This window comes from Paenarthrobacter sp. CAP02, from assembly GCF_040137855.1.
Lineage (GTDB): Bacteria > Actinomycetota > Actinomycetes > Actinomycetales > Micrococcaceae > Arthrobacter.
In genome coordinates this window covers 114,689-172,359 of record NZ_JBEEII010000004.1, presented here as the reverse complement: position 1 = coordinate 172,359, position 57,671 = coordinate 114,689, and the positions used below count along the sequence as shown (strand labels likewise).

Annotated in this window: 46 protein-coding genes, 1 other RNA gene and 1 riboswitch (2 of these 48 running past the window's edge); of the genes, 18 read left to right on the top strand and 29 right to left on the bottom strand. The window is 61.6% G+C overall.

Translation table 11 applies throughout. The features are described from left to right. The 4 genes from hisN to ABHM97_RS08550 all read left to right on the top strand — a co-directional run. Positions 1–690, top strand: the 3' portion of a protein-coding gene (hisN, locus tag ABHM97_RS08565; protein ID WP_211711505.1) for a histidinol-phosphatase. It extends 123 nt beyond the left edge of the window; 690 of the gene's 813 nt are visible here — the last part of the coding sequence; its start codon lies off the left edge, out of view; its stop codon occupies positions 688–690. A 183-nt stretch (positions 691–873) separates the two neighbouring features. Further along, a riboswitch (SAM riboswitch) is annotated at positions 874–987 on the top strand. Between the two features lie 33 nt (positions 988–1,020). Continuing rightward, entirely contained in the window at positions 1,021–2,427 is a 1,407-nt protein-coding gene (locus tag ABHM97_RS08560) for an aminotransferase class V-fold PLP-dependent enzyme (protein WP_349470321.1), read from the top strand. A 120-nt stretch (positions 2,428–2,547) separates the two neighbouring features. Continuing rightward, complete coding sequence (locus ABHM97_RS08555; protein WP_349470535.1) at positions 2,548–3,336, top strand: class I SAM-dependent methyltransferase; 789 nt, start codon at positions 2,548–2,550, stop codon at positions 3,334–3,336. A 9-nt stretch (positions 3,337–3,345) separates the two neighbouring features. Then, a complete protein-coding gene (locus ABHM97_RS08550) occupies positions 3,346–4,059 on the top strand; it encodes a metal-dependent transcriptional regulator (RefSeq protein ID WP_349470320.1) in 714 nt (237 codons plus the stop codon). A gap of 17 nt (positions 4,060–4,076) precedes the next feature. Here the strand turns inward: ABHM97_RS08550 and ABHM97_RS08545 are convergent, their stop codons facing one another. Then, the gene (locus tag ABHM97_RS08545; RefSeq protein WP_349470319.1) at positions 4,077–5,525 is read right to left on the bottom strand and encodes an MFS transporter; all 1,449 of its coding nucleotides are present in this window, start codon (positions 5,523–5,525) and stop codon (positions 4,077–4,079) included. A 37-nt stretch (positions 5,526–5,562) separates the two neighbouring features. Here ABHM97_RS08545 and ABHM97_RS08540 point away from each other — a divergent pair, with 37 nt between their 5' ends. Beyond that, the gene (locus ABHM97_RS08540; RefSeq protein ID WP_349470318.1) at positions 5,563–5,937 is read left to right on the top strand and encodes a hypothetical protein; all 375 of its coding nucleotides are present in this window, start codon (positions 5,563–5,565) and stop codon (positions 5,935–5,937) included. Between the two features lie 4 nt (positions 5,938–5,941). On the opposite strand, the gene ABHM97_RS08535 is transcribed toward ABHM97_RS08540, so the two are convergent. From ABHM97_RS08535 to ABHM97_RS08470, 14 genes are all read right to left on the bottom strand, one after another. Further along, on the bottom strand, positions 5,942–6,928 hold the full coding sequence (locus tag ABHM97_RS08535; protein WP_349470317.1) for a S1C family serine protease: 987 nt from the start codon (positions 6,926–6,928) through the stop codon (positions 5,942–5,944). A gap of 188 nt (positions 6,929–7,116) precedes the next feature. Further along, positions 7,117–7,485: a transfer-messenger RNA gene (gene ssrA / locus ABHM97_RS08530) on the bottom strand. Positions 7,486–7,585: 100 nt separating this feature from the next. Next, entirely contained in the window at positions 7,586–8,056 is a 471-nt protein-coding gene (smpB, locus tag ABHM97_RS08525) for an SsrA-binding protein SmpB (RefSeq protein ID WP_349470316.1), read from the bottom strand. 65 nt (positions 8,057–8,121) lie between these two features. Continuing rightward, positions 8,122–9,537, bottom strand: coding sequence for a M23 family metallopeptidase (locus tag ABHM97_RS08520; RefSeq protein WP_235520577.1), 1,416 nt, complete (start codon positions 9,535–9,537; stop codon positions 8,122–8,124). A gap of 55 nt (positions 9,538–9,592) precedes the next feature. After that, entirely contained in the window at positions 9,593–10,507 is a 915-nt protein-coding gene (gene ftsX, locus ABHM97_RS08515) for a permease-like cell division protein FtsX (protein WP_211711497.1), read from the bottom strand. Beyond that, complete coding sequence (gene ftsE / locus ABHM97_RS08510; RefSeq protein WP_026540084.1) at positions 10,504–11,268, bottom strand: cell division ATP-binding protein FtsE; 765 nt, start codon at positions 11,266–11,268, stop codon at positions 10,504–10,506. The genes ftsX and ftsE overlap by 4 nt, the downstream gene beginning before the upstream one ends. A gap of 208 nt (positions 11,269–11,476) precedes the next feature. Continuing rightward, the gene (gene prfB / locus ABHM97_RS08505) at positions 11,477–12,595 is read right to left on the bottom strand and encodes a peptide chain release factor 2 (RefSeq protein ID WP_349470314.1); all 1,119 of its coding nucleotides are present in this window, start codon (positions 12,593–12,595) and stop codon (positions 11,477–11,479) included. Positions 12,596–12,660: 65 nt separating this feature from the next. Further along, positions 12,661–13,071 (bottom strand): pilus assembly protein TadG-related protein, encoded by a 411-nt coding sequence (locus ABHM97_RS08500; RefSeq protein WP_235520579.1) that lies wholly within the window; start codon positions 13,069–13,071, stop codon positions 12,661–12,663. 41 nt (positions 13,072–13,112) lie between these two features. After that, a complete protein-coding gene (locus ABHM97_RS08495) occupies positions 13,113–13,505 on the bottom strand; it encodes a hypothetical protein (RefSeq protein ID WP_349470312.1) in 393 nt (130 codons plus the stop codon). Between the two features lie 124 nt (positions 13,506–13,629). Further along, entirely contained in the window at positions 13,630–14,034 is a 405-nt protein-coding gene (locus ABHM97_RS08490; protein ID WP_349470311.1) for a TadE family protein, read from the bottom strand. A 25-nt stretch (positions 14,035–14,059) separates the two neighbouring features. Beyond that, positions 14,060–14,299 (bottom strand): hypothetical protein, encoded by a 240-nt coding sequence (locus ABHM97_RS08485; RefSeq protein ID WP_235520581.1) that lies wholly within the window; start codon positions 14,297–14,299, stop codon positions 14,060–14,062. A gap of 79 nt (positions 14,300–14,378) precedes the next feature. Then, positions 14,379–15,320: a type II secretion system F family protein gene (locus tag ABHM97_RS08480; protein WP_349470310.1), complete on the bottom strand. Its 942-nt coding sequence runs from the start codon at positions 15,318–15,320 to the stop codon at positions 14,379–14,381. Beyond that, positions 15,317–16,168: a type II secretion system F family protein gene (locus ABHM97_RS08475; RefSeq protein ID WP_349470309.1), complete on the bottom strand. Its 852-nt coding sequence runs from the start codon at positions 16,166–16,168 to the stop codon at positions 15,317–15,319. The genes ABHM97_RS08480 and ABHM97_RS08475 overlap by 4 nt, the downstream gene beginning before the upstream one ends. After that, positions 16,168–17,391, bottom strand: a complete 1,224-nt coding sequence (locus ABHM97_RS08470) for a TadA family conjugal transfer-associated ATPase (protein WP_349470534.1) — start codon at positions 17,389–17,391, stop codon at positions 16,168–16,170. Before ABHM97_RS08470 ends, ABHM97_RS08475 begins: the two co-directional genes overlap by 1 nt. A 283-nt stretch (positions 17,392–17,674) precedes the next feature. On the opposite strand from ABHM97_RS08470, the gene ABHM97_RS08465 reads away from it, so the two are divergent. From ABHM97_RS08465 to ABHM97_RS08430, 8 genes are all read left to right on the top strand, one after another. Further along, the gene (locus tag ABHM97_RS08465) at positions 17,675–20,413 is read left to right on the top strand and encodes a GH25 family lysozyme (protein ID WP_502921269.1); all 2,739 of its coding nucleotides are present in this window, start codon (positions 17,675–17,677) and stop codon (positions 20,411–20,413) included. Positions 20,414–20,649: 236 nt separating this feature from the next. Next, positions 20,650–21,996: a hypothetical protein gene (locus tag ABHM97_RS08460; protein ID WP_257369188.1), complete on the top strand. Its 1,347-nt coding sequence runs from the start codon at positions 20,650–20,652 to the stop codon at positions 21,994–21,996. 128 nt (positions 21,997–22,124) lie between these two features. After that, positions 22,125–22,925 carry a hypothetical protein gene (locus tag ABHM97_RS08455; RefSeq protein WP_257369189.1) on the top strand — a complete coding sequence of 267 codons (801 nt, stop codon included), beginning with the start codon at positions 22,125–22,127 and terminating at the stop codon, positions 22,923–22,925. Positions 22,926–23,009: 84 nt separating this feature from the next. Continuing rightward, complete coding sequence (locus tag ABHM97_RS08450) at positions 23,010–23,537, top strand: hypothetical protein (protein ID WP_235520587.1); 528 nt, start codon at positions 23,010–23,012, stop codon at positions 23,535–23,537. Beyond that, a complete protein-coding gene (locus ABHM97_RS08445; RefSeq protein WP_349470533.1) occupies positions 23,537–26,629 on the top strand; it encodes a chitobiase/beta-hexosaminidase C-terminal domain-containing protein in 3,093 nt (1,030 codons plus the stop codon). Before ABHM97_RS08450 ends, ABHM97_RS08445 begins: the two co-directional genes overlap by 1 nt. 237 nt (positions 26,630–26,866) lie before the next feature. Continuing rightward, a complete protein-coding gene (locus ABHM97_RS08440) occupies positions 26,867–27,622 on the top strand; it encodes a glycosyltransferase (RefSeq protein WP_257369190.1) in 756 nt (251 codons plus the stop codon). Then, positions 27,619–28,650 carry a lysylphosphatidylglycerol synthase domain-containing protein gene (locus tag ABHM97_RS08435; protein ID WP_257369191.1) on the top strand — a complete coding sequence of 344 codons (1,032 nt, stop codon included), beginning with the start codon at positions 27,619–27,621 and terminating at the stop codon, positions 28,648–28,650. Before ABHM97_RS08440 ends, ABHM97_RS08435 begins: the two co-directional genes overlap by 4 nt. 110 nt (positions 28,651–28,760) lie before the next feature. Further along, positions 28,761–31,004 (top strand): hypothetical protein, encoded by a 2,244-nt coding sequence (locus ABHM97_RS08430; RefSeq protein ID WP_349470307.1) that lies wholly within the window; start codon positions 28,761–28,763, stop codon positions 31,002–31,004. Positions 31,005–31,198: 194 nt separating this feature from the next. Here the strand turns inward: ABHM97_RS08430 and ABHM97_RS08425 are convergent, their stop codons facing one another. The 7 genes from ABHM97_RS08425 to ABHM97_RS08395 all read right to left on the bottom strand — a co-directional run bounded on the left by ABHM97_RS08425 (position 31,199) and on the right by ABHM97_RS08395 (position 38,852). Beyond that, complete coding sequence (locus ABHM97_RS08425) at positions 31,199–31,927, bottom strand: ABC transporter ATP-binding protein (protein WP_257369193.1); 729 nt, start codon at positions 31,925–31,927, stop codon at positions 31,199–31,201. Then, positions 31,928–32,785 carry an ABC transporter permease gene (locus tag ABHM97_RS08420; protein WP_235520592.1) on the bottom strand — a complete coding sequence of 286 codons (858 nt, stop codon included), beginning with the start codon at positions 32,783–32,785 and terminating at the stop codon, positions 31,928–31,930. Positions 32,786–32,787: 2 nt separating this feature from the next. Beyond that, positions 32,788–34,794, bottom strand: a complete 2,007-nt coding sequence (locus ABHM97_RS08415) for a glycosyltransferase (RefSeq protein ID WP_235520593.1) — start codon at positions 34,792–34,794, stop codon at positions 32,788–32,790. After that, a complete protein-coding gene (gene glf, locus ABHM97_RS08410) occupies positions 34,791–35,975 on the bottom strand; it encodes a UDP-galactopyranose mutase (RefSeq protein WP_235520594.1) in 1,185 nt (394 codons plus the stop codon). Before glf ends, ABHM97_RS08415 begins: the two co-directional genes overlap by 4 nt. A 185-nt stretch (positions 35,976–36,160) precedes the next feature. Beyond that, positions 36,161–37,147, bottom strand: coding sequence for a Gfo/Idh/MocA family oxidoreductase (locus ABHM97_RS08405; RefSeq protein WP_235520595.1), 987 nt, complete (start codon positions 37,145–37,147; stop codon positions 36,161–36,163). Beyond that, on the bottom strand, positions 37,147–38,238 hold the full coding sequence (locus ABHM97_RS08400; protein WP_235520596.1) for a DegT/DnrJ/EryC1/StrS family aminotransferase: 1,092 nt from the start codon (positions 38,236–38,238) through the stop codon (positions 37,147–37,149). The genes ABHM97_RS08405 and ABHM97_RS08400 overlap by 1 nt, the downstream gene beginning before the upstream one ends. Beyond that, entirely contained in the window at positions 38,235–38,852 is a 618-nt protein-coding gene (locus tag ABHM97_RS08395; RefSeq protein WP_211714185.1) for an acyltransferase, read from the bottom strand. The genes ABHM97_RS08400 and ABHM97_RS08395 overlap by 4 nt, the downstream gene beginning before the upstream one ends. Positions 38,853–39,021: 169 nt before the next feature. Here ABHM97_RS08395 and ABHM97_RS08390 point away from each other — a divergent pair, with 169 nt between their 5' ends. Further along, positions 39,022–43,155 carry a type VII secretion EssC family protein gene (locus ABHM97_RS08390; protein ID WP_349470305.1) on the top strand — a complete coding sequence of 1,378 codons (4,134 nt, stop codon included), beginning with the start codon at positions 39,022–39,024 and terminating at the stop codon, positions 43,153–43,155. Positions 43,156–43,180: 25 nt separating this feature from the next. Here the strand turns inward: ABHM97_RS08390 and ABHM97_RS08385 are convergent, their stop codons facing one another. Then, entirely contained in the window at positions 43,181–43,681 is a 501-nt protein-coding gene (locus ABHM97_RS08385) for a hypothetical protein (protein WP_349470304.1), read from the bottom strand. Positions 43,682–43,921: 240 nt separating this feature from the next. On the opposite strand from ABHM97_RS08385, the gene ABHM97_RS08380 reads away from it, so the two are divergent. Then, a complete protein-coding gene (locus ABHM97_RS08380; protein ID WP_003804966.1) occupies positions 43,922–44,170 on the top strand; it encodes a WhiB family transcriptional regulator in 249 nt (82 codons plus the stop codon). A 169-nt stretch (positions 44,171–44,339) separates the two neighbouring features. Here ABHM97_RS08380 and ABHM97_RS08375 read toward each other — a convergent pair whose 3' ends face one another. Genes ABHM97_RS08375 through ABHM97_RS08360 form a run of 4 tightly spaced genes read right to left on the bottom strand, consistent with a single transcriptional unit; the run spans position 44,340 to position 52,707 of the window. Next, positions 44,340–45,809 carry a sensor histidine kinase gene (locus tag ABHM97_RS08375; RefSeq protein ID WP_235520600.1) on the bottom strand — a complete coding sequence of 490 codons (1,470 nt, stop codon included), beginning with the start codon at positions 45,807–45,809 and terminating at the stop codon, positions 44,340–44,342. Between the two features lie 32 nt (positions 45,810–45,841). After that, positions 45,842–50,698 carry an NAD-glutamate dehydrogenase gene (locus ABHM97_RS08370; protein WP_349470303.1) on the bottom strand — a complete coding sequence of 1,619 codons (4,857 nt, stop codon included), beginning with the start codon at positions 50,696–50,698 and terminating at the stop codon, positions 45,842–45,844. Between the two features lie 57 nt (positions 50,699–50,755). Further along, entirely contained in the window at positions 50,756–52,066 is a 1,311-nt protein-coding gene (locus tag ABHM97_RS08365) for a CpaE/TadZ family protein (protein ID WP_349470302.1), read from the bottom strand. Next, a complete protein-coding gene (locus tag ABHM97_RS08360) occupies positions 52,063–52,707 on the bottom strand; it encodes a CpaB family protein (protein ID WP_349470301.1) in 645 nt (214 codons plus the stop codon). The genes ABHM97_RS08365 and ABHM97_RS08360 overlap by 4 nt, the downstream gene beginning before the upstream one ends. 152 nt (positions 52,708–52,859) lie before the next feature. Here ABHM97_RS08360 and ABHM97_RS08355 point away from each other — a divergent pair, with 152 nt between their 5' ends. After that, a complete protein-coding gene (locus ABHM97_RS08355) occupies positions 52,860–53,081 on the top strand; it encodes a helix-turn-helix domain-containing protein (protein ID WP_235520604.1) in 222 nt (73 codons plus the stop codon). Here the strand turns inward: ABHM97_RS08355 and ABHM97_RS08350 are convergent. Continuing rightward, positions 53,078–53,650, bottom strand: a complete 573-nt coding sequence (locus ABHM97_RS08350; RefSeq protein ID WP_235520605.1) for a hypothetical protein — start codon at positions 53,648–53,650, stop codon at positions 53,078–53,080. The two genes, ABHM97_RS08355 and ABHM97_RS08350, sit on opposite strands and share 4 nt — an antisense overlap. 139 nt (positions 53,651–53,789) lie before the next feature. Here ABHM97_RS08350 and ABHM97_RS08345 point away from each other — a divergent pair, with 139 nt between their 5' ends. Together ABHM97_RS08345 and ABHM97_RS08340 are read left to right on the top strand one after the other, a co-directional pair. Beyond that, entirely contained in the window at positions 53,790–54,563 is a 774-nt protein-coding gene (locus ABHM97_RS08345; protein ID WP_349470300.1) for a LysM peptidoglycan-binding domain-containing protein, read from the top strand. 153 nt (positions 54,564–54,716) lie between these two features. Beyond that, entirely contained in the window at positions 54,717–55,139 is a 423-nt protein-coding gene (locus ABHM97_RS08340; protein WP_349470299.1) for an Rv3235 family protein, read from the top strand. A gap of 93 nt (positions 55,140–55,232) precedes the next feature. Here ABHM97_RS08340 and secA read toward each other — a convergent pair whose 3' ends face one another. After that, positions 55,233–57,671, bottom strand: the 3' portion of a protein-coding gene (gene secA / locus ABHM97_RS08335; RefSeq protein WP_349470298.1) for a preprotein translocase subunit SecA. 303 nt of this gene lie beyond the right edge of the window; only the last 2,439 of its 2,742 coding nucleotides appear in the window; the start codon falls outside the window, past its right edge — the gene reads right to left on this strand; its stop codon occupies positions 55,233–55,235.

The window sequence follows — 57,671 nt, the reverse complement described above, 5'->3', positions numbered from 1 at the left end:
GACCTCACACCCGTCACAGATGCGGACAAGGCCGCGGAGGAAGCGATTCGCGGCCAGCTGTCCCGTTCCCGCCCCCGCGACGCCGTTCTTGGCGAGGAATTCGGCAGCAGCGGACACGGCTCGCGTCGTTGGATCATCGATCCCATCGATGGCACCAAGAACTTCGTTCGCGGTGTTCCGGTATGGGCAACGTTGATTGCGCTGGTCGATGAAGGCGAACCGGTTGTTGGCGTAGTGAGCGCCCCGGCTCTGGGCAAGCGGTGGTGGGCAGCCAAGGACATGGGTGCTTACATGGGCCGTTCGCTCGCCTCCGCCACACGCCTGAAGGTTTCCAACGTCTCCCGGTTGGCGGACGCGTCGATGTCGTACTCGAGCCTTTCCGGCTGGAAAGAACGCGGCAACCTCGACGAATTCATGGGACTCACAGAGGACATCTGGCGTACTCGCGCCTACGGGGATTTCTGGTCCTATTGCCTGGTCGCCGAAGGCGCCGTGGATATCGCCTGCGAACCTGAGCTGAATCTCTACGACATGGCCGCCCTGGTACCCATCGTCACCGAAGCCGGCGGACGCTTCACGTCCCTGGAAGGCGAAGACGGACCGTTCGGCGGTAACGCGTTGGCCACCAACTCGATACTGCATTCGGAGGTCCTCAAGCGCCTCAACCCCGGGCTGGACGACCTCCTCTAGCTCCGGTTGCGGCAAGGCCCATATCGAACCACCACGAAATTTTCGACGGCGGATGGCCCCTTTTAGGGCCGTCCGCCGTTTTATCTTCGCCCAATGACGACTTTTTCGTTCCACGTAACAATGCGCTTAACAATGTTCACCGGCTTTGGAGGGGCTGGAGGGTATGCCCTAACCTTTCTTACAGGTCACGAGTGCCAGCGCTAAACCCCGGTTTGCTGGCCGGCAACCCTCCATTCGCGGTGGGGTGCCCCGGGTGACGACCCGGCCGGTCCGGAACGGATACGGCAAGCGCGGATCCCCCATGCGGGGGTCCCTCTTAAGTGAGGTCCCATGAGCACCGTTACGTTCAACGCCAACACCATTCCGTCGTTTGCTGAGGCAAGCGCGGTGCCGGTTGCTGCAGCACGTCCACTGGCCGCTGTCACAGGCGCGGAGCTGCAGGCACCCCTGATCCAGGGCGGCCATGTCCGTTATGCCAACCTCGACTACGGCGCATCGGCACCTGCCCTGACCATCGTCTCGGCGCACCTCAACGAGGTTTTGCCTTACTACGCCAGCGTTCACCGCGGTGCAGGTTTTGCTTCGCAGATCAGCACCTCCGTCTACGAAAATTCGCGGAACATTGTGCGTGAATTCGTGGGCGGCCGGGCTGACGACTCGGTGATTTTCACCCGCAACACCACGGACTCCCTGAACCTGCTGGCCGGATGCCTCCCCGTGGTTGATGGCCAGGTCGCTGGCGAGGTTCTTTACTTGGACATCGAACACCACGCCAACCTGCTGCCTTGGCAGGGTGTGCCCCACCGAAGCGTCGTTGCAGCACCAACCCTGGCCGCCACGTTGGACAAACTCCGCGATGAGCTCGCCCAAGGCGGCGTGAGCCTGCTGGCTGTCACCGGCGCTTCCAACGTCACCGGTGAAATCCTCCCCATCGCCGAACTGGCTGCCCTTGCCCACGGGTTCGGCGCACGGATCGTGGTGGACGCCGCCCAACTTGCACCCCACCGCCGCATCAACATCGCAGAAGCGGACATCGACTACCTGGTCTTCTCCGGCCACAAGCTCTACGCTCCGTTCGGCGCTGGAGTGGTGGTGGGGCGCCCTGACTGGCTCGACGCCGGCGTCCCCCACCTGGCTGGCGGCGGAGCCGTCCGTGAAGCCCGGTTGGATTCGGTCAGCTGGGCTACCGGCCCGGCCCGCCATGAGGGCGGTTCTCCCAACGTCCTGGGAGCGGCAACCCTGGCCCGCGCCACCCAGGTACTGGCCAGCCTGGATGAGCAGGAATGGCATGCCCATGAAGCGGCCATACGTTCCTACCTTGTTGAAGGCCTGGAAGCGATTGAGGGCGTCTCTGTCCACAAGATCTTCAGCGATTCCGCAGACACCATCGGTGTGGTCAACTTCTCCGTGGAAGGCTTCGACGCCGGTTTGGTCGCCGCCTACCTCGCGGCGGAACACGGTGTCGGCCTTCGGGATGGCCGGTTCTGCGCCCACCCGCTGCTCAAGCGCCTGGGACTCCCGTCAGGTTCGCTGCGGGCAAGCTTCGGCGTCGGCTCCCGGTTGGAGGACGCTACCAGGTTGCTGGCAGGCATCGAGGAACTCAAGCGCAACGGACTTGGCTGGGACTACGTCGTGGACGAAGGCCGCTGGGTACCTGCGAACGACCACCGCAGCTACCCCGAATGGGCACCCAATACTCCGGGCACGGCAGGCGCGGCGCCCTGCACTGTGGACTAGGAATCCGCGCACCAAAGGGTTTCACGGCTGCGGTAAATTCGTAGGGTACCTTTTGGCAACCCTGTGAAGGAGCTCCGCGTGTCCACGCCGTCCCCCGGAGCCGCGAGTCGTCCGGCGGTCATTCCCGGACCAGCAGGACCACGCGGTCCCAAGCTCCACGCCACCCGCAGGCACGAACTGGGCCAAAGCTTCCAGGACGGCGGGGAGCACTATGACCGCGTGCGCCCCGGATACCCCATGGACTCCCTGGAATGGATCCTGCCCCAAGGGGCCCGGACAGCGGCCGACATCGGGGCGGGCACCGGCAAGTTCACGTCGCTTCTCCTCCAGCGGAACCTGGAGGTTGCCGCCGTCGATCCTTCACCGGACATGCTGGAACAACTGCGCAAAAGCTATCCGCAGGTCAACGCACTCGTGGGAACAGCCGAGGCAACAGGGCTGACGGACTCAGCATTCGACGTCGTCAGCGTTGCGCAGGCATGGCACTGGTGCGACCCCCTCCCCGCCAGCACGGAGATCGCCAGGATCCTCAGGCCCGGAGGAACGATGGGTCTGGTGTGGAACCAGTTGGACACGTCCATCCCTTGGGTCCACAGGCTGTCCCGGATCATGCACGCAGGAGATGTCCACAAGCCGGGATTCCGGCCAGTTATCGGCCCGGAATTCCAAGGCCTGGAACGCCACCTGACCACATGGGAGGATCCCCTGACTCCAGAGGACATCATGGAGTTGGCGAAGTCCCGCAGTTACTACCTCCGTGCCGGCGAGGCCACCCGTGCGAAAGTCATGGATAACCTCAAGTGGTACCTCCACGAACACCTTGGACATGCTGCGGGCGAAACAGTGCCCGTGCCCTACGTGACGCAAACGTGGCGTGCACTCAAGGTCCAGGGTGCGCCGCCACGGTAGGCTTGGTGTGTGAAGACCAGTACGCCCTCCTCCTCGATCGAGGACTACGTCAAGGTCATCTACTCCTATACGGAGTGGCAGGACAAGCCGATCACGTCCTCCCAGCTCGCCCAAAGGCTGGGCGTGGCCAACTCCTCCGTCTCGGAAATGGTCCGCAAGCTCAAAGACCAAGGCTTGGTTGACCACCAGCCCTACAGCGCCATTCGACTGACCTCTGAAGGCATGCGGCTGGCCTTGTCCATGGTGCGTCGGCACCGGCTCATCGAAACCTACCTCGTGGAGGAACTGGGCTACAGCTGGGACGAGGTCCACGACGAAGCCGAGATGCTTGAGCATGCGGTGTCAGACACCTTCATTGAACGCATGTCAGCAAAGCTTGGGCACCCCGTCCGGGATCCGCACGGCGACCCCATTCCGTCGGCAGACGGAATGGTGGACTTGCCGCACGCGTACCAAATGATCGAACTTGACCAAGGCCATGCCGGGAAGATCACCCGCATCAGCGACGAAAACCCCGATCTCCTCCGTTACCTGGCCGCCCAGGACATCGCGCTGGACGCGCCTGTTGAAGTCATGGGGCGCAAGCCGTTCGGCGGGGCACTCGTTGTGAGGATCGGCAGCGGACCGGATCGCCGTGAGTTTGACCTGGCCGATGAAGTCGCATCGGCCCTGTGGGTCCAAAGCGCAGGAGTCCACCCCGGGTGCGTGCTCCCGGGGCGCTGAAGCAGCCGCACGTCCGGCTAGCTGCGCTGGCTGGCGGGACCGCCGTCGTCGGACGCCGTATCAGTAACGCTTCCAGCAGAAGCAGCCGCTTCACGCGGCGGGTTCCGGATCCCGACGGCGGACGCCAGGCCCCCGATTACGAAAAGGGCCGCTGTGACCAGCAAGGCATTATCGAGGCCCTGCCGCGTGAACACCGGTCCAACGATCACCCCGGCAAAGGCAATGGTAATCAAGCCGGCAATGCGAGCCACTGCGTTATTGACCGCCGAGCCTATACCGGCCTCCTCCGTGGGCACTGCACCCAGTATGGCTGCTGTCAGGGGAGCCACCAGAGTAGCCAAACCTACGCCAAAGACAATCTGGCCGGGAAGCACCTGCGTCCAATAGTTGAGGGGTTCCTGGACCGTCAATGACATCAGGAAGCCCACGCCGCACAACAACGGACCTGCCGTCATGAACCAACGAGGACCATACTTGCCGGCAAGGCCGCCAAAATACGACGCACACAGCATGAGGATGACCGTCCCCGGAAGCAGGGCAATGCCGGCCAATGTCGCACCCATACCGCCCACCTGCTGAAGGTAGATACCCAGGACGAAGAACCCCAGCGAAATCCCGCCGTAAATAGCCAAGGTAGCCACGTTGCCCCACGCAAAATTGCGGATGCCGAAGAGCCTTAGCGGCAGCATCGGTTGGGCAGTCCGCGCCTCGTGGGCCAGGAAAAGGACCAAAGCTACGGCTCCAACCACCAGCGGCGCCCACACCAGCGGGCTCTCCCAGCCCATCCTGCCCTGCTCGATGAAGGCATATACGGGACCACCCAGGCCGACCATCGCCAGGAACGCACCGAGATAGTCGATCTTCTGGCTCTTGTCCCGTGCGGCGTCACTTGCACGCAAGCCCGACAGCATGGGCCAGATCAGGGCTGCAGGGACAACGTTGATGAAGAATATGACGCGCCAGGAAAGCAAATCCACAGAGACACCGCCGATGAGGGGCGCCACGATGGCCGCCGCGCTGGTCCACCCGGACCACTGGCCGATGGCCTTGGACTGGGCAGGGCCGGAGAACGAGGTAACGATCATGGCCAACGAACTCGGGACCAGGAGCGCACCGGCAATTCCCTGCAGGGCACGTGAAACTACAAGGACTTCGCCGGTCCAGGCAAGCCCGCACATCACCGAGGTCACCGCGAACCCGGCCAGGCCCCATTCCAGGATCCTGGCCCTGCCAAAATGGTCGGACAATGAGCCGGCCACCAGGATCAGGGCACCCAACGTCAGCAAGTACGCATCCACCACCCACTGCTGGATGACCAGGCCACCGCCCAGTTCCCGCCCAATGGCCGGAAGTGCGAGATTCACCACAAAACCGTCAAGGATCGCAATGAACGAAGCCACGATTGCCACCACCAGCACGCGTTTTTGGAGCGGGGTGCTCGGTTCCACAGCGGCTGCGTCAGTCATGAGCACAGCCTACGCCGATGGAGTCCCGTATCGTTGAATGGTGATTAGCAGACGTGACGCCGCCCTGGCCCTGGATATTTCGATGGAAATGGCCCAACGCCACGGCATTCCGTCCCGCCTTAGCGAGGCCGAGCTTCGCGACATGCAGGACCATCCCCCGGCCTGGCTGGTGCAGTCCCGCGCCAACCGCACCGGAAAGCGCCCCGTCTGGGTCCACCTCACATGTGCTGTGTGCGGCTACTCTGAGGCTGTCCGGCCCAAGAAATGGTGGCCGGACTTCTCGTTCGTCTATTGCGGCACGCACCGGAACTCCGAGCTGCCCAAGCTGTTCCTCGGCGAAGTCCGCAGCGAATACGAAGGCGTTGGCAGCCGCTTCGTCGGCGTCGTGGACGTTCCGGAGAACCAGGCCTAGCTGGCTAACCCGCCTGCTGGCTCATCTCCGAAGGTACCGCGAGAAGCTGGAAGGTCCTGCCCTCCCGCAGAACGGTCAGCGGGAACGGCTCGCCGATCGCCTCCTCAAAGAGCAGCTTCTGGAGGCTTTCCGCGCTGGACACCGCCCTCCCCTGGGCACGCAGCACCAGATCACCTGGCTGGAGTCCGGACCGCTCAGCAGGCGAGCCCGCGATCACCTCGACGACGCGCAAGCCTTCCTTCTGGCCTGTCCGCACCACGGCACTGGCGTCAAGGGGTATCGGCGTGCTGACCAGGCCCAGATAGGCTCGACGCACCCGGCCATCCCGCAGCAACGAGGCAATGATCCTCTGCGTCGTCCTGTTGATGGGAACAGCCAACCCCAGCCCAAGTCCGGCGACAGCAGTGTTGATACCGACGATGCGGCCCCTCGTATCAGCCAAAGCCCCACCGGAATTTCCTGGATTCAGAGCAGCATCCGTCTGGATGACATCCTCTATCACCCGCCGGTGCTCTCCTGCCCGGACAGGGATGGAGCGACCCAGGCCACTGACCACGCCGGCAGTCACGGACCCGGCCAGGCCGAGGGGGTTCCCCACGGCAATGACCAACTGCCCTACATGCAAAGAGTCCGCATTACCCAGCAGCGCCGGAGGCGGCGTGGATCTCAGCCCACGGACCACCGCAAGATCGGACAGAGGATCGGCACCCACCAACTCCACGTCGGTGTGCTTACCGTCCGCGAAGACGGCCCGGCCGGACTGAATGCCCGCCACGACGTGGGCGTTCGTCAGCAGGTACCCGTCGCCCGTAAACACGACGGCGGATCCGCTTCCCACACGCACCCGGCCACGGCGCCCTGTGCTAGTCATTTCGATGGCAGCAACATGGGGTGTTACGGACTCCGCCACCCTGACGACGAGCTGCGAATACGCGTCCAGGGCCTCGTCTTCGTCCGGTTGTTGTTGTTCAAACTCAGGCTCTGTGCTCATCACTTGCCTCCTGCCAAACGTCGGACCGCGATCCGCACGCCCCGTCCGGCTTCGCGCTTACCCAGTACAACGACCGGGGTCAGTGGGCTAGTCCGTTTTGCGGTACGCCGTGGGTGAACGCGGCTTAAGGGCAGGTAGTTTTCGGCACGAAGAAAGCCCCCGGATCGCGAGGATCCGAGGGCTTTCCGGGGTGGAGATGGGGGGAATTGAACCCCCGTCCGATGTCGTGTTGTCAGGGCTTCTCCGGGCGCAGTTTGCGTCGGATTTTCTCGGCCCCAGCCGTCCTGCAAACAGGCGGCTGATCCGGGCCCAGTCATCTAAGAGTCCCGTTTACCTCAATGACGAAGGCAAACAGCAGTGGCTATCTAAATGACGCCAGGAACCGGGGCGATAGCAACCCCGGGCTGACGGACTGTCTTACTGCTTAGGCAGCGAGAGCGAAGTCAGTGCGCTTAGATTCGGCACTTATTGGTTTGCAGACAGCGTTTACGAGATAATTCTGCATCCTCGGCCCGCTTCACCTGTCGCGACTAACATCGTCGAAACCGATCATCCCCGTATTTTGTTACCAAACCGTCGGACTGTGGAAGCTCCGCCGGACTACTTAGCATAGCGCATTAATCGGAAGTTTCATTCCCGGACACGCGCCTTGGCCGGCTAGCGTCGGTTGCGTTCACGCAGTTCACGCAGGGACTCACGCTTATCCTGCTGCTCGCGGAGGGTCTGCCGCTTGTCGTAATCCTTCTTACCGCGGGCAAGGGCGATTTCCACCTTGGCACGTCCGTCGATGAAATACAGCTGGAGCGGGACCACGGTGAAGCCGGACTCGCGGATCTTCTGCGAAATCTTGTCCAGTTCCTCGCGATGCAACAAGAGCTTACGACGCCGGCGCGCGGCATGGTTGGTCCAGCTCCCCTGGTTGTACTCAGGGATGTGGATACCCTCCATCCACAGCTCGTCGTTGTAGAAGGTGCAGAAGCCATCCACCATGGACGCATGGCCCTCGCGGAGGGACTTCACCTCAGTTCCCATGAGGGCAATGCCTGCCTCATAGGTATCAAGAATGAGGTAGTTGTGCCGGGCCTTCCGATTGGTGGCCACTACCTTACGGCCACTTTCCTTGGGCACGGTAGAACTCCTTGTTAGATGCGGATTTCAACTAGTGTACGCCAGCCCCGGCGGGCCCCCGCACCTTAGAGAAGGGTCATGGGGTCCACTGCCGAGCCGTTGAGCCAGGTTTCGAAGTGCGCATGGCAACCAGTGGAGTTACCTGTGCTGCCCGAGTAGGCAATGAGCTGCCCTGCCGAAACCTGCTGACCATTGGCAACCACAATGCTGCTGTTGTGATAGTAGATGGTGGTCAGCGAGTTGCCCTGGACAACGCCGTGGGAAATCTTGACCCGCCAGCCGCCCCCGTCTGCTGAGTTCCAGCCGGAGTTGAACACCTGGCCCGCGGCGGCCGCATAGACGGGGGTACCGCAGGCCGCACCGAAGTCGATGCCGGTGTGCATGTAACCACCCGTGCCGTAGAAGTCGATGGTGCCCGGCGGCGTTGCACGCCAACCGAACCCCGATGTGATGGGCACAGCGCTGGCGAACGGGTGCCGCAAACCGAATGCCGAAGGCGATCCCGCAGCGGGCGGAACATAAGGCTGCTCCGGGGGCGCCGGCCTACCCTGTGCTGCCGCAGCCGCGGCTGCAGCAGCAGCGGCCTCCGCAGCGATACGCCGTTGCTCCGCTTCCCACGCTTCCCGCAATTTGCGGTCCCGCTCCACAATCTCAGCTGCAACGCTGTCCTGTTCGGACTTCACCCGAGCGAGGTTTGCTTCGATTCCGGGTTTGGCCGCTTGCAATTGTCCGTTCAAGCGGGTGGTGTCTTCGATCAGCTTGTCGACTTCGGCTTTCTTGCTCGCAGCCTCATCCCGGGCCGCTTTCTCCCGCTCCAGCGCGGCATCAGCCTTGGCCTTGAGGTCCTGAATTTCTTCCTCGACCGCAACCAGCCGCGCTTGTGAGTTCACGTTCGTGGCGTTTTGCTGCGTCAATTTGGTCATCGCTGCGTTTTGGCTGCGCATCGCCTGGTCGGCCAAATCCATGGACTCGGTCAGGCTTCCTGTTTCACTGGAGCCGAACAAGAGGGCGATGTTGGTAGGCACGCCACCCGATTTGTACGCCTGGGAAGCAATCTGCCCGATCAGCTTTTTGGTGTCAGTGATTTTTTGCTTATCACTTTCCAGCTGCTCGGTAATCTTCGCTTTGTTCTGCTGGGCAAGCTCCACCCGGGCAGCCAACGCTTCGACTTCCTTGACTGCGCCGGCAACCCGTCCCTGAGCTTCAAGCAGCGCCTGCTGGGCTCCCGGAAGGCGGCCTTGGTAGATCACCAGGTCACCGGCAGCCTTCGCGATATTCGCGTCCACGAATTCCAGGGAGGCCTGCACCCTGGCCGACTCTGCTTCCAGGGCGGCCTGCTGGTCATCCAGGTTGTCTGCCTGCGCGGTTGGGGCACCTGACAGGAGGCTGACAGCCAGACCCACGGCAAGGGCAGCACCCAGAATCCGAACGTGGCCGGACGCAAGGCGCCGACGCAGGGAGGTCGGGTCCAACGTGGTCATCAGGAGTCCTTTTCGCTTGTCAGCACGGTTGTTCGGTGAAACGGGAGGGTCACGGCTAAACCTTCAGGTAACGCCGCAAGGTCAATAGCGACGATATACCAGCGAGCCCGGCACCCAGCGCAATGAGGACCGGGGCGATCACCAGGACCTGCGCTGATGAGATGAACGGCGTGTTAAGGAACTGTCTGGAGAGGTCGCCATTGAGCCAGAAATGAGCCATCAGCCACAGGGTGACCGAGGCCAACAAGGCTCCAACGACGGCGGCTATGACGCCTTCGAGGATGAAGGGCAGTTGGATGACCATCTTGGAGGCGCCCACGAGCCGCATAATGCCTGTTTCGCGACGCCTGCTGAAGGCTGAAAGGCGGATGGTTGTCGTGATCAGCAGCACCGCACAGAAAATCATCACCGCAGCAACGCCAATAGCAGCCACGGAGGCCCCGTTCATCCACGAGAAGATGCGTTCAAGGACCTGTCTTTGGTCACTCACGGTCTCGACGCCGGGCTGGGAGGAGAACGTCTCGCTGATGATCTGGTATTTCTCGGGGTTCTTCATGTTGATGCGGAACGAGGCCGGCAGCTGGTCCTCGGACACCGAGTCCACGATCGGTGAGTTGGAGAACTGTTCCTTGAAGTGCGTGTAGGCCTCGGCCTGGGATTCGAACTGGAAGTCGTTGATGTATTGCTTGACGGCAGGTGACTCCAGCATAGCCTTCAGGTTGTCCTGCTGCTCCTGCGTGGCCGGACCGGATGCGCAGCCAACCGCCGTCGAACCGTCGTTGCAGAGGAAGACCGCCACCTGGACTTTGTCGTACCAGTAGCCCTTCATCTGATTGATCTGCATCTGCAGCATCCCCGCAGCGCCGACGAACGTCAGGGAAACAAAAGTCACCAATACTACGGAAATCACCATCGACAGGTTGCGGCGCAAGCCACTGCCGATTTCCCCGAGGATAAACAGGAGCCTCACAGCTGTGCCCCCTGAGCCCGGTCGAGTTCCTCGCCACTGGCATCGCGCAGACGGCGCGACTCCCCCACCACAGGAATCATCGATGTGTATAGGGCCTTGGCTTCGTCGCGGATGACCTTACCGTTCTTAAGTTCCACCACGCGCCGGCGCATCTCGTTGACGATGTCGTCGTCGTGGGTGGCCATGACCACCGTGGTGCCGTTCTGGTTGATTTTGTCCAGGACTCCCATGATTCCCATCGAAGTGATGGGGTCCAGGTTTCCGGTCGGCTCGTCTGCCAGCAGGATGCCGGGGCGATTGACGACGGCGCGGGCGATCGCCACGCGCTGCTGCTCACCACCGGAGAGTTCATGCGGCATTCGCCGCTCCTTGCCTTCCAGACCCACTGTTTTCAGGACCTCGGGCACTGTCTCGCGGATGATCGAGCGGCTCTTGCCGATGACCTGCATCGCGAAGGCCACATTGGCAAAGACGTTTTTCTGGGGCAGAAGGCGGAAATCCTGGAAGACAACGCCAATTCCGCGCCTGAGCTTGGGGACCCGCCAGCTTGAAATGTTGGCGACGTTCTGGCCCGCGACGTAAACGGACCCGGAGGACGCTTTGTCTTCCTTCAGGATCAGCCGCAGGAACGTGGACTTGCCTGAGCCCGAGGCACCGACGAGGAACGTGAATTCGCCGCGGTTGATCTCAAGGCTGACAGAGTCGAGCGCCGGTCGGGCATTCTGCTCGTAGACCTTGGTGACATTCTCAAATCTGATCATGGCCCTTTAGAACCCCGCCGGACATGACGTAGTCGCCCAGTCCAACAGCCGGAGCGCGGGCTTTCGATGGGGGAAGTGAGAGCACCGGCCTCTCGACTATACGCACGGGCAGGGAGCTAAACCGGACCTTTAAGGGGCGTGTCGCCGAATCCGGACCGACTCCTCACAGCCTTCGACAGCCTGCGGGATCTGCTGACTGCTGTACGGCCTAGCTGGCAGCGGCGTTGCGGTTGCCCGTGCGCCAGCGGATGCCAGCGTCAATGAAGTCGTCAATTTCGCCGTCCAGCACTGCCGATGTGTTGCCCACTTCATGTTCCGTGCGCAGGTCCTTGACCATCTGGTACGGATTGAGCACATAGGAACGCATCTGGTCGCCCCACGACGCTTTGACGTCACCGGCCAGTGCTTTCTTCTCCGCGTCTTCTTGTTCTTTCTTGACCAACAAGAGGCGGGACTGAAGGACCCGCATGGCCGCCGCGCGGTTTTGGAGCTGTGATTTTTCGTTCTGCATGGAGACGACAATTCCAGTGGGAATGTGCGTCAACCGTACTGCGGAGTCGGTGGTGTTGACCGACTGGCCACCCGGTCCCGAGGACCGGAAGACGTCCACCCTGATTTCGTTGTCCGGAATCTCGATCGAGTCCGTCTGTTCAATCAGGGGGATGACCTCCACGGCCGCAAAGGATGTCTGCCGCCGGCCCTGGTTATCGAAGGGGCTGATGCGGACCAGGCGGTGGGTGCCCGCCTCCACGCTCAGCGTGCCGAACGCATATGGCGCCTTGACCTCGAAAGTGGCGGACTTCAAACCCGCTTCTTCCGCATAGGAGGTGTCCATGACCGTGGTCGGATAACCATGGCGTTCGGCCCAGCGCAAGTACATCCTCATCAGCATTTCGGCGAAATCGGCGGCATCAACGCCACCTGCCCCCGCCCTGATGGTGACAACTGCTTCCCGCTCGTCGTATTCACCCGAGAGCAGGGTAACGACTTCGAGTTCCTCCAATGCCTTGCGGATGGAGGCCAATTCCTTCGCGGCTTCGGCCATGGAAGCTTCGTCGCCTTCGTCCTGGCCCAACTCCACCAGCACCTCGAGGTCATCGATGCGGGAAGCAAGCTTCGACAGTCGCTCAACTTCCGACTGCCGATGCGATAGCCGGGACGTGATCACCTGGGCTGCTGCGGGGTCGTCCCAAAGGTCCGGCGCACCGGCTTGCTCGCTCAGTTCAGCGATCTCAGCTTTGAGGGCATCAACATCCGTGACGTTCTCGATGGAGCTGTAAGTTGCGCGAAGGGCGCGGATTTCTGCGGGAAAATCAATGTCAGCCATGGTTATCCCAGCGTACGCTATTCATCGGACTCCCCCGTCGGGGCCGGATACTTTGGCCCGGATCATTACTGCGTTAGCCTCGACCGTGCAGTGGATTTGGCCTCAACGGCTATACCGTCGGGAAGCAGGAAACTGATCACTGGCGGATGGGCAATGGACGCCAGGACCACAACAGCGGTATCCCCCGGGCCCCGACCTGTTTCAGCCTCCACGGTCAAATGGTCATGGCTAACGAAAGCATGGCTTTTGTCCAGGTAGGAGCCTGCCGCGGCAAGCACCCTGCTGTCCGCCAACGTGGTCGATGGCGAGCTTCCCCCGCCTATCTCCCCCGCAACGTACGCGTCCGCGGCAGCGAGCGCTGCTCCGTCAGCCAGGGAGAGCAGCTTCTTGTGTTCCAGGTACACAGCGGATGCGGCCATCACCGCTGTTGCCAGCAAGAGGGACAACGCCACAAACCCGATGATAAGAACTGTCATCTGGCCGTCCTCCGAGGCTGTCCTGCTGCATCTGCAACCCGTCATCTGTATCGCCCCACAACCTGTGTTGCTGTCGCACTCACCCTGCTTGCCATCAGTTGGCCGGCGTCCGCAAACGGCATCATGGGCAAGGGAACATCCAAGCGCACAACGACGGAAACCGTGGCACCCGCCGATGAGCAGTCTGATCTGTCGCACGAGACCTCAAAGCTGGCCTGCTCCGGAGTGTAGCCATAGTCCTTCAGTGCAACGAGGACAGTTTGCTCCGCCGCCCTTTGGGCGCCCGCCGGGTTTGATTGGGCAACGAAGACCTTCGCGGCTTGGTCCGCCGCCCCCACCACGGCGAAGGAACCGCCCTGCAGTTGGCCGACAGTCACGACGAAATAGACCACCGGGACCATCAAAAGCAGGGCCAGGAAGATGAACTCGACCACCGCGCTTCCCTCCTGCGCCCCGCTGGGAATCGCATGACGTATGCGGCCCGCCCCGACTTCTGTCCGCACGCCCAGGGCATCAGCTGGCCTTCGCCGCATAGCCGTCCACAGCCGACCCCCAAGGTCAGCCCGAAAGAACCGCATGTCCTTTCACCTCCATCAGTCCGACGGGCCCGATCAACCCCACCATCGGAAAAGGCGCCCTGACAGTCACCTCCAAGGTGCGAAGGCCGTCGATCGTAGCCTCGGCTGCCGTAACCTCACGTGGGAAGTCGGCACTCAGGGCAGAGCCGATCAGCTCAGAAGCACGCTCTTTGGCGTCGGTCGGTGTCCTGTCCGCCAACGATCCGTAGCGTGCACCGGAGGCCGCAGCATCGATGAGCGTATTCCGGACATGCAAGACCAAGGTGAACTGGATGATCGACAGGAACAGCAGGGTCAGGAACGTCCCGACCAGAACGAAATCGACGACCGCGGACCCCTGCTCGTCGGGAGCTGCCGTGCCCGCCAGTCGAAGCCAATGACCCAAGGTACGGACCCTTCCGCGCCGGGGCCTACTTGGCAACCTGATGGATCGCCTGGTTAAAGAGGTCCTTTAGGGCCGGTGCAGCGAGGGCCAACAGCCCCGCCACCAGGACAGCTGACATCAGTGTGATCATGACCCAACCCGGTACGTCCCCCCGTTCATGGTCGTCAGCGGCAGGCATTGTCCGCCCCAGTCCGGCCGTGAACAAGGAGCCGGCACCAAGGACCACGACCCAGGCTGCAGTTGTGCTTTGCGCTATTTTCTTCATGATTTCCCCACTATGTGTCGAGCTGGTGTTGAAGCAGCTTGTTGGTGAACAGGATGATGAGATGGACCTGGCCAGCCTCCTAGAGGCTGATTTCCAAGGCTGCAATGGCTGGGAAGGCCGCAAAAACCACCGTGAGTGGAAGTACACCGAAAACGAGCGGCACCATCATGGCGATCTCTTTCCGGCCGGCTGATTCCATCAACTCCCGTTTGGCGGCGTCACGGACGTCGGCGGCCTGCGCCCTGAGTACGCCGGCCAGTGGAGTGCCACGTTCCACGGCAACCACCAGCCCGTCAAAGAACCTGACCAGGGGTGGCAGCTCCGCCCTTGAGGAAAAGCCTCGAAGGGCCTCTGGCAGCGGTTTTCCGGAGCGGGCATCCGCGATGACCATGGCGAATTCGGCAGCAAGCTCGCCGCTGGAGCTGCGGGTCACCCTGTCCATGGCGCCCATCGCGCTCTCCCCTGCAGCAACGGCCAAGGCCATGAGCTCGGCAAGACCTGGAAATTCGGACAGCATTTTGGACTCACGCCGCTTGATGTGTTGGCCAAGAACGTAGTCACGCAACAGATAACCCGCCAATGCACTTCCGATGACCGCGACCACCAGTAGTGCCGGGCTGAACTGTCCGGTCGCTGCCCGGACCGCAACCACCAAAACGGCAAGCACGAAGCCAGCACCGGCCCACAGCAATTGTTCGGCCCTGTAATCAAGAGTCGACTTCCGCAAACCCGCCCGCGCCAACCGCTTGGCCAGGGCGGTCGAACCGACATTGAACCGGGAAAGGTGCCTCATTGCGTCACGAATCACTGGACGGAGTATCCGTTCCAGTGGTCCGAATGGCGTCAGGTTCTGCGTAGGAGGGCGCAGAAGGCGCGATTCGAGGTTCCTGGACTTCAGCTGCGGTTCGATTCGTTCGGCCAGAGTAATGCCGCGCAGGAAAGGCAGGCGAACAATCGTCATCCACACCCCTGCCCCAAGCAGGAGCCCACACAGGACCGCGAGCGCTGTTGTTGAACTCATGCAAGGATCCGTTCGTCCTCAGGCAACGCGCCTATCCGAAGCATGACCGCGTAGCAGATCACGGAGACCACGAGGCCTCCCAGCAGCACCATGGCGCCAAGGGTTGAGCTGTAGGCCCGCATCGCCTCCGGCCGGCTGGCCATCACCACCAGGATGATCCACGGGGCCGCGACGGCGAGGCGGGCGGCGTTGATCGTCCAGGATTGCCGGGCCTCAAGCTCGCTGCGTGTCCGGGCACTGTCCCGCAGGAACTCAGCGAGGGTGCCAAGCATCCGGCCAAGGTCGGATCCGCCCACCTCCCGGGTCATCCGAAGTGCTTCGATAATCCGGTCTGCCACTGGATCAGCCAGTCGCTCCTTCAACCTATTCAGGGCAGCTTCGAACTGTCCACCGGACCTGTAATCGGCCCCGAAGTCGAGGAACAGAGCACGCAGTTCATCCGGCCCGTTGTGACCCAGCTGAATCAGTGCCTCCGGCAAAGCAAGGCCTGCCCGGATGGCGGAGCGCAGGTGATCCACCACATCCGGCCAAAGGACGCGGAGCGCCACGCGGCGCTTCTTCGCCTTCCAACGAACCATGCCGAAGGGCACCCATGAACCGAACATCCCGAAGCACACAGCAATGGGTAGCGAAGCCGTCAGCACAAAGAAGACGAGAAGGGCGAGAACGCCACATCCAGCGCAGGTCGCAAGGAGCCCGCCAGCCGTTACCTTTTCTATCCCCGCCGATACCAGCAAGAGGTCCAGTCGCCGCGGTTTGGCCTTCTTCTTTTCCGCGGGCTGCTCCCATGCGGACCACCACACCAGAAATACGCCAAGGCCACAGAGAATCCCGAGAAGCGGCGCCATCAGTTCAACTCCAGGAGGGCTGCTACATCAAAACCTGCCCGGGCAAACTTCTCGACCGCGGGCATGGAGTTGGCTCTGGGCTGCAACTGGCCGCCAACCATGCCAAAGACTTGAGACGACTCGATGATCCCGTTCTCCACGCGGCGCCCCAGGGAGAGCACCTCGGTCACCTGCCTGCGCCCGGTGGAGTGGAGACCGCAGTGCACCACGAGGTCTATACATGAAGCGACCGTGGGTACGACGAAGGCACTGGAGATGTTGGCTCCTGCCAGCAGTGGCAGGGTACAGATCTTCGTTACGGCGTCATGAGCGGAGTTGGCGTGCACCGTACACATACCGGGAAGGCCCGAGTTAAGGGCGATCAGCATGTCCAGGCTCTCGGCTTCACGGACTTCGCCGACGATGAGGCGGTCGGGCCGCATACGCAGTGCTTCCTTGACCAACCGACGCAGCGGGATTTCGCCCTCACCCTCCAGGTTGGGCTGCCTGCACTGAAGGCCCACGACATCGCGGAGAGGCAGTTGAAGCTCGAAGATTTCTTCTACCGTTATTACCCTTTCGCGGGAACCGACGTTCGCCGCCAGGCAGTTCAGCATGGTGGTCTTTCCCGCTTGGGTGGCCCCGGACACCAAGATGTTGAGGCCACTGGCCACGGCAGCGCCCAGGAATCTGGCTGCTTGGGGTGTCAGACTTCCCAGCTCGACGAGGTGCTCCAGGCGGCTTGCCCTGGCAATAAATTTCCGGATATTCACGGCCCAGTGCTTCCGGGTGATATCGGGGATGGCTACGTGCAGCCTTGAGCCGTCCGGCAACGCAGCATCCACGAACGGCGATGATAGGTCCAGCCGCCGGCCCGAGCTCTTAAGCATCCTTTCGACGAGGTCCCGGACCTGCTGCTCGGTGAGGCTCAGGGCAGTCAGTTCAGATTCCCCGTTCCGGGCCACATAGATTTCATGGGGAGCATTGATCCAGATCTCCTCGATGGAGGGGTCATCCAGGAGTGGCTGCAAGGGACCGAAACCGGCGACGGCATCAAAGACGTGGCGGCGCGCCGCCTCGAGATGTCCCAAAGGTGGAAGGGGCCCGAGGAGCGCCCGCTCGTCATAGTCGCTGACCGCGGCCTCCACAAGTCGCCGCACATCCGCCGTTTGCTCCAAGGGATCCAAACCCCTGCGGCGGATGAGTTCGCGGACCTCGCCCTCGACTATTTTTACAGCGTCCACATCTCCCCCAATGGTCACGGATTGGTCAACCGAGAGGCGCATCTCGAGTGACTCACGCTAGGCGAGCGCCAGGAGCCCCTCAAGTCACTCGGAGGCACATGTGGATAAGTTCGAATCAGGAGTCACTGCAGTATCCTCAACCCCACTAGTCACTCCAGTTCCAGAATGTTAGGGTAAGGCCGTTAGGAGCTGGCCTTTGGTCCCATGCGCAGGCGCCCGCCCCGGAGCTTGTCCGCAAGCCACACCATGCGCCGCTGAGCCGCGGCACAGGGCCGGAATGCAAATGAAAAAACCATCCCTCAACGCGCCCCGACGGTTGACGTGGACCAACGCAGGCCTTGCCCTTGCCACCGCCCTCGTGGCGGGCAGTTGCCTCGGAGCTCCTGCGCAAGCCGTGGCAACGGCACCCCAGCCGGCTCCGTCTGCCACGACGCAACCGACACCAACGCAGCAGGGCCCACGTCCCGCTCCGACGGGCACAGGCATTGTCGGGCCCCAGAAGGATGCCCAACCGTATGTCCCTCCGACCGCACCCGCGGAACCCAAGCCGGGAACCGCCGTCGGACCTTCCAGCCCGCCGACACAGTCGCCCGGCCAACCGTCGAACGAGGCGGCGCAGGCACCGGATCCAAAGTCGCTGCCAGGCAGCGGGCAAGACGCGGCGGCAAAGAACGCGGCGATGAGATCAGCTATCCCGGCCGGTGGAGCCGAAATGGGACAGCGGTCTCCGCGGGTCACTGCCGCGGCCCAAGGAAAGGGTTCCCCGGCACCTGCCGACGCCCAAACGCTGGAGCAGGCGCCGGTCCAGCCCCTGGGGGCCGATCCCGGACACTGGCGGCCCAGCATCGGGATTGCGGGCCAGGACGTCAGCGCCCATCAGGGCAACGTCGACTGGCAGAGCCAATGGAACCAGGGCTCGAGGTGGGCATACGTCAAGGCAACTGAAGGCAATTACTACCTCAACGAAAACTACGCCCAGCAATACGACGGCTCACGAAACGCAGGCATGGTGCGCGGGGCCTACCATTTTGCCATCCCCAACTGGTCCTCAGGCGCTGACCAGGCCAGGTATTTTGTGGCCAATGGCGGTGGCTGGACAGCGGACGGATACACGCTTCCCCCCGTCCTCGACATTGAGTACAACCCCTACGCCGGACGGACCATCAACGGCTTTTACTTCGGGGACACGTGCTACAGCATGTCCAAGGCGCAACTTGGCCAGTGGGCGGCAGACTTCGGCAACACCGTCAAGGCACTGACGGGTCGGTTCCCTGTCATCTACAGCACCACGGACTGGTGGAACACGTGCGTGGGGAACTCCACTTTCGGCAGCTATCCCTTGTGGATCGCTTCCTACTGGAACAACCCCACCAACACGCCCGGAACCTTGCCCGTGAGCTGGGGCAACTACTCCATGTGGCAATACAGCAGCACCGGACCGTTCGAGGGTGACTCCAACATCTTCAACGGCAGCTATGACCAGCTGCGGACTTTCGCCCGAGGTGCGGACACCCCCTCCGCCCCCTCCATCAGGTCGGGGGCAGACGTCCTGGCGACCAGCTCATCCGGTCGGCTGGACAACTTCCCGGCAGATGGCCAAGGCAGCATCACGGGTCCGGTCGCCATTGGCTCCGGGTGGGGCAATGCCAAGGCCATCTATGTGGTCGACTGGAACCAGGACGGGGTCCAGGACATCCTCTCCCAATGGCCCGACGGCAGCCTTCAGGTGTACCCGGGAGCCCCCCGCGGCGGCTTCCTTGCCCCCATTCAAGTTGGGTCAGGCTGGCAGGAAATGTCTCTTACAGTTGGTTGGTGGAACTCCAAAGACGCCTACCCGGGGGTCATCGGGCTGGACGGGGACGGCAATCTCTTCCGCTACCAAAACGCCTCCGGTCGGGGCTTGGGCGGAGGCGTCCTCATTGGGACGGGCTTCGGCGGTCACCAGATCAACCAACTCGACTTCGACGACGACGGCAGCCAGGACATCGTTTCCAGGACGTCCGACGGAACCATGCGGCTCTACCGGTCGAACGGGCTCGGATCGTTTGTTCCCGAAGCAAGCAGTGTGATCGGCAACGGCTGGTCAGCCATGACCTCGGTCAGCTCCTCATCCGGGTTCAACGGGTCCGGTTCGCAGGGCCTGCAGGCACGCGCCGCAAACGGTGACTTGTTCTACTACCCCGCGGAATCGGGATCGTGGGGCAACCGCTTCCTGACCGGCCTCGGTTGGAATGATGCCGCGCTGATCAGTGGAGCCCCGGTAGACGTGGCTTCAACACTCGGCGTCGACGCTGCCGACGTCCTGGCCGTACGGACGGACGGCAACCTCTACCGCTACGCTGCAACAGGATCCACGTCGCTTCTCGGCGCGGAACGCATCGGCACGCAGTGGACTGGGCTGAAGGCCGGTTTCCTCACCGATTGGAATGGGGATGGTGCCCTGGACATCCTCGCGCAGTGGTCCGACGGCCGCCTGAATGTCTATCCAGGCCTGAAGGGCAGTGGCTTTGGGTCCCCGATCAGCCTCGGGACGGGTTGGAAGGACTGGACGTTGACAGTCGGTTCATGGAAGAAGTCCGATGCCCTGCCAGGCATCACAGGCTACGACCCTTCGGGCCGCATGTTCTACATCAGCAACCCCAACGGCAACGGACTGGGCCCCCGCGTGCAGATTGGCACGGGTTGGGGAGGCCTTGAGATCCTGCAAATGGACTTCGATAAGGATTCGAACGCCGATCTTCTGGCCAAGGGCAGCAACGGTGACCTGAGGCTCTACCGGTCCAACGGAAGCGGTTCCTTTATCCAGGAGTCGCCGAGTGTCATCGGGGTCGGCTGGGACGCCATCTCCAGTTTTGGAGCCGTTAAGGGATTCGCGGGAACCGGCACCTCGGGAATCATCGCCCGGACCACCACCGGCGATCTCCGCTACTACCCCGTGGGCCAGAACCGGGCATGGGGCCAGCCCAGTACCGTGGGCACCGGCTGGAATGGCTTGACCATTTTTAGGCCGGCTTCCAGATAGAACCATGGCATGAAGGGCCGCACGCTTCTGAATGGAGTGTGCCGGCCCTTTTTGTTTAACCAAATACCCGAAGAGAAAACGATAAATATTTGGTGCATCTGACACGCCGGATTCCGCGCAACGCGTGATCTAATGAAGGTGGTCTCACGTATTGGCTGTTAAGCGCTACCGGGAAACGGGCTTTGTTTGGGGGCAAACGAAGGTCACCATTGCGCACAATCAAGGAGTGATCTTTCATGGCGTTTACCGTTTCGACGGCCCAAGTGAGCATTTCGCCATCGCTTGACGTCAATCCGTATATGGCCGGGTACGGAACGCTCGACGGCGGCCGTGAGGCCACCAGCAGCGACCCCTACGAATCATTGTGGGCCCGGGCCATCGTCCTGTGGGAGAACGGCTCCCCCAACCTGATCATGAGCGTCGACATCCTGGCGCTGCCCAGGTCCATCCATCAAAGGGCCCGCCAACGCATCCTGGCCCTGGCAGACTGGTCCAACAGCGACATCCTGATCCAGTCCACGCACACCCACAACGGCCCAGTGGTGATCGATACGCTCCACCCATTCATGTGTTACGGCTTATCGGACCTTTCGATGGTCGAGACCTACAGCCAGCAACTCGAAGATGATCTGGTGGAGGCAGCCCAGACTGCCCTGAATGCCGCGCAGACGTCAGTGACGCTCGACTACAAGGTCACTACGGCGAGCATCGCGTACAACCGCGCAGGTCTTTCCTATCTTGAGAACACTGTGCCCGTCATTGTGATGCGCAAGGGAAACGGCGTGCCCCGTGCGGTCATCTTCAACTACGCGTGCCATCCTGTCGCAGCGGGCATGCGGACGCTGTTCGACGGCGATTTTCCTGCGGGGGCGTGCAACTACATCGAAAACAACAACCCGGGGTGTTTCGCATTGTTCCTCCAAGGTGCGGCCGGAGATCAAAACCCCATGGGCGTGCCCAGCTGGGAACTGCGGGATGAATACGCCACAACACTCGGCTCAGCGGTTTCGACGGCGATGCAGAGCGCCGGTCGCACAATCGGCAGCCCCCTGCAAACCAGTTACAAGGAAATCCAAATTCCCTTGGACATCACTCCGACCGCAGGAAACATGGCAGCCGTTCGGGCGGCGTACGCCTCACGGCTGCCGAACCTCGACGGAAACCCTGCATGGTACGGACGTCATGCCCAAGTCATGATCGGCCGGATCGACAGTGGCAGCTACGCGACATCCGTGGCCTGCCCGTTCCAGGTGTGGAAGTTTGGCGGCAGCCCCCAATTGAGGATCGGGATCGTCGGGGGTGAGCTCGTCAGCGGTTACGCTGCGTACTTCCGTGGAAGGTACGGCGGAGCGAACGGCGTGATCGTCGGTGGCTACGGAAATGAGTCGTGCTACTACCTGCCCAGTGCGCAGTTCCTCCCGCCCTACTCGGCCGGGGGCAGCTACGAGGGGGGCTGGGATCCCGATTACCCGGGCATCGCAGGTGGGGCCATGACGGTGTACGGGCACATTGCACATTTCAAGGGCGGCACCACCGGCGTTGAGGCCACCATCATCAACACCCTGGACGGCATGTTGGCCTAAAGCCTTGCCCGGGCCCTGCTCCCTTGATCAGGGACCCGGGTTGATTCGTAGTGGTATAGATACTCAGATCGCCCACATATCCGTTGACCAGCGTCTTTTGCCGGGCAACCATGGAGTTGGAGGTCACCATGAGAGCGTTGTACCCACTGGCGGCAGCTTTGCTGCTCCTCGTTTCCGGTTGCTCCACGGCCGCTCCTCCACAGCCCACGGCCAGTTCGACGCCATCAGCAACATCCTCGCCAACACCAACGCCCTCCGGCACGGAAGCGGGCCCCACCACGGACCCGGGCAGCGGCCAAGGAGCGGGCAGCGGCCAAGGAGCGGGCGCACCCGATGACTCCGGCCGATTCTCCTACCTCTGTTCAAGCCTCGACGGCGTACCCGACGTGACGCTGTCCAGCCTCGCCGAAGTCTGGTCTTCCACGGGATATCTTCGGCTGGCTTCCTGCCAGGCACGGTACGAAGGACCGGACCCGTATGAACCGACGGAAGACGAAGCAAGAATCATCTCCATAGCCCAGCCCGGAGTGAACCCCTCCGATGGCCTGGACGCCTACCTTGCCGCTTTGGGGCTGTGCACCCGTGTCAGCGATGATGCCGCGTCCGAACTCTTTGGCCAGAGCCCGCGACCCCTGCTGCGGGCGGCCAGCGAACTGTGCCCTCGCGGTCCGCAGGGAAAGATCATTGCACTCTGGGCGTCAGGGGCAAGGGCAGCCGACGGCACCTACCCGGTGTCGGCTGATGGATTGACGCCGGGCAGGTTCCATCTGCGCAAAGCCCCTCCCGAGGGATGTGCCTGGTCCGTTGCCGGGGTGGACGGCAAAGTGAAGTCGACGGGCGGCGCAGCAGAAGGACAGTCCGGAATCACGCTGGCAGAAAAAGACGTCCTAACTAGTGACAAATGCGGAATTTGGGAGAAGATAGAGTAATGCAGCCGGCAACGGCTGGGGCGAAAATCCAACTGCATGCGGAGCTGGGGAGCATCCGAATGAAGTGGGGATCCCTCGGTGGACATGCCAAGACGCGCTATCGTCCAGCTTGGCCTAGTCGGTCTCGTTCTTACGGGCTGCTCGGTCAAGGTCGTTGAAAATGTTGAGCCATTCAAGCTCGGCGTAACTAATGTCGGCGATGCCGTCAAACCTCGCGTTGAAAGACCCGAACCCGTAAAGCGCTATCAATTCGAGTGCCGTGGGCCAAACGGACTTCCGCTGATCATTCTGTCCAGCCTCGAAGAAGTATGGGCAAACACCCAATACAAGAAATTCTCGGATGTCGTGGTGACATTCGTCGGCCCTCAGCCGTGGGTCCTGACCGCAGAAGAAAATGCAGCGGTCAATGTTGCCGTCGCGGCCGGCGCCACGGGGTCGCGCAACGACATCCTCCTGGCAATCATCAAGGCATGCACCCGAAGCAACCCGCCAACCATCAGTACAGCACTTTTTGGCTTGGGCGGCGTACCGATCGTCAAGGGCGCCCTGACCCTGGCACCCATGGCGCCGCAATCGGCAGTCCTGACAAAGTGGCTGAAGGAAGTGGCGTGATGATCAGGCAGATGAAGAACGACGGCGGACTGGGGCGTCGGGCGCACAAGGTCACCACTTTCTGGGCTGCTTCGATCCTGGCCGTAGCCGGAATGACCGCAGTGGTTTCCAGCACTCCCGCCCACGCGGACCAGCAACGGCAGGTCATTGGGACCGGGCTGACCAAGTCCGCGGGGTCCGTACTGGACCCCCTCGGCCACGTTTGGGTGTCGGACAGCGTTGCCGGCTTCTGCCGGATGTCTGAGCCCTCCAACGGCCAGCCGGGCACGATTGATAAGAGCACATGCTTGGGCGGGAGCTCGCAAGGCGGCAGCAAAGGCCCAGTGTTGCCCGGAGTCGCAGTCGTCCTGGATCCGACCCCTTCCTCAGTCGGAAGCGGCGACGAGACCGCGTTCATCCCGGACGCCGCGGCCGGGAGTTCGCGCCTGGTCAGGGCGGTTTGGGATCCGCCGTCGGACCTTTTCGAGTACAGCAGTACCCTGTCCATCCTTGATGGCGATGTTCGCCCAAACGCTGTCAGCGATGGCCCCGACGGCAACATCTACCTGTCATTTGCGAACGCACGATCGATCATCAAGATCGTCGATCCCACCATCATGCACCCCAGCATCGAGACCATCGCATCGGTGACCACAAAGTCCCTGGGCCTGGTAGCCGCGGGACGGGACAGCAACGGCCACGTCAGCGTCTATGTCCTGGAAACCACCGGGATGAAGGCCTTCTCAGCCCCCGATGATGGGGATATGACGAACTATGTGCCCGCGGCTTCCTACAACGTGGGAATTGCGTCGTCCATCCATTATGACTACGACGCCAACGTTATCTATGCCGGTACCGGAACGGCGGCCACGGCTGCTGACGCCGGAAAGGACAAGGTATCGAAACTTGACCTGACAACCGGCGTCGTCGACAACTCGTGGGCCTTGGGCTTCAGCAAAATCGGCGGACTCGGGATGCGGGGCGGCCAGCTCCTGGTCATGGATGACCCCGGTCAGTTGAACGCGGCACCGGCCACCGGCCAAGGACGCCTCAGTATTCTTGGCGGCGTAACAGCAAAGATCACGTCCGGGCCTACCCAGGCGAATGGGACACAAGCGCCCAACCCTGACTTCACGAATGACACCACACCAACATTCGGAGTGAGTTCCGATCCCGCCGGCAGCGCCTTGGAATGCTCCATGGGCGGCGCGTGGACGGACTGCACCAGCGGTACTTACACGGCGGCAACCCTGACCAACGGATCCCAGACCTTCTCTGTCCGGCCCGCCCCCGGAGGAGTTCCGGTGTCACGGACCTTCAAGGTGGACACGGTCGCCCCGGCGCCTCCGGTCTTCACGGCGCCAAACAGCGGGCAAGTGGTCAACGGCAAGCCTGTGCTGGGCGCAACCTTCGAAACTGGCACAACCCTGGCCTGCTCGGTCGATTCAACTGCGGATAGTGCTTTCAAGACCTGCGTACCCGGAGACACCTTCAGCCTGACAACCGAGGGTGCTCACACCTTGCGGATCCGCAGCACAGACCCGGCAGGTAACGTCAGCCCTGCTACATCGATAAATGTCACAGCGGACCTGACGGCACCACAAGTGGCCATCACCGCTCCGGCAAGTGGAGCCACCGTAGGAGCCGGGTACCAATTCATGTTCTCGTCGAACTCCACGGACGTCGCAGGATTCCGCTGCCGTTTGGGCACCAACGCCTTCACGGAGTGCACTTCACCCAAGGTCTACGCTGATATCGCCAACGGTGCCAACCGGTTCGAGGTAGAAGCCAGGGATGCTGCAGGCAATACGACAGTCGCCGGCGTCAACTTCACTGTCTTCATTGCTGATACCACTCCACCCACGGTTTCAGCCGATCCCGCGGCCGGAACATATGGTCCGGGCACCAAGATAACGTTGACGGCCAACGAAGCGGGCGCCAAGATCTACTACACGGAAAACGGCACCACGCCGACAACAGCCAGCACCCTATATGCAGGTCCGATTGCGATGGGTACCAAGACGGTCAGTTTCATCGCCGTTGACGCATCCAACAATGCCTCGGCACCTCAGTCCCGAGCCTACGTACTGGACAGCACTGCTCCTGTTGTCACTCCCAGTCCGCTGGGTGGAAACATTTCGCTCGGACAGAAGATCACGTTGACCACGGAAACCGGGGCCAAGATCTACTACTCGACGGACAATTCCACCCCGACCCTGACAAGCCCGAGCGGTATCACGACTGTGACCCTGACTCCAACCGCAACCACAACAGTGAAGTACTTCGCAGTTGACGCGGCAGGCAACCAATCTGCCGTAGCGTCGCAGACCTACACAGTGCCCGCAGCACCGGCGAACACGTGGAAGGACTTCAACGCGGACAGCAAGAATGACGTCCTTGCCCGGGACAGCGCCGGCACGCTGTGGCTGTACCCCGGAAACGGAACTGGCGGCTGGCTGACCAGGGTCAACACCGGCACAGGCTGGAACAACTACAACCTGCTGGTTCCAACCCGGGACTTCAGCGGAGACGGCCGCAGCGATGTCCTGGCCCGTGACTCCGCAGGCCAGCTCTGGCTCTTCAAAGGCAATGGCCTGGGTGGCTGGCAGCCTGCAGTTGCGGTTGGCTCCGGGTGGACCGGCATGACGTCGATCGTGGCACCTGGCGACTTCAGCGGCGACGGAAAAGCCGATGTCCTCGCCAGGGATGCATCAGGCATTCTGTGGCTCTACAAGGGCGATGGCCTGGGTCAGTTCAGCTCCGGCCGGACCCAAGTGGGTTCAGGGTGGAACACCATGAACGCGATCTTCAGCACTGGAGATTTCAACGGAGACGGGAAGACAGACATACTGGCCCGCGACACCGGGGGCGCCCTGTGGCTATACCCGGGCAACGGCTCCGCTGGCTGGGGTACCCGCTCGCAAATCGGCAGCGGTTGGGGTGGCATGACTGCACTCCTTGGCCCCGGCGACTTCAACGGCAACGGCAAGGCCGATGTCATGGCCCGCGATGCCAGCGGCAACCTTTGGCTCTATCCCGGGAACGGCAGTGGAGGCTGGCTGGCTTGGAGCCAGATAGGCACAGGATGGCAGGGTTTCACTTCCCTCCCATAAAGCCGAAACAGGGGTAGCTTGCCCTTTGGAAGGGTGCACCGGAGAATATCCGGTGCACCCTTTTGGTTTGCGCAGTGGCTGTCCCGGTGTCCTCAATGCGCCAAAAGTGGCCTCCGGTCCACAGAAGGCATACTGCGATGAACTAGACTGAGGGTTTGCAAGGACCTCGTGACGCCAGCGTTGCGGGCTGTGGCTGGCGTATAAGAATCTCGTCGGCACGAACTACCGAGGAGAGTCTTGACTTTCGACCAGGCAGGCCAACCGGACCTCTCCGTTGTGATCCCGGTCTACAACGGAGAACGGATATTGGCGGCAACAATGGCCCGTCTCACCGGCTATTTGACCAGTGGCACCTCCGAGATCATCATCGTGGAAAACGGATCCACGGACAAAACACTTGAGGTTGCACGTCAGCACGCTGTTGACACTCCCCACGTCACCTTCCACGTACTCCAAAGCCAGAAGGGGATGGGCAACGCCCTCAGGACCGGCATCGAAGCCAGTTCGGGCCGCCGGGTGCTTCTCACTGCGGACGACCTCCCTTTCGGAACCGACGACCTCGACGAAGACAAGAAGCTGGACCCGAAGCCCCATATCGTCATCGGTTCCAAGGCGCACAAAGACTCCAACATCCAGCGCAGTCCTCTGCGGGGACTCACCACTTTCGGTTTCAAGACCCTGCGCCAGGTCATCCTTGCGTCCAGGGTTGGCGATTCACAGGGAACGTTGATTGTCGACGGCGACTGGTTGCGGAGCATGGTCGACCGCTTCGACGATCCGGGCTTCCTTTTCAGCACGCAGGTTGTCTACGCAGCGGAGAAACAGGGTTTCACAATCGTCGAGGTGCCCGTCACCCTGGCGCCCGACGACGATCCCAGCGAAACCACCATCCGCATTGCCGACGTCGTCAAGATGTTCAAGGGATTGCTGGCCATGCGCCGCCGTCGTCGTGAATTTGCAGCCGCGCCCAGCACAGGAACCCACGCGTCATGACAGGATCAATTGCCGAGACGCCCTCGAACGATAACGACCTGAACCAGGAACAGCCACCGGCGAAGAGCGCCAAGTCCAAGCTGGTCGACTTCGCCCGGCGGGCCTTGGTCGTCCTCGTATTCGCGGCAGCTGTCTACTTCATCGCCACCCAGTGGCCGCAGGTGCAGGCCACAGTATTCGCCCTGCAGTGGTGGCAGATCCTTCTGTCCCTCCTCGCTCTCATCCCGGGAGTCCTGCTCGGCATGTACATGTGGCGGGTAGTGATGAGCAGTCTCCTGAAGTCCGTGGACATCGAACCCCCGGGACTGGTCCTCAACCAGATCTACCTGGTGGGGCAGATCGGCAAGTACCTTCCTGGATCTGTCTGGGCCTTCGTCCTGCAGATGGAATTGGGCCGTAAGAACGGGATTGCACGAGCCCAGGTCTTTGTGGCCTCACTGGTCAGCACCGGAATCACCATTGGTGCGGCCCTGGTAGTCGGCGCGTCGTCGCTTCCCATCCTTGTCCAGCGGGAACCCAACCTGCAGTGGCTGTACGTGATCCTTCCGGTGGTCATCCTGGCCATGAACCCCAATGTCGTAACCTTCCTCGTCAACACTGTCCTTAGGGTCTTCCGGCGCCCGCCTCTCCCCGAGCGGATTCAAGCCAACACCATGGTGAAGGCTTTCATTCTCGGTGTCCTCATGTACCTCTGCTTCGGGCTCCATCTGTGGATCCTGGTGGGCCATGAGGCCACGCTGGACCTTGCCACGTTCCTTGTACTCACCGGTGCCCTGGCCTTGGGCATGACCCTTGGGGTGCTCGCCTTCCTGCTTCCGGCTGGTGTGGGGGCCAGGGAAGCGATCCTCATCCTGGCACTGGCCGGAATGATGAGCGCAGGCGCGGCTACGGCCATCGCAGCCCTCTCCCGGATCATGTTCACGGTGGCCGACCTGCTGTGTGTGGGCATCGCCTACATCCATTTCCGCTGGCGGCACCCAACTCTTGCCAAGGCCCCTGCCGAGCAAACGGACAACAACGCCAACTAGCGGCCGGTTCCGCAATGGCAACCAGCCCTCAAGGACGCAAGCCCCGCAGACCGCCCAAGGCAGTCAGCCAACTTTCATACACATGCCGTGCTAAGGAGCAAGGTACCACCATGACCTCAGGAACCTCGGGGGCAACTGCCCAGCGCCGACCGCGAACCAGCCGGCGCTACTTTATGCAGCACGATTGGCATTGGGGCATCGTCACCGCCGCGATAGCGGCCGTTGCCTCCATCATTCCCAGGCTCTTCAATCCCACGTTCTACTACTGGGATGACATGATGCAGTCCTTCCTCCCCCTGTGGCGCCACATGGGCGAGGAGATCCGCTCCGGCCGTTTCCCCTTAATGGAACCCGGTGGATGGGTAGGCGGCAACATCGTGGCCGAAGTCGGCTACGGCATCTTCAACCCGGTGAACATCGTCAACTCGGTCATCGTTTCGAACTTCGAAAACCTGTCCCTGGCGAGCTACTTCATCATCATCCAGTTCATCGCACTGCTGGCCTTTGGCACCTACATGCTCGCCCGTGACTACGGCTCGAACCGGCCCTTGGCACTGGCCGCCGGCGTTGCAATCCCCTTCAGTGGATTCACGCTCTTCTATGAGGCTGCCCGCTGGCCCGGAGGCCTGATGGCGTTCGCATGGATCACCGTGTTCTGGTGGTCGGTTCGCCGCTACGCACGCCGCAACACCTCCCCCTTCCTGCCTTTCCTTCTGGGCTTCCTCACCATGACTGCCGGCAACCCCTACGGCGCGATCGGCGTCATCCTGGTCCTCGGTGCCGTGGCCGTCGAGCTGATGCTGATGCGCCACTGGCGCAGGCTCATCCCTATCGTTATCGTGGGCGCCCTGGTAGGACTGACAGCGGTCCTCGTGTACTTCCCGCTGCCTTTGAGCTCCGCTGTTACCGTGCGGCAGCAGAACGAAATCCTGAACGACCTCTTCCTGTCACCGGATATGTCGTCGCTGCTGACCATGAGCACGTCCTCGATGACTCCCCGTATCAACAATTTCTGGGCGCCTATCGACAACGTACCGTCCAGCTACCTGGCCTGGTTTGTCCTTCCGCTGCTTCCATGGCTCGATTTCCGGAGCTTCCGCGGCCGGTCCCGCCAGATCTTCAGCATCTACGTCATCACCGGTATCTACTTCCTGCTGACCTTTGCACCTTCACAGGTGCTGGTCTTCCGCTGGCCGATCCGCCTGATCGAATACGTCTACCTCGGTGTCATCGTCCTTGTTGCAGTGGTCGCCTCTGCCGGACTGAAGACCACTGCCTGGAAAAAGCGGCTTTTCATCACCGTGGCGATCCTCGCTTTCGGCACGTATCGGGCGTGGTCCATGGTTCCCGGTGGCGGCAAGTGGCAGATCTTCACGCTGGCTGTCACGCTGGGCCTGGTCTGCCTGGCCATCTTTGGCTGGCGGCGCTTTGGATACAAGGGCCTGGCGGCCGTATTGGTTATTGGAACCATTGCAACGCTTGGAATGCAGTCCAGGCAGTTTGTCCCCAATAACGCTGTGGCAGGAATTGGATCGCCGGTCGATGCCGAGACGCTTCGGGATGCCACCAGCGACTACAAGGGCAATACCATCCAGATCTTCAACACCATGAAGATCACTGGAAAGGAATTTACCGGGGGCCAGTTGCTTTATGGCAACCAGATCCTCAACGCTGACGTCAACAACAGCATGGGCCGCTACAGCGGAATCAGCTTCACCACGTACGTCAACGCCCTGTGCATGAACTACCGTGGCGAGACGTGCCCGCTCGCCTATACGGAGCTGTTCAAACCGGCCTCCGACAAAATCGACGCCACACTTGCAGACGTCCTGCAAGTGGAAACGGTCGCGGTGCAGAAGACCCTCATAGCACCTGATCAACTTAAGGTTGCACCGGGATGGTCGATCGTTTCCTCTGACGACTCCCGGACCATCCTGCGACGGGACAAGCCCCTCCCCTACCCTGGAACGGTTTCCTGGGCATCTGAGGGCGTATCCGTGCAGGACTCCGTCCGGAATGGGACTGATGAGAAGGTCACCCTGTCCGGCTCTGGCAGCGCCGGTCAACTCACGCTCGCCCGACTCGCGTGGCCCGGCTACTCAGTCAAGGTTGACGGCCAGCCGCAGACGCTGACCCAGGGACCCGCAGGCGTCATACTGGTCGACGTTCCAGCCGGAGCCAAGTCAGTCGACATCACATTCACGACGCCGGGACTCACCATAGGACTCGCCGCGCAGGCTCTCGCCTGGTTCGGGATTCTGCTCTTTACCGTCATCCATTATGTTCGCCGACGCCGGAACACCACAGCAGCTGAGACCACAGCACCGAAGACCGCACAGAAGGTGACTGTCTAGGACCCAAAGCACGACGGTTCCAGTCAGCCCAGGAGCGTCCGTCCCGTCACGGGATGGACGCTCCTTTTCTCGCTGGTGACGGCTCACTTGGGTATCCCGCATGTCCCGGAACACGGAGAAGGCCCCCCTTCTCCGTGGAGATGGGTGGCCTTCCTGTCCAGTACCCGGTAACGGGCTACATCACATTCGATACGTCAGCGGTCACGCAGCCAGGCTACGGCTTCCTGGGCTGGACCCTCGAACTGCACGGTTCCGTCCGAAAGGACCACCCCGCGATCGCAGATGCGGGCAATCATGTCCAGGTCGTGGCTAACCACAACCAGGGTACGGCCTTCATCAGAGAGTTGCTTGATTTTGGCCAGGCACTTCTTCTGGAAGGGTTCGTCGCCGACTGCCAGGATTTCGTCCACCAGGAAGATGTCAGGCTGGGTATGGACAGCCACTGCGAAGGCCAGCCGAAGGAACATACCCGATGAATAGAACTTCACTTCGGTGTCAATGAACTGCTCAATCTCGGAGAAAGCCACGATGTCATCGAACTTATCGTTGATCTCCTGCTCCGTCATACCCAGGATTGCAGCATTGAGAAATACATTTTCACGCCCGGACAAGTCCGGGTGGAATCCCGCGCCAACCTCGATGAGACCGGCAACCCGGCCCTTGGTCCGGACCGTACCCTTATCGGGAAGGATAACGCCCGAGATGAGCTTCAACAGCGTGGACTTGCCTGAACCGTTGAAGCCCAGCAAAGCGACGGTCTCCCCCGGCTGGATTTCGAAGCTGACATCGTGCAGGGCATCGAACTTCCTGGTCAGGTCTCCCTTGCGGCCCTTCACGAGCCAAACAAGGGTCTCTTTCAGCGAGTGCGAGTGCCGAAGATTGAAGGTTTTCTTCAACCCTTTGACGATTACTGCGGCGCCCAACTAAACCTCCTGCGCAAAATGGCCCTCGAGCCGACGGAACACGAGCTGGCCGATGACCAGGAACAGTGCTGCCATGCCCAAACCAACGAACCCCGTGATCAGAAGATGCGGTGGCAATTCCACCGGCCGGTCCACGGTGGGGTACCAGAACGCCCAGTGGAACAGTTCCACAGCCACCGTAATCGGGTTCAACTGATAGACGAACAGGACCCACGGTGCTGCCAATCGGCGGATCATGGTCCAGTCATAAAGCACCGGCGAAGTCCAGGTAATGACCATCATCAGCATGTCAACGATGTTCTCCGCATCGCGGAAGAAGACGTTGATGGCTCCAGCCAGCAGACCCAGTCCAGTGGCCGTGACCGCAACAATGACGAATCCCAGGAGGGCACCGAAAAGCTGCATAACGTCAGGATGCCATCCGTTCAGCAATGCAGCAGCAAGCAGCACCACCAGTTGCGGCAGGAAGTGGACTGCGGCCACCCACACGGACGCCACGGGGAAGAGCTCGCGTGGAAGGTATATCTTCTTGACCAGTGCTGCATTCGACACAATCGAACGCGTTGCGTTGGAGAAGGCTTCGGTGAAGAAGTTGATGACAATAACGCCCGAGAACATGTAGAGCGCATAGTTGGGGATCTGGTCCCCGACCCTCAACACAATTCCCAAAGCGAAGAACAGCACGACGTACTGGACCAATGGCTTGACGTAGGACCAAGCCAAGCCAAGGACGGACCCGCGGTACCGGACCCGAAGTTCCTTGCGGACGATCAGCTTCAGAAGGAAACGCCGGCGGTAGACATCCAGAAGCCCGGCGCCTACCCCCGGAACAGCATATGTATCAGTGGAATTGGCCATCGCTACTTGCTGGGCTCCGACGCTTCAAAGGTTTCCCGCCATGATTCCATCGAAGTGATCTCCGGAAGGGCTTCGCGGTATTGAGCCCGGAGCGTTTCCCAGTTCGAGAAAAGCTGTGCGTGCAACTTGGCGGATTCGACCACAAGTTGGCGGGCCAATTTCGGATCGCGAAGGTGCCATGATGCACCGGTACCGTCGGCGTTGGAGACGACTGCACTGTCCAAGTGCGCCAAGCTCCACCATTTGCCATCCTGGTGGGCAACCTGGGCTTCGGGGTTTTCCTTCGCGGACTCTCGGACGGGAGCCAGGGTCTGCTTCAGGACCGTCTTCACGGCCCAAGGAAGCAAGCCAAGGGCACCGGGCTGCTTGTAGGACTGCGGCTTCTTCGGCGGACGCTTGCGGAACACCTCGGGGAACGCACCCGGGTCAGTCTTGACCTGTGAGTCCGGGAACTCCTCGCGCATGGCACGCAGCTTAGGCATTGTGGTCGGCAACTGCTGATGCAGGTTGCCGGGCCCCGCCAGGACATCCTTGAGCGCCATGATGCGAGCCTGCTCAGGGTAGTACTGCATCGAGACCAAGTGCTTAACGTCGGCATTCAGGCTTTCGCGAAGAATGCGACCACCCTTCGGGAACGGCGAATGCAGCAACGTGGCAATGAGGCGGTTGCGCTCGTGATAGTAGGCCTGCCAGTCGACGGAGTCGTCCTTGTCGGCCCAAGAGACATGCCAAACGGCAGCACCCGGCAAGGTCACGGTCGGGAACCCGGCAGCGCGACCACGAAGGGAGTATTCGGCGTCGTCCCACTTGATGAAGACCGGCAGCGACAGGCCGATTGTCTCCACAACGGTCTTGGGGATCAAGCACATCCACCAACCGTTGTAGTCCGCGTCCCAACGCCGGTGGAGCTGGGGTGTGGACCGCAACCCGGCGGCGGAGAAGTCGTGGTTGCCCAGTCCTTCCACGGGACCCCAGAGGAAACGGTAGAAGTTCACGACTTCGGAGTAGGCGTGCAGCACGGACTTGTTGTACATGTCGAACATGTGGCCACCCACGATCGTGGGCTTCCGGCAAAGGTCGGCGAAGGCCACCGCGCGCATAACGCCTTCGGTTTCCAGCTCAATGTCGTCATCGAGCAGCATGACGTAATCGCTCTTGTCTGAGACGACCATCTCGTACATGTTGCGGGCGAAGCCACCTGAACCACCGAGGTTTCCCTGGTTGATGATCCGCAGCTGTTCGCCCATGGACTCTGCAACGGCGTCAAATCCGGCTTCGTCGGCAACCTTCTTGTTGCCTTGGTCCACAATGATCAGTTCAGCGAGGATTTCACGCAGGCCCGCATCGGCGTCGATCGACTTGATGGTTTCAAGGCAGTAGTCGGCGCGGTTGAAGGTGGTCACGCCGAGCGTGACCCGGCCCTGCGGGCGGCCTTCATCCGGCACGGCCCAGTGCGCGGTCTTCAGCGTCATGCCGTCCCCACCGGCAATCAGGTCGAACCAGTACCAGCCGCCGTCTCCGAAGGGTGCCAGCGTCAATTCGAAATCGTTGCTGGCCGAACCCTCAACAAGCACCGAGTCCACGCGCTGAGAGGCTCCGCGGGCGTTGGAGCGGTAAACGATGACCGTTCCTTCGCCCTCGGTCTCGAGGTGAAGGACGGTCTTCGTGGCAATGGTCCATTTCCTCCAGTAGCTGGCAGGAAAGGCGTTGAAGTAGGAACCGAAGGACAGACGCTCGCCACGGCGCACCTGCACCGAGCCACGATCCAGGATGTCTTCCGGGTGCAGCTTTCGGGCCATTCCGACCGCCTGCACGACGGCGCTGCTGCCGCCGTCGTCCTTCTGCACCTTGCTGGTGTCGGGGTCGACATAAAGGGGCAGCGTGTCGAGGTCGCGGTTGGCGGGGAAAATCACCCGCTGAACGATGCGCAGGCTCTCCTGCGTTGAGGCTTCCGAGGCATTTTCAGCCGTCATGGCAGTCTCCTGGCTTTCGTTGGTAGTAGCGGTCATGCGTCCACTCCTCCGCTTTCAAGCTTGGCGCCACCCGTGAAGTGCGGCTTGATCTTGTTATCGAACATGGACAGTGCCGAGCCGATGGCCATGTGCATGTCGAGGTACTTGTAGGTTCCGAGCCGGCCACCAAACAGGACCGACTTCTCGCCCCGGGCCAGGTCGCGGTAGGCCAGGAGCTTCTGGCGGTCATCGGAGGTGTTCACCGGGTAGTACGGCTCGTCGCCCTTTTCTGCAAAGCGGGAGAATTCGCGCATGATGACAGTGGCATCCTTGGTGTAGTCCCGCTCCGGGTGGAAATGGCGGAACTCATGGATGCGGGTGAAGGCGGCATCGGCGTCGGGGTAGTTCATGACAGCGCAACCCTGGAAGTCCTCGATCGGGAGCACTTCTTCTTCAAGGTCGATGGTGCGCCACGACAGGTCGCCTTCTGCGTAGTCAAAGTAGCGGTCAACCGGGCCGGTGTAGATAACCGGAACCTGGCCCAGCACCGCAGACCGGCCGTACTCGCCGTCGTCGAAGAAGTCCGCGTTCAGGATGACTTCAATATTGGGGTGGTCCGCCATGCGTTCGATCCAAGCGGTGTAGCCGTCAACCGGGAGGCCCTCATACGTGTCGTTGAAGTACCGGTTGTCGTAGTTGTAGCGCACGGGAAGCCGCGAGATGATCTCTGCCGGCAGGTCCTTGGGATCCGTCTGCCACTGCTTGCCGGTGTAGTGCTTGATGAAAGCTTCATACAGGGGACGGCCGATCAGCTGGATGCCCTTGTCGTTCAGGTTCTGGGGATCCGTGCCCGCGAGTTCTCCGGCCTGCTCTGCGATCAGCGCCTTCGCCTCCGAGGGGCTCAACGCGGAACGGAAGAACTGGTTGATGGTGCCCAGGTTGATGGGCATCGGGTACACCTCACCCTTGTGGTTGGTGTAAACCTTGTGCTGGTAGCTGGTGAACTTCGTAAAGCGGTTCACATACTCCCAGACGCGTTCGTTCGAAGTGTGGAAGAGGTGCGCGCCGTAGCGGTGAACCTCGATTCCAGTCTTCTCTTCGTTTTCGCTGTAGGCGTTTCCTCCAATATGGTGGCGGCGATCAAGAACCGCGACCTTCAGCCCCAACTCGGTAGCGGCGCGTTCTGCAATGGTCAGGCCAAAGAAACCCGAGCCGACGACGACGAGATCAGCGTTCACAAACTCTCCTGTGTATTGGCGTGCGGGCACAGAAATGCCCACGTCTACTGGTCAAGGCTACCCGACGTTCCGATTGTTCCCCGATTCGGGGGCCGGCCGCGGAAGCCCTTCCCATGGGTCGAAAAAGCAAACGGGAGGCCTGGCACTGGGCCAGCCTCCCGTCCATCCTTGCGTGAAACTTGGTACTAAAGCGCGATCACGGAGCCTGAATCGGCCGATTCAAGTACGGCCTCTGCAACCCGGAGCGTCTCAAGGCCTTCGGCCATTGTGACAATGTTCATCGACTTTCCGAGGACAGCGTCCCGGAAAGCCTCGTGCTCCATCTTCAACGGCTCACGCTTGGCCAATGCGAAACGCGTGGATGAGCCTTCCGAGACCCCACGGAATGCCGCGACAGAGTCCCAGTCCGTCTGGAACGTTCCGTTCTCGATGAATGTCAGGTCAGCAGAAATCGTGTCGGCGATATAAGCACCACGCTCACCCAGGACAACCGTGGTCCGTTCCTTCATGGGAGACAGCCAGTTCACGATGTGGTTGGTGACAACCCCGCTCTTCAGGTGGCCAATGGCCGTGACCATGTCCTCGTGCTGCCGACCGCTCCTGGACGTGGTGTGCGCCATGACGTTGACGAAGTTGCTTTGCGCAAGCCATGCCGTGAGGTCGATGTCATGCGTGGCCAGGTCCTTAACCACCCCCACATCTGCAATGCGCGAGGGGAACGGCCCCTGGCGCCGAGTGGAAATCTGGTAAACCTCGCCGAGGTCTCCGTTGCCCAACCTGTCGCGAAGGCTTTGCAGTGACGGGTTGAACCGCTCGATGTGACCAACCGCGCCAATCAAGCCACGGGAGTCGAAGGCTTCGGCGATCCTGCGGCCGGAAACGGAGTCATTCGCGATGGGCTTTTCGACGAGGCAGTGCACGCCGGCCTCGGCGAGCTTCAGTGCCACTTCCTCGTGAAGAACCGTTGGCACAGCAGCGACAGCCATGTCAATGCCCTGCTCAATCAGTTCATCCACGGAGCCGCAGACGGTCAATCCATTGGCAACGTTGTGCGGGTCCCCGAAGGAATCCGCTACGGCCACCAGGTCCACGCCTTCGAGTTCACGGATGACGCGGGCGTGGTGGCGCCCCATCATTCCCAATCCGATGAGGCCTGCGCGGAGATTCGCCACTAGCTGCCTGCCTTTGCAACGGCGTTGACCGCGGCAACGATCCGGTCAAGGTCGTCCTGGCTCAACGACGGGTGAACCGGGAGCGAAAGCACGCTTGCCGCCGCTTCCTCGGTAACCGGCAGGTCATCGGAGGTCTGGAACGGAGCGAGCCGGTGGTTAGGGATGGGGTAATAGACGCCACAGCCCACGTTGTACTCCTCGCGGAGTGCCTTCGCGAAGCCGTCGCGGTCCTCTGCGATGCGGATGGTGTACTGGTGGTAGACGTGCTCGTAGCCGTCCGCAACCTTGGGAGTGACGACGCCCTCAATGTTGGCGTCGAAGAAGGCTGCATTTTCCTGGCGTGTCTTCGTCCAGGCTTCGACTTTGGTCAACTGCACGCGACCAATTGCAGCATGGATATTGGTCATCCGGCAGTTGAAGCCGACCAGTTCGTTCTCGTACTGCCGTTCCATGCCCTGGTTACGCAGAAGCCGAAGCCGGCGCTCGACGTCGGCCAGGCCCGTGCTCACCATGCCGCCTTCGCCGGACGTCATGTTCTTGGTGGGGTAAAGGCTGAACATTGCGAAGTCGCCGAACGTACCGACCTTGCGTCCGTTGACGGCCGCGCCGTGGGCCTGTGCAGCGTCCTCGAAGACCTTGACGCCGTGCTTTGCCGCGAGTGCGCCAATGCCGTCAACATCGAAAGGGTGTCCGTAGAGGTGGACAGGCATGATGGCAGCCGTACGATCCGTGATCTTCGACTCGACCGAAGCGGGGTCCAGCGTGTAGTAGTCCGGGTCGACGTCGGCGAAGACGGGCGTCGCGCCGGTCAATGCCACGGAGTTCGCGGTGGCAGCAAAGGTGAAGGACGGAACGATGACTTCGTCCCCGGCGCCGATACCGGCAGCCAGGAGGCCAAGGTGCAAACCGGAGGTGCCGGAGTTAACGGCCACCGCTGCCCTGCCGTCGAGGAGGACCTGCGAGAACTCCTGCTCGAAGGTTGCCACCTCCGACCCCTGGGCGAGCTGGCCGGAAGCCAGCACGGCGTCTACGGCCTTCCGCTCGTCTTCGCCAATGATGGGCTTTGCGGGGGGAATGAATTCGGGGCTCATGCCTCTACCTCTCGAAGAATCTCGTTCTGTTCAACATACGTTGCGCCGGTTTCGGGGCACACCCAGTTCTCTCCGCTGCGCTTCAGCGGGAATCCGGCCTTGCCAACCCAACCATGGCGCTTGGCCGGAACTCCGACCATCAACGCAAAGTCCGGGACGTCTTTGGCTACTACTGCTCCGGCAGCCACGGTGGCCCATCGTCCAATGGTCACCGGGGCGACGCACACGGCGCGGGCGCCAATGGACGCACCTTCGCGAATCGTGACGCCCACAGGTTCCCAATCATGGGCACTCTTCTGGCTCCCATCCGGGCCAACGGCACGGGGGTAGGTGTCGTTTGTCAACACCACGGCCGGGCCGATGAAAACGCCGGCTTCCAGTTCCGCGGGCTCATAGACAAGTGCATAGTTCTGAACTTTGCAGTTGTCCCCCATCTTGACCCCGGTGCCAATGTAGGCACCCCGTCCTACGATGCAATTGACGCCAAGTTCGGCCTGCTCGCGGACTTGGGCCAGATGCCAAATCTTTGATCCATCACCAATTACAGCCTTGTCTGAAACATCGGCGCTCTCCGCAACCACTATCACCGGTGAAGGTCCTTCCTCATTGAGCACACGCGACAACGAAACTCATCTTAGCTGAGACACCATGCCACGGCGTCAAGTCACCGGCATGGGGAACAGGCTTGGCCCTGTTGTCCACATAGGCCATGAGGGGTCCTGAACTCCCATCGCCGAGTGCCTATCGTCGGTGGTGAAGCAGTCCATTGCGAAAGGAAACACAATGCCCCTGGAGTGCACACTGGTCCGCAGCCCCGGTGCGGAGCGGAATGCCGAGCCCACGGAATTGTCCATCGCAGTGCCTGCTGGAACGTCCGGTGTCGACGTTCAATCCCTCATTGCTGAAGCCCATGGCACTGCTCTTCTTACTGTTCAGGGACAGGAATTAACTGCTCTCACCGTGGGAATTCCCCCGTTGGTTTCCGGCGCCATCCTGGTGGACGGCCCTCCGCTGCAGCCCCGGAGTCGGGAGGGCGGATCGGTCCCGTTGGTACTTCTGGCCCACTCCGGCCCGGCCGCCGGCTCGGTTTTCCGGCTCCGCCGCGGGCGGTTCATGATCGGACGCGGCCAGGTCGATATCCAGATCCCGGATTCGGCGATGTCACGGGAGCACGCCGTATTGGAGGTTAGCGGCACGGCAGTAGTGGTGAGCCAGATGGAAGGAGCTGCACCCCTGTATGTCTGCGGGAAGGCAACGCGGCGAAGCCCCATCAACTCGGAATCCTCGATCCGCTGCGGCAACTCGACTTTCAGCATCTCCTCTGACATAGGTGCCGTATCGCAGTTATCTACTTTCGCTGGATGCTCGGTTGAAGAGCCCCTGGACGTGGTGCACGCATCACCCACAACCCGCCGCCTGCCCTTGGCGTTGGCAGCAGGACTGCCGCTGATAGCCGGCGTAACCCTGGTCGCTGTCACTGGCACATGGATGTATCTCGGATTTACTGCACTTTCCGCAGTCAGCCTGCTGGTCCCGCTTCTCACTGGCCGAAAAGAGCGGAAGGACCGGCTTCAGGCCCTTTCCCGCGCCGTGCAGGAAGATATTGCCCGACGCCGGCGGTGCTCTCCCTCGGCCGCCGATATCGTCATGGCAAAGTACCGTCCACCCCTGGCCATGGGAGCGGACAGCCAGGAACTTCAGTATCCGGCTGGGCCTTGCCAGCCAGAAAAGAGTCCGACGGCGGACGGGGAGCCGACGTCGGGCGACGGCACCTGGGTGCGGCTCGGCACCATGATGAATTCCACGGCGAATGTTCGCATGGTGCCTCACGATCCCCGTTTCCGTCCGCCTGCCATCGGGACGGCCGCTGTGACATTGGATCCGAAGATCCCGCTGGTGAGGCTTCGTGGACACCAGGACCATGTGGACGCCTTGCTCCGATTTGTGCTGATGCAGTTAGGCAGTTTCCAAGGCTCGTCCCAGACACCCATCATCCTGCTGGGACCGATCAGAAGACTGCCCTGGCCCGCCCGTTTCCTCAGCACCGTCACCCTGGCAGCCAGTAACCTGACTGCCATCACTGCCCTTAACCGCCATGGCATTCCGCCTGGCAGGCTTTTTGTCATCGATGATCCCGGCGGAAGCGGTACTGAATCCATAGCATCGGTGCTGACAGCCGCACGCCGGGTTGGCTGGCAGGTCATTGACTGCTCCGGCTCGGCGCCGCAACTGCTGCCAACTGTTGAATTGGGGTCATCCGGTACCGCTGGCGTCCTTCGGGTGGAAGGCTCCCACCAGGACTTCATCCCCGACCTCATCCCCGTGGACGTCTTTGACGCTTTTTGCCGGTTCTTGGCGTTGGAGACATGGAACAAGGGGGCCGGTGACGGCGACGCCATTCCCGACAGCTGCTCGTTTACTGATTTGCATCAGGGCGGACCGCGCAGGCTGCTGCGACGCTGGGCCGACCCCATAAGCCGAACCGGTCTTACTGCCGTGCTGGGCCAGGGCGGCGCTGGCCCCATGACCTTCGATTTCAAGATCGACGGCCCACACCTTCTGGTTGCCGGGACCACGGGCTCCGGGAAGTCGGAACTGCTGCGAACCTTGGTAGCATCCATAGCCCTAAACCACTCACCGGACTACGCAACGTTCTTGTTCATCGATTTCAAGGGTGGTTCGGGTTTGGGTCCGCTCGCGAGCCTCCCGCATTGCGTAGGGATGCTGACCGACCTCGCCAAGCATCATCTAGACCGCGCACTCGTCTCACTCCGTGCCGAAATCAGCCGCAGGGAACAAGCGCTTGCAGAGGCGGGAGTGTCAGACCTGAGTCAGTACCACTGTTCGGATCGGCAGCCCTCCCCCATACCGCACCTGCTTCTGGTCATTGATGAGTTCCGCATGCTCGTGGACCAAGCGCCCGGCGCTCTTCAAGAACTCATGCGCATTGCAGCCATCGGGCGTTCCTTGGGAATTCATTTGGTGATGGCAACGCAAAGACCCCACGGAGCCCTCACGGCCGACATCCGGGCCAACGTCACCTCCAGCATTGCGCTGAGGGTGCAATCCGACGCAGAGTCTTTGGACATCATTAACAACAAGGCTGCGGCTTCCATCCACGTCGGGAGTCCGGGACGCGCGTTTCTGGCCAGGGCCTCAGGTGACGCCGAAGAATTCCAGACAGCATCACTGGACGTGCCTTCCGCAACGGCGTCTTCCGGATCCGGGTCCGCCTACGGGCAGGTCCTCGTCAAGCCCGCTGCCCAGGCCATATTGCAACGCGCTGCCGCCGACGCCGGGCCCGATGCGCGCAGCGACCAGGCGAGCGCCGGGACGGCCACCATAGCGTCCACTCTCCCTGAACTCTGGCAGGCCATGGGCGGACTGCATCCGCGCTCTCCTATAGCCGACCCGCTGCCCGATTCCATAGCCTGGAACCACAGTCTCCCCGCCCCCGGACAGGCCCAAGGCGAAGACTCCACAACAGTCTCATCATGGCGCGTTGGACCCTTCGCGCTGGTGGATGTGCCGGCCCAGCAAGTCGTCGAACCCTTGATATGGATTCCTGCCCAACATGGACATCTGGCTATGATCGGCAGCACATCCAGTGGCGTGATGACCTCCTTCAGGGCAGTGGCCGCCATGCTGGCCACAGCCCATCCACAACCTCACCTCTACGTCCTTGACGCCATCGGTCTGTTGGAAGACGTGGCCCAACAGCAACTCCTCGGGGGCCGGGCGGGGCTGCATCAATTGTCCCTCGCGGCGCGAATCGTCAAGCGCCTTGCAGCGGAGTTGGATGTTCGACGCGACCCCCGGAATGCCTCACGATCCGGCACTCCACTTGTACTGATCGTGACGGGGTGGTGCTCGTGGTCCAACGCCATGCGGAACGGGATTTTTGGATGGGTAGAGGCGGCATTGCACGACATCGTCCGCGACGGCACGCCCCTCGGCATCTCTGTGCTGATCTCAGGTGAGAGAGAGCTCGTCAGTTCGCGCTTCTTCGCCGCAGTCCCCAATCGGGCGTACTTTCCCAGCGGGTCCACGGAGGAAGCGCGTTTCCATTGGCCGCGGCTTCCCGAGATCGAAGACGTCGCTGGTCGGGCTGTGGTCACCGGTAATTTCATTGACGGCCACTCCAACGTTGCACAGTTCCGGGAAGCTCCAGGGTCCGGCGCATGGCCCTTCAAGGACCTGGAGAATTCCGAACCGCCTTTTCGGATCAGGCCACTTCCTGACACGCTTAGCGCCGAGGAGTTCTTTCGGTGCCTGGAAGAAGTGCGGCAAAGAGCTGTTGTGCCCGCAGCCTGCACCACGGCTCCGCTCCCCCGGGGCTCGGATCAGTTCTCCCCAGATGGAGATGCACGAGCGCCCCTGTGGTTGGGCGTTGGGGGCGATGAGGCCATTCCGGTTGCCCTCCCTCTTCCGGAACGGGGCGTCAGCGCCATTTTGGGTGGGCGCTGCTCCGGCAAGAGCTCCGCGCTGGCGGGCCTCCGGCAACTTAACCCACTGGCGCCGTGGGTATACCCTGACGGAGCCGGCGATACAGGTTCGTTTTGGGCTTCCATCGCCGACCAGGCAGAAGCCGGCGCCTTGGATCCCAACAGCATCCTGCTGGTGGACGACGCGGACGCCATGAATGCCGAGGGCCGCCATGCGCTCACCGCACTGACAGGTAGAGTCCGGGGAATCGTGCTTACAGCCACGACGGGACCGGCACTCGTGCATCACTTGCCTCTGGCCGGCGACGTGCGGTCCTTTGGCACCGGAGTGGTCTTGGCCCCGTCAACACCGCATGACGGTGAACTCTTTGGAGTAAGGCTCGACGATGTTGGCGCCGCACGCCCAGGCAGGGGTTTCGTTATCCAAGGAAAAGAGGTGACTCCATATCAAGGAGCCCTGGCAGCCCTTTGACGTCTGATGACGAGGACGGAGCGGCCTATAGTGCCGCTGAAGTGCCGCCGGTCCGTGATGCGTAAGCGATGACGTCCTTTTGGAACAAGAACACTATCGCCGCGAGCGCGGGGATGATCATCGCCAAACCTGGCAGCACCAAACCGCCGGTCATGGTGGGGAATCCGATGGTGAGGACGAACAACTGTGCCACCAACGCGGCCGCACGGGTCCACCGGTAACCCCGGAACAGGAAGTGGCCTACGGCAAACAGCCACGCAGAAAAAGCCAAGAGCAACCCCAGGGTAAAAATCGCACCCCAGAACGTCAGCACAGGCGCACCGGTAAGCAGCTCGAAAGCGTACCAGGCAGCGGCGCCCAGGAGAGCCAGTGCTTCCAGTACGACAACCAAGGAAATGACTGCGACGCCGAGCGGTCGCGGAGTGCGTCCGGGTGCCCCGGTCGTGCCGGGCGTCGGTGTCCCGGGCCCGTCTTTTCCGTCGGGTTCGGGCGTGGATTGGCTGGGGTTAACTGGAGGTCTTGACACACTGGCACACTACCGGACATAGTCATCTAGCAGTGAGGGCACCGGCCGCTGATGTGATGCATCGCTCACGGATTCCGGGCATTTGGTCCGCTAACACCCCTTGTTTACAAGGCGTTAACATGAAACGCTTGACTCAGACGACCAAGGGGGCCCATGCGGGCCCCTTTCCTTTGGAGCCTCTCGTGAATGTTTTCACAAAAGGGGCCCTACTAGTTCTCACGAATGGAGTGACTGATCAGCATGGATTGGCGTAATCGCGCAGCCTGCCTCGACAAGGACCCGGAGCTCTTCTTCCCAGTCGGCAATACCGGACCAGCACTTCTCCAGATAGAAGAAGCCAAAAGCGTTTGCCGTCGTTGCCCGGTGGTTGATACCTGCCTGCAGTGGGCCTTGGAATCCGGACAGGACGCCGGCGTCTGGGGCGGCATGAGCGAAGACGAGCGCCGCGCACTCAAGCGCCGGGCAGCTCGCGCACGTCGCGCTTCCTAGGCATAGAACCCAGCAAGAAGGCCGCGGACCCCAGGGGTCCGCGGCCTTCTGTTTTAACGCGCTGCGACTTTAACGCGCTGCGACGCTTTCAGCCCAGCTGGGCCGCTACGTCTCCCCCGGGGCCGGGTTACTCAAGCCCGGGTTTACTCGGGTTGGTGCCCTCCGGACCCTAGGACCGGGCAAGGTTCAGGACGATTTCGACGGCGGTCCCGCCGCCGTCACGCGGCCTCCACTGGATCGATCCCCCGAGCTCACTGGTCACCAGCGTGCGGACAATCTGAAGGCCCAGGCCTTCTGTGTACTGCCCGTCCGGCAATCCAACGCCATCATCTGCGATGGTGACCGTCAGGAATTCGTCGTTCCCGTCCCCGTCGGCCCTGTCCGCCAACAACCATACGGTTCCAGTCCGCCCCTCGAGCCCGTGCTCCACGGCATTGGTGACGAGTTCGTTGATGACCAAAGCCAACGGAGTGGCGAAGTCGCTGGGCAATTCACCGAACAGCCCGGAACGCTCTGTGCGTACCTGCTGGGAGGGGGAGGCAACCTCGGCCGACAACCGGAACTGCCGTCCAATGAGCTCATCGAAGTCGACGCTCTGCGTCAAACCCTGCGAAAGTGTCTCGTGGACCAGTGCAATGGTGGCTACGCGCCGCATGGCCTGTTCCAGGCCCTGCTTGGCTTCGTCACTGACCATACGGCGGGACTGCATGCGCAGCAGCGCAGCCACAGTCTGCAGGTTGTTCTTCACCCGGTGGTGTATCTCCCGGATGGTGGCATCCTTGGTAACGAGTTCCATCTCCCGCCGGCGAAGTTCGGAAACGTCACGGCAGAGAACGAGGGCACCGAATCGATGCTGCTCGTCGCGCAAGGGAATGGCCCGAAGAGACAGGCTCACGCCCCGGGACTCGATTTCACTGCGCCAGGGCATCCTGCCCGTAACCACCAATGGCAGGGTTTCGTCCACCATGCGGCGATCTTTCAGCAGACCGGCAGTCACTTCGGCGAGCGAGCGTCCCTCCAGCGATTCGACTTCGCCGAGACGGCGGAAGGCGGACACTCCGTTGGGACTGGCATACTGCACGACTCCGTCGGCATCGAGACGGATAAGCCCGTCACCAACACGGGGCGCCCCTCGGCGGGATCCCGTCGGTGAGGCAAAGTCGGGCCATAACCCGAGCGTTCCCATCCGTAGGAGGTCGTACGCGCACTGGCGATAAGTCAGTTCCAGCCGGGACGGCATCCGCGAACTGGACAGGTCCATGTGCGAAGTGACAACGGCCAGTGTGCGGCCGTTGCGCACCATGGGAACGGCTTCCACGCGCAAAGCCATCTCGCTGCTCCAGCTGGTTTCACTGGACCGTTCGATCGATCGGCTGTTCCACGCCTTGTCCACCAATGGGCGGAGGTCGGAGCGGATGCCCTCACCCACGAAGTCCGCATGGAACACCGTATGCGATGTCGACGGACGCACGTGGGCGAGGGCGATATAGCCGAGCTCCGGGTGCGGGAACCACAACGCAAGGTCCGCGAAAGCCAGGTCGGCGACCATCTGCCAGTCACCGACGAGGAGGTGCAGCCATTCGGCATCTCCAGGCCCGAAATCAGCGTGTTCCCTGATGGGGTCTGTAAAGATTGCCACTGCACCTCCATTTGCGACGCCGGGACTTGCTCCTAGCGTCGAACGATTGACCTCAAGAGCCTTAATGCTACCGACAGTGACGCCATGTCGTCGGCTTCGAGTGCGTTGACCTCATCGAACATGGTCTTGGCCCGGCCGAGCTGCTCGGCATTCTGCCCCTCCCATGCCCTCAGGCGATCCTCCGCCGAGGTGCCGGACTCAGTCGACTCAAGTACCGACGTCGTCATGTCTGCCACCGTCGAATAAAGGTCATCCCTCAGTGCAGCACGGGCCAACGCCTGCCAGCGGTCGTCACGTGGAAGCGAACTGATTCGCTCCAGCAATGAATCGACGTGGAAGCGGTTGAACACCGTGTAGTAGACGTGGGCGACGTCCTCGACCGTGTCGTTTCCGGTCCGGGCGATCCGGGCAATATCCAGAAGGGCATAGCTTTCAAACAGCTCCGCCCACCTGTGTGCCAGATGATCCGGCAGTTCCCAACTGCGTGCCTTCTCCAACCAGCCGGTGATGCGGACCTTATCCTCGCCCCGCAGGTAGTCCAGCAGCTTTGCACGCAGCGGAGCCAGCATCGGCTTGAACGATTCCACGACCTCGGAAATCGGCTGGGACGCCATGCCCTGACCCAACACCCACCGCACTGCGCGGTCGAGCAACCTGCGGATGTCCAGGTGTACTTCGCTCCAGTGTTCTGTAGGGAAGGACGCCGGAAGCGCATTCAGTTCATCGACCATGGGGTCGAGGTCGTAGATTTCGCGCAGGGCGACGAAAGCCTTGGCGACTGCGACTTCATTGGCCGACGTCTCTTCCATGGCCCGGAACGCGAAGGTGATGCCGCCGAGGTTGATGATGTCATTGGCGACCACAGTGGCGATAATCTCGCGCCGCAGCGGATGGGTGTCCAATTCGGCGTCGAACTTCTCGCGCAATTGCTTGGGGAAGTAGTTGCGGATGGTGTCCGCAAACCACGGATCATCGGCAAGGTTGCTGTCGCGGAGCGCTGCGCCGAGCTCGATCTTCGCGTAGGCCGCCAGGACAGCCAGTTCCGGAGACGTCAGGCCCTGGCCCTGTTCCAACCTCGCACGCAGGGTGTCAGTAGTCGGCAGAGCTTCAAGGTCGCGCTTGAGGTCTGCGGACTTCTCCAGCCAATCCATCAGGCGCTCGTAGCTCGGGCTCCAATCGGCAACCCGGGTCCTGTCGTTGAGGAGCAGGATGTTCTGGTCGATGTTGTCCTGCAGGACCAGCCGTCCCACTTCGTCAGTCATATCGGCCAGGAACGACGCCCGGTCCGCGGCTTCCAGCTTGCCTGCCGCAACCATCCTGTCAACGAAGATCTTGATGTTGACCTCGTGGTCGGAGCAGTCCACGCCGGCCGAGTTGTCGATCGCATCCGTATTAAGGATGACCCCCTGCAGGGCAGCCTCGATGCGTCCACGCTGGGTCAGGCCCAGGTTTCCACCCTCGCCCACCACCTTGACCCGCAGGTCGCGGCCATCGACGCGAATGGCATCGTTTGCCTTGTCACCCACCGCGGCATGCGTCTCGGTACTGGCCTTGACGTAGGTACCAATGCCGCCGTTGTAGAGAAGGTCGGCCGGCGCCAGCAGGATCGCGCGGAGGAGTTCCGGCGGGCTGAGCTGGGTTGTGCCGTCGGGCAGCCCCAGCGCCTTGCGGACCTGGTCCGAGACCGGAATGGTCTTTGCCTGGCGCGCGTACACGCCACCGCCTTCGCTGATGACTGAGCGGTCATAGTCGTCCCAGGAAGACCTGGGCAGTTCGAACAACCGCTGCCTTTCGGCGAAGGACGCCGCCGCATCGGGAGTCGGATCCAGGAAGATGTGGCGGTGGTCAAAGGCTGCCAGCAGCCTGATGTGCCGGGAAAGCAGCATGCCATTGCCGAAGACATCGCCTGACATGTCGCCCACGCCGACAACCGTGAATTCTTCGGATTGGGTGTCGAGATCCAACTCGCTGAAATGCCTCTTGACGGATTCCCAGGCTCCGCGTGCCGTGATGCCCATGGCCTTGTGGTCGTAACCGACCGAACCGCCTGAGGCAAAGGCGTCGCCGAGCCAGAAGCCGTATTCGGCAGCCAGCCCGTTGGCCGTATCCGAGAACGTTGCGGTGCCCTTGTCAGCTGCCACTACCAAGTAGGAGTCGTCGCCGTCGTGCCGGACAACGTCCGACGGCGGCACCAGCCTCTCGCCGTCCGCTGAGGTGACGAGGTTGTCAGTGATGTCCAGCAATCCCCGGATAAAGGTCTTGTAGCTCTCAATTCCTTCGGCCATCCAGGCGGCCCGGTCGACGGCAGGGTTAGGCAGCTTTTTGGCAAAGAAGCCGCCCTTGGCTCCCGTGGGAACGATCACCGCGTTCTTTACCGTCTGGGCCTTAACAAGGCCCAGGATCTCAGTGCGGAAATCCTCCCGCCGATCCGACCAGCGAAGACCCCCTCTGGCCACCTTTCCAAAGCGGAGGTGTACACCTTCCACCCTCGGGGAGTAAACCCAGATCTCGAACATGGGGCGCGGGAAAGGAAGCCCATCAATCGAGGTCGGATCCAGCTTGAAGCTGACGTAGTCCTTGTTTTGGAAGTAGTTGGTCCGCAGCGTCGACTCGATGAGGTTCACGAAAGTCCGCAGCACCCGGTCGGCATCCAACGTGGCTACTTGCTCAATGGATTCCGCGAGTGCATCCCTGGCAGCAGCCTGTCGGTCAGCCCGAAGGTCCTCGGGCACCGCGGGATCGAAGCGCGCCGAGAAGAGTTCGTTGAGACCTCGGGCAACGTCGGGGTTCCCGAGGAGTGTGTCAGCTATGAAACCGAAGGAGTTGGTGTTGCCCATTTGCCGCATGTACTTGGCGTACGCGCGCAGCACCACAACCTGCCGCCAGTGCATGCCTTCACGGAGGACCAATTTGTCGAAGTTGTCCGACTCCACAGCCCCGGTCACCGCTGCCCCAAACGAATCGCCCAGCAGGTCACCCGTGGTCAGGGGATCAACCCCGGCAGGGTACTTAAGCCCGAGGTCGTAGAGGAAGAAGTCCCGGTTGTCTGCGGTTTCAATCTCAAAGGGGCGCTCGTCCAGGACTTCGAGGCCGAGGTTATGGAAGTAGGGAAGGATCTGGCTGAGGCTCTTGGGTTCCATCAGGTAGAGCTTGACGCGTGCGTCCTCTTCCAACGCCTCACCCGCGCCCTCCGGAAGGTATACATGCACCCCCGGCTTGACCTGCTGGGTGGATGCCCCCGCCCTTTCCGCTTGGGCACCGTACTTCTCGAAGCGCTCGATATCTTCCAGGGCATCTTCGACTTCGTAATCCACGCGGTAACCGGCCGGGAATGCCTCAGCCCACAGAGCCGACAGGACATCGGCTTCGGCAGTTGGACGGTTCTCCCGCAGGACTTCGGCGATACCTTCGCTCCACGACCTCGATGCCCGCATCAGGCGGTGTTCGAGCTCTTCTACATTAACCTCGGCAAGTTCCGCGGCCCGGGGCAACCGGATCCGGAAGAAGACACGGGCCAAAGCCGACTCGGTAATCCGGGCCTCGTAGTCAATACTCTCGGCCTGGAAGGTCTCACGGAGTTCCTGCTCGATCCGGAGCCGGACGCTGGTGGTGTAGCGATCGCGGGGCAAGTAGACCACAGCGGACATGAATCGGCCGTAAATGTCGGGCCTCAGGAACAGCTTGGTGCGCCGGCGTTCCTGCAGACGCTGAATACCCGTGGCCGTGGCAGCCAGGTCAGCTACCTCGATCTGGAACAGCTCATCGCGGGGATACGTCTCGAGGATGCCGAGCAGGTCCTTGCCGGAGTGGGAGTCGATCGGGAATCCGGCATTACGCAGGACTGCATCCACTTTATCCCGCACAATCGGTATGCTGCGCACGGATCCGGTGTAGGCACTGGTGGCGAAAAGCCCGATGAAGCGCCGTTCACCGTTGACATTGCCCATGGCATCAAAGCTTTTGACACCGATGTAGTCGAGGTAGGCAGGCCGGTGCACGGTAGAGCGCGAGTTGGCCTTGGTAATGACCAGGGCACGCTTCTCCCTGGCACGCTTTCGACCGGCATCCGTCAGGTGCTGGACCTGGCGGGTGGAGTCTCCGGCACGGAGCAAGCCGAGGCCGCTGTCTTCCCGCAGTTGCAGGACGTCTTCGCCCTCTTCATTGACGAGGTCGTACTCCCGGTACCCCAGGAAAGTGAAGTTTCCGTTATCCAACCATCGCAGGAGGTCTTGGGCCTGCCGAAGTTCGGCAACCTGTTCCGGGTGGGAGACGCCTCCCAGCGCTTCAGCCAGTTCGAGTGCCTTGCTGCGCATTTTCGGCCAGTCTTCAACGGCTGCCCTGACGTCGCCCAGCACGCGTTGCAGGCCGGCGACGAGCTCTTCGCGGACTTCATCGCTCACGCGGTCGATCTCGACAGCAATCCACGATTCCATGTGTGACGCGTTGTCACCGTCACCGAGGAGATGAGCCACGCTTGGCAGTGCTGCTGTATCACCGCTGGAGATACCCACATTGGACGGCACCCTGGAGATCTTGGCCAGTTCCCCGGACGTCCGATCGCGCGACACCACGAACAAAGGGTGCATTACGAGTCGGATGGCGCAGTTCTGGCGAACGAGCTCAGCATTGACCGAGTCAACGAGGAAGGGCATGTCGTCGGTGACGATGTAGACGACGCTTCGGTCGGATTCGGCGGATATTTCCACTACGGCATTGCCCGGTCGGCGGGACTGGGCAACAGTCCTGTGATGGGAAGCCCGCGACATCAACAGCTCAGGCGAGTATGCGCGGGAATCCTCCTCTGCGAGATGCTCATAGTAGTCACCGAAGAACCCTTCACGGACAACTGCTGCATCGGACCGATCCTCCACGCTGGATCCTGACGACATCGACAAACGCCTCCATCACAAGTTGATTGCTGCGACTCTGCAGCCCACATGGTGAGCCTATCGTTTATAAAAGCGAAGGGCTCTGGTTGATCGACCCAAAGAATTGCGGTTTTGCTGGCCAGGCGCACAAACGAGCTGGGCGATGGCATGTCGGAGGGGTGAGTCCGGGGCAGCTTCGAGCAAGACCGCACCAGTCAGCAGGGCCAACTCGCAGGCAGCAGGATCCGAGGGAAGGTACGCGTCGATGCCCCGGCCGGGTCCGAACCGTTCCCACGCCTCCTCCAGTTGCCGCCTGGGCGAATGACCCACGGTGGATCGCTTGACCTTGTTCAGCACCACACGGGGCGATGCCTGCGGAACGACTGATGCAAGATCAGCCAAGCCGCGAATCAGGCGCGGTATCCCTATGGGATCCGCCGCTCCCACAGCAAGCACCAGGTCAGCCATTTCCAGGCTGCGGAGGGTTGCCGCGTTGCGCCTCGGAGTCATGGTGTCAAAGCTGAGTTCCTCATCCGACTCAAGACAGAATCCCGTGTCCACCACCACAAATTCCGCCGCGTGACGGGCGAGCTCAAGAACCGTGGACAGCGCCGCTGCCCGGAGCTCAGTCCAACGGTCCGCACGCGTGGTTCCGGTGAGAACGCGGAAAGCGCCTCCTTTGGTAAATACGAAGGAAGCCGCTGACTCCAAAGCCCTGTCATCGAGCAAGCCCTGATCGGCCAGCCTGCACGCCTGCGCCAGACCTGCCGACTCTTCCAGCAGGCCAAGAACTGCTGAAACGCTGGCACCATAGCTGTCAGCGTCGACCAGGATCACTGATTTGCCGTCTGCCGCAAGTTCCGCCGCGATGTTGACCGCTACCAGGGTCCTGCCGGGTGCACCTGTCGGACCCCAGACGGCGATAATCTCACCTTGTCCGCGCGGCCCTTCCTCCACATCTGCCGGCGCCGGAACCCTTGTCAATTCTGCGGCCGGATCTGAGAATGCGCTGCCGTATCCGGAATGGTCTCCAGCAATTGACGCAACACGTCCTACTGCTTCAGAGATATGGTCGGCGAGGGCGGACGGATTGATTCCGTGTGCGGCGGCGACAACGCCGATGGACTGGAGTCGTCGGGATTCCTCGGGATCGTCAGTGAGGGCTACTACCGAGACCCCCACCGCACCAAGGCGGTCGACGAGGGTTGCGGTCAGCTCCCGGCAGCCTTCGGCAACGACGGCGGCCATAGCCAGCCCGCTTTGGCACGCGGCAATCAGTTCTGCAAGCTCGGAGCAGCGCCGGACAACCGTTACCGGTCCGTGCAGGCGCTCAAGCCCACCCACGACGTCTTCTTCAGCTGTGCCGACGGTTACGACGGGAATACTCACCGGGCCAAGCCCGCCGGGTTCCACACAACGGACACCTTGGCATCATTGGCCTGCGCACCCAACAGCTTGGGCATTTGTTCATCGGTCACCAGCACCAGTACAACTTTTGTCTTCGAAGCCCCCAAGGTAGTGGCACCTTCGGACACCTGTGCGATTTCCGCGCCCGGCAACAGCAATTCAGGTTCTTCGAATGACCTGTCGGTTCCGGGCATGGCAACCCACACATCCACCCGCGCCCCAGGTACGGCCTGCTCGGGCAGTTCTTCATCCACCGATATGGCAACCGGTTTACGATTCAGGAGGTCGGCCGTACCCAGGCTGTCCTGCGGAATCAATTGATTCTTCGCTACCCTCTGTACCGCGACCTTGTCCGAAGGTAAACCGCTTTCGACGGTAACGTAGCTCGATTCGACGGCATCCAAACGCACGTTGACGATGGAAAAGTCGGCTTCGGTAATCCGCTGGCCAACTGCGATATCCTCCCGGGCGGCATATACCTGAGTCGTCTTGTCAGCCGCGCCCACGAGCGCGACAACGCCGGCAATAGAGAGGAGTACCAGAAGAATCCCGACAAGCAGTCGAGGGTCCTTCCACGAGGGCTTCCTCAAGCGCGCGGACGCCGCAGCTGCATTTGGACCCATTTTCCAGCTCCCCCTACGAGTTTGGGCATGTCCTATGGACTTGCCTCCCATTCTTGCCCGGGGCGGGCGGCGGCCCCAAAGCGAACGACCCCAAATGGTCCAAAACTGTGGATAACTACCCCAAACAGCACCACCGATGGCAAAATGGAGCCATGCCCCGATTTCTGACTCTGGCGGATGTCGCCGAACAACTCCAAATAAACTCCCCCCAGGCTTACGCGTTAGTGCGCAGCGGGGAACTGAAGGCCATACAGGTGGGAGGGCGCGGACAATGGCGCATTGAGGAAGCGATGCTGGAGCAGTACATCCAGGACCGATATGCAGAAGCCAGCCGAATGATCGAAGAGTCCAGGTCCAAAACCGCCCAGCGTTAGAGCCCTTGGGCACCGGGAGAGCTAATGGCCGTGAACGCGACAAAGGGAACGGTCACAACCGCCGCAACGCTTCCGGCGCGCCTTTCCTCACCCTGCAGCACGACTGCCAAGTCAAAGTGGTCGCTCCCCACCCTGTCGATAACCCCATCGAGCTTATGGCCGCCGCTATTCCGGACAGCCAGGTGGACCACGAGGGGGATGCGGCCCCTGGACAGGGCCCGCAACGCCGAAGCAATTCCCAATGAACGTTGAACCCGGGATGCTTCTTTGACTGCCAGCCTCCCAAGCCCTTGGTAGGACAGCACGGATCCATGAGGGATCAACCATTGCCGCGCCCCCTCAGTCAGCACAATCCACTCACTGCCGACGTGGCTTAGCCCACCTTGGAGCACGCTGCCATCCATCAGCATGACCTTGATGCCTGAGCCAACCACGCCGCGGAGCCGGTCACTGAGTTCGATGCCACCGAGTTCAACCCTGGCCCGTTCCGTTATCTCCGATTCATCACGGAGCGCGCGTTCGGCCGAAAATTGTGCTTCCAAATCGCTGAAAAGAGAGTCCCATCTCATGTGGCCAGACTAGGCTGCACTAGGAACGCAGGACAATTCACGGCTTTCTGATGGCCAGGATTGGACAATCGTCGACAAAACCCATCAGAATGGGTCAAAGACGATCAAACGATATCAAACTAGGCTTTGGGGGCTTGGAATGGCGCGAACACTACGCAGGGACCTGGTCCTTGCCGCTTCGTTACTCGGGCTTGGTTTGCTTTTGGCGTTCACCGGCACCGTCCTGATGGGCCAATGGTTGGCGGCCGAACACCATCATCAGCAGTCCTCCCTTGACCACGTTTTGGGAGCCTCCGCCAGCATCGTTGGCAGCTCCATTGCGACGTGGTGGACCGCGTCATGTTTCCTTGCCTTCCTGGCCACCGCAATGCAGCGCAGAGGCCGGACAAAAGCCGCCCGCTCCATTTCCAAGTTCAGCCCCGGTTTTATGCTGCGCCTTGCTGCAGCCGTACTCGGCCTGAACCTGCTGGGCTCCGGCGCCGCGCAAGCAGCAACACAACCCGAACCTGGGTGGCACGCCACGGACACGGTGACCACCGATTCCACCGGTGCATCGTGGACCCCGACATCGCACAGCACGCCGAAGGTCGGCGCTCCAGCGCCTGTCGAAACAGGTTCTTCAAGGGTCGAGGCCTTTAGCCCCGGGTGGAAACCCCAACACCCCGTTGTTGATCCCGGGCTCCTCAGCCGACCCGCGTCCCGGCAGGCCACGTACCCCGGGAAAGCAGATGTCATCGTGCAACCCGGAGACTCGCTGTGGTCCATCGCGGCTTCACGGCTGGGGCCTTTCGCCACTGACGTAGACATCGCCCTGTCCTGGCCCAAATGGTACGACGCGAATCGCTCCACGATTGGTGCCGATCCGACCCTGCTGCAGCCAGGCCAGGTCCTCCAGCCTCCACCCCCCGGCTAGCCCGAAAATCCGCGGTCCCGAAGGTCCGCCTGCGAGCCCGCTCAGGGGCTCCAGTAGCATCCCGACTCCCATCCATCGTCATCCCAGCAGAAGCCACCCAGGCAACGGCGACCCCACGCCCGAGCCCATGTTGTGAATGCATGAGGTATGACCATGACCGTTACGACTCCGAGCAGGCCGGCAAGCCGTCAAGGCGGAAGAGGGACCGGCGTCGTCCGCAGCTCCAACAGCGCGGACGTCGACGTTCGACTCGTTGCGAGGAGCATTGCGCAGGCAGCTTTGGAGGTTCTCGCAGGGACGCGGCCCCTCCAGCAACTCTCACGTTCCCTTGATGCCGAGTGTTACCTCTCCTTGCAGCACCGGGCTGCCCTCACCAGAAAACATGCCGCCAGGGTCCGCGGCAGCCAGCAGCCCCACAGCAGTCCGATGGTCCGATCCGTTCGGACATGCTCCATCTCCGAGTCCATCTGTGAGGCCAGCATCGTGGTGGCGGAAGAGCAACGCTGCCGCGCGGTAGCCATGAGGCTGGAACGCCTGGATGGGGTATGGCAGGTTACTGCGCTCGAAATTGGCTGACAGCGAACCCATCGCAAGGCGGGACCAATGAATAAAGGCGAACCCCGGACCTTAGGTCCGGGGTTCGCCCTTTAGACTCGCAGCTACCGAGGGTCAGCGGCGCTTCTTCTTCGCAGATTTGCGTGGCTCCTGGCCAGCCGCCTTGGCGGGATTGCCGGAACGGCCTGACGCGCGGCCCTCCACCCGGGTCTGGGTTGCTCCGTCCTCGCCGGGTGCGGTGTACTGCAACTGCGCCGGCTTCTCCGGTGCCTGCAGGCCTGCCGCCCGGATTTGCGGATCGTGGTGCTCTGTATGCGTGCCAGTGGCAGTATCGTCGGCGACCACTACGTCCTCGGCGGGCGTTACTTCGACTTCAAGGTTGTACAGGAACCCGATGCTCTCTTCGCGAATGGCTTCCATCATGCTTTGGAACATGACGAAGCCTTCCCGTTGGTACTCGACCAGGGGATCGCGCTGGGCCATGGCCCGGAGCCCGATTCCTTCCTTGAGGTAATCCATCTCGTAGAGGTGTTCCTGCCACTTTCGTCCCAGGACCGAAAGGACCACACGGCGTTCAAGCTCGCGCATGCTCTCCGATCCGATGGCTTCTTCGCGGGCCTGGTACACGAGCCGGGCGTCCGAAAGGATCTCATCCTTCAGGAACTCTGCCGTGACGCGTGACTTGCCGCCGGCCTCCTCGATGATGTCTTCAGGAGTAACCGTGGCCGGGTAGAGCGTCTTCAGGTTCGTCCACAACTGGTTGAAGTCCCAATCGTCGCCGGTTCCTTCGGCGGTTGCTGCCTCGATCAGTGCATTGATGGTGTCCTCGAGGAAGTACTGGACCTTTTCGTGAAGGTCGTCGCCTTCGAGGATCCGGCGACGGTCACCATAGATGGCTTCGCGCTGGCGGTTGAGGACATCATCGTATTTGAGGACGTTCTTGCGCTGTTCCGCGTTGCGAGCCTCAACCTGGCCCTGGGCCGAGGCAATTGCGCGGGACACCAGCTTGGACTCGAGCGCTACGTCATCAGGTACTGAACTGTTCATCAGCCGTTCGGCGGCGCCGGAGTTGAACAACCTCATGAGGTCATCAGTCAGCGAAAGGTAGAAACGGGATTCGCCGGGGTCGCCCTGACGGCCTGAACGTCCGCGCAACTGGTTATCGATACGGCGTGATTCGTGGCGTTCGGTACCCAGGACGTACAAGCCACCGAGGTTCAGGACTTCTTCGTGCTCGTCCTTGACGGCCTGCTTGGCTGCGGCCAGCGCTTCGGGCCACGCGGCTTCGTATTCTTCGGAGTTCTCTTCGGGATCGAGACCACGCTTGGCCAGTTCGGCGATGGCGGTAAACTCTGCATTGCCACCGAGCATGATGTCAGTACCACGGCCAGCCATGTTGGTGGCAACGGTTACCGCACCCTTACGGCCCGCTTGGGCCACGATGGAGGCTTCGCGTGCGTGGTTTTTCGCGTTGAGGACTTCGTGGCGGATGCCTTCCTTTGCCAGCAGCTTCGAGAGGTATTCGCTCTTTTCAACGCTGGTGGTACCAACGAGTACCGGCTGTCCGTTTTCGTGGCGTTCGGCAATGTCAGCTACCACTGCATCAAACTTGACGACCTCGTTCTTGTATACGAGGTCTGACTGGTCAATACGTTGCATATCCCGGTTGGTGGGAATGGGAACGACGCCAAGCTTGTAGGTGCTCATGAATTCCGCGGCCTCGGTTTCGGCCGTACCGGTCATGCCGGAAAGCTTGGAATACATGCGGAAGTAGTTCTGCAAGGTCACCGTGGCGAGAGTCTGGTTCTCGGCCTTGATCTCGACATTTTCCTTGGCTTCAATGGCCTGGTGCATGCCTTCGTTGTAACGGCGTCCAGCCAGGATGCGCCCGGTGTGCTCGTCGACAATCAGGACCTCACCGTCGAGGATGACGTAGTCCTTATCCCGCTTGAACAATTCCTTCGCCTTGATGGCGTTGTTGAGGAAACCAATGAGGGGCGTGTTGGCAGATTCGTACAGGTTTTGGATTCCGAGATAGTCCTCAACCTTTTCGATGCCGGCTTCCAGCACGCCGACGGTCCGCTTCTTCTCGTCCACTTCGTAGTCGACCTCAGGCTGAAGCCGCGTAACAACCTTCGCGAATTCGCTGTACCACCGGTTGGTGTCGCCCTGCGCCGGTCCCGAGATGATCAAGGGCGTCCTCGCCTCATCAATGAGGATGGAGTCAACCTCATCAACGATCGCGAAGTTGTGGCCGCGCTGCACGAGTTCACTGGCATCCCAGGCCATGTTGTCGCGCAGGTAGTCAAAGCCGAACTCGTTGTTGGTGCCGTAAGTAATGTCGGCAGCGTACTGTTCACGGCGCACGGCCGGGTCCTGGTTGGACAGGATGCAACCACTGGTGAGGCCAAGGAACCTGTAGACGCGGCCCATGAGTTCGGACTGGTATTCGGCAAGGTAATCGTTCACCGTGACCACGTGGACGCCTTTGCCGGTCAGGGCGTTGAGGTAGGCCGGTGCGGTGGCAACAAGGGTTTTACCTTCACCGGTTTT

Excerpts from the sequence above, each read along its gene's own strand:
- ABHM97_RS08450 (WP_235520587.1), top strand. The coding sequence starts at position 23,010 with ATGCCAAGACGCGCTATCGTCCAGCTTGGCCTAGTCGGTCTCGTTCTT.
- ABHM97_RS08400 (WP_235520596.1), bottom strand. The coding sequence starts at position 38,238 with ATGAGCCCCGAATTCATTCCCCCCGCAAAGCCCATCATTGGCGAAGAC.
- ABHM97_RS08535 (WP_349470317.1), bottom strand. The coding sequence starts at position 6,928 with ATGAGCACAGAGCCTGAGTTTGAACAACAACAACCGGACGAAGACGAG.
- ABHM97_RS08540 (WP_349470318.1), top strand. The coding sequence starts at position 5,563 with ATGGTGATTAGCAGACGTGACGCCGCCCTGGCCCTGGATATTTCGATG.
- ABHM97_RS08445 (WP_349470533.1), top strand. The coding sequence starts at position 23,537 with ATGATCAGGCAGATGAAGAACGACGGCGGACTGGGGCGTCGGGCGCAC.
- ABHM97_RS08355 (WP_235520604.1), top strand. The coding sequence starts at position 52,860 with ATGCCCCGATTTCTGACTCTGGCGGATGTCGCCGAACAACTCCAAATA.
- ABHM97_RS08460 (WP_257369188.1), top strand. The coding sequence starts at position 20,650 with ATGGCGTTTACCGTTTCGACGGCCCAAGTGAGCATTTCGCCATCGCTT.
- ABHM97_RS08435 (WP_257369191.1), top strand. The coding sequence starts at position 27,619 with ATGACAGGATCAATTGCCGAGACGCCCTCGAACGATAACGACCTGAAC.
- ABHM97_RS08520 (WP_235520577.1), bottom strand. The coding sequence starts at position 9,537 with ATGACCACGTTGGACCCGACCTCCCTGCGTCGGCGCCTTGCGTCCGGC.
- ABHM97_RS08345 (WP_349470300.1), top strand. The coding sequence starts at position 53,790 with ATGGCGCGAACACTACGCAGGGACCTGGTCCTTGCCGCTTCGTTACTC.
- ABHM97_RS08380 (WP_003804966.1), top strand. The coding sequence starts at position 43,922 with ATGGATTGGCGTAATCGCGCAGCCTGCCTCGACAAGGACCCGGAGCTC.
- ABHM97_RS08475 (WP_349470309.1), bottom strand. The coding sequence starts at position 16,168 with ATGGCGCCGCTTCTCGGGATTCTCTGTGGCCTTGGCGTATTTCTGGTG.
- ABHM97_RS08420 (WP_235520592.1), bottom strand. The coding sequence starts at position 32,785 with ATGGCCAATTCCACTGATACATATGCTGTTCCGGGGGTAGGCGCCGGG.
- ABHM97_RS08340 (WP_349470299.1), top strand. The coding sequence starts at position 54,717 with ATGACCGTTACGACTCCGAGCAGGCCGGCAAGCCGTCAAGGCGGAAGA.
- ABHM97_RS08370 (WP_349470303.1), bottom strand. The coding sequence starts at position 50,698 with ATGTCGTCAGGATCCAGCGTGGAGGATCGGTCCGATGCAGCAGTTGTC.
- ABHM97_RS08430 (WP_349470307.1), top strand. The coding sequence starts at position 28,761 with ATGACCTCAGGAACCTCGGGGGCAACTGCCCAGCGCCGACCGCGAACC.
- ABHM97_RS08390 (WP_349470305.1), top strand. The coding sequence starts at position 39,022 with ATGCCCCTGGAGTGCACACTGGTCCGCAGCCCCGGTGCGGAGCGGAAT.
- ABHM97_RS08480 (WP_349470310.1), bottom strand. The coding sequence starts at position 15,320 with ATGAGTTCAACAACAGCGCTCGCGGTCCTGTGTGGGCTCCTGCTTGGG.
- ABHM97_RS08360 (WP_349470301.1), bottom strand. The coding sequence starts at position 52,707 with ATGGGTCCAAATGCAGCTGCGGCGTCCGCGCGCTTGAGGAAGCCCTCG.
- ABHM97_RS08465 (WP_502921269.1), top strand. The coding sequence starts at position 17,675 with ATGAAAAAACCATCCCTCAACGCGCCCCGACGGTTGACGTGGACCAAC.
- ABHM97_RS08545 (WP_349470319.1), bottom strand. The coding sequence starts at position 5,525 with ATGACTGACGCAGCCGCTGTGGAACCGAGCACCCCGCTCCAAAAACGC.
- ABHM97_RS08350 (WP_235520605.1), bottom strand. The coding sequence starts at position 53,650 with ATGAGATGGGACTCTCTTTTCAGCGATTTGGAAGCACAATTTTCGGCC.
- ABHM97_RS08415 (WP_235520593.1), bottom strand. The coding sequence starts at position 34,794 with ATGACCGCTACTACCAACGAAAGCCAGGAGACTGCCATGACGGCTGAA.
- ABHM97_RS08485 (WP_235520581.1), bottom strand. The coding sequence starts at position 14,299 with ATGAAGAAAATAGCGCAAAGCACAACTGCAGCCTGGGTCGTGGTCCTT.
- ABHM97_RS08455 (WP_257369189.1), top strand. The coding sequence starts at position 22,125 with ATGAGAGCGTTGTACCCACTGGCGGCAGCTTTGCTGCTCCTCGTTTCC.
- prfB (WP_349470314.1), bottom strand. The coding sequence starts at position 12,595 with ATGGCTGACATTGATTTTCCCGCAGAAATCCGCGCCCTTCGCGCAACT.
- ABHM97_RS08500 (WP_235520579.1), bottom strand. The coding sequence starts at position 13,071 with ATGACAGTTCTTATCATCGGGTTTGTGGCGTTGTCCCTCTTGCTGGCA.
- ABHM97_RS08560 (WP_349470321.1), top strand. The coding sequence starts at position 1,021 with ATGAGCACCGTTACGTTCAACGCCAACACCATTCCGTCGTTTGCTGAG.
- ftsE (WP_026540084.1), bottom strand. The coding sequence starts at position 11,268 with ATGATCAGATTTGAGAATGTCACCAAGGTCTACGAGCAGAATGCCCGA.